Below are 57,671 nucleotides of genomic sequence, written 5' to 3'. Positions count from 1 at the left end.
ACATCGCGAAACGCCGCCTGAATCGTCTGCTCGTACTCAGCGACGGCGATGTTGCGCCTCGCCTCGGCAAGGTCGAGGTTCGCGCGGTTTCGTCCGGCGTTGAAGATGGGCAGCGAGAGTGTCGGCTGGAAGCTCCACGCGCCTTGCCCACCGTCGAACAAGCGGCTCAGCGCGCTGCTGGCGGTGCCGCCCGCCGCAGTCAGGCTGATATTCGGGAAGAAGGCGGCGCGGGCCGCTCCGATGTCGGCGTGCGCGGCAACGAGTTGATGCTCCGAGGCCAGAATATCCGGCCGGTTGATCAGCAGATCGGAGGGCAGCCCGGCAGGGATCGCGCGGTCGGCGTCGGCCTCGGCAAGGGTGAGCGTGCCCGATCCCAACGTCATCGAACGCCCCACCAGCAGGGTGATGGCATTGAGGCTCTGCTCGCGCTGCTGTTGCAGCGCCTGCTCTTCGGTCTCGGCCTGCGTCAGCAGCGCCTCGCTTTGCGTCATGTCGAGCTTCGAGCCGGAGCCGACCTCGTAACGGCGCCGAGCGATGCGGAAAGATTCCTTCCGGCTGGCGATCGTCTGGTGGGCCAGCGCGGTCCGCTCGTCCAACTCGCGGACCGCGAGATAGCTGATCGCTACCTGCGCGACGAGACTGGTCGCAACCGCCCGCTGCGCTTCGCGCGTGGCCAGGAAGCTCTGGCGCGCGGCCTCCTTCATGTTACGCAGCCGCCCCCAGAAGTCGATTTCCCAGGCAGCGCTCAGTGCGACCTGATATTGTCCGGCTTCGCTCGAGCGGCCGGTGACGCTCAGGTCGCCCGGCGTGCGGGCATAGGTGCCTGTCGCGATGCCGTCGAGAGTGGGATAGAGCTGCGATCCCTGGATCCGGTAGGCGGCCCGCGCTGCTTCGATGCGGGCGGTGGCGACGCGCAGATCGCGATTGTCGGCGAGCGCCTGCTCGATGAGCGCGACGAGCTGGGGATCGACCGCGAAGACCTCACGCCAGCCAAGACGGATGATCGGAGGCGAGACGTTTGCGGTGCCGGGATAAGCGGCGGCGATGGGTGCGGGCGGCCGCTGGTATGCTGGTGCAAAGGAGCAGCCCGTCACCAGAGATACGCCGAGCATCCCCAGCATCCGCCGCTTTCCGGGGCGCGACGTCGCGCAGAACTGGCGAAAGTGCGGATACATACTGCTCATCGGACAACCTCCGACGCTGACGGTCTCATGCGCAGGATATGAAGATCGCGTGAGCAACTGCCGCCCTCCTTACCGTACAAGGGCAATACCCACCCGCACGCGTGTCATGCGGCGGTCGTAATCGAGCAGGTTCTCGCCGTAGCCGGTAAAGGCCTGGCCAAAAAGATAAGCGTTCAGGTCGCTGCCGACGATCCGGTCGACGGGGTAGGAGAGATTGCCGTCAAGTGACCCCTTGCCAGTACCAAAGTTCGTCCGGCCCCCAACACTGAGCTTCAGGCCTTCTTCCTCGCCGATCTGCGCGAAAAACCCGCTGTTCCCGCGATAGCGCTTGACGTCGGGATTGTCGCTCAGGCTACCCGCATACACCCAGAAACGCGGGCCGGCGGTCAGCGAATAGCGCCCGAGCGGCACCGTCAGCTGCGGCTGCACGTAGACCGTGTTCAGGCTGCGCGACCCATCGCCCGAGCGGCCGTTCGATTCGTGCCGAAAGCCCGCTTGGCCGCCCAGCACGATATTGCCCTTGAGTGGCACGGTCGGCGCCAGGTAGAACAGCTCGGGCATGAAATCGATGTTACGGAAGGGAGAGGACCCGGCGCCCAGATCCCAGAACATGCGCTGGGTGTAGGCGAAGTAGATGCCCTGAGCCCAGGACGTGCGTCCGGCGGTCCCCGCCGGTGCACCGAACACCTGGTATTTGAAGCTGATCTGGAGCCGCGCATCGCTGTCGGTCCCAGGGCCGTAAACCGCATAGAGGGGCTCATAAGCCGACAGGTTGGCAAGGAATTGGTTGGAGCCGGCTACCGTCGGTGCAGCGGTCGCCATAACACGAGCAGGATCAGTAGCAGCAACCTCGGTCGGCTCAGCCGCTGCAAGCGTGGGTCGATCCTCGATCATGGTGATCCGCCGAGCACCCCACCCCGGCACTTCCAACAGCGCGCCCGCGAGCGGAGCTGGGCCACCGGGCACCTCCAGCCGGTAGCGGGCGGTGCCAAAACCCCCTGCGGCGATCGTCAAGGACGCGGCCGATCCAGGCGCGCGCTCGGCCCGCAACGAAAGGTCTCCACTCGGCCGAGAGAGTCTAGCCGTTACTGCATCCGGCAGATCCATGGGCTCATTCTGATTGCTCGTATTGAACACGAGCAGCTCAATCAGGAGATCGCGGCGATCCCCCACCGACGTGACCGCGCTGATCACCACCTCCGGTGCCGCGGATGCGGCAGGCGCGGGATTGGCGAGGATCAGGAGGGAAACGAAAATCAAGGGCATGGGCGCGGAAGCTCACCAGAAAACACCGGAAAGCTTGCGCGCTCACGTGCAAGCTTATCCTTGGTTATGATACTGTAGGTCTCGGTTAACACAGGCGGATGCTGCATTGCAACAAGGGACGCAAGCGGTCATCCATCGCAGCGCGGTGGTCCGCACGCGAAGTGCGAGCAGGTGTGTGCTCACTCGAAATTCCCGGCTGGTGGGTTACCGACGGACAGCCGCGCCTGCCGGCACTCCCAGCATCAGTCGTTATCGGTCGGTTACACGGTCATAAGGGTGAAGGAGGGGCATCGCGAAGATGCGCCATTTCGACTACGAACACCCAGGCCCGATCGGCCAGCTCGCGTCGTCGTTCCGGAACCCGCGCATAAAGGGCACCACTCAGCATCGACGCCAGCAGGAGTACGTCGGACGGCAGGAGGTCGCTACGGCACGTGCCATTCGCCACCGCCTGCTCAACCGGCTTTTCGAAGACGCGCACGAAACGCCACAACACTGTCAGGAACTCCGGACTGTCGTGATCGATCGCCTGCCAGTATTCGATCAACGGGGCATGGAAGATGATGCGATCTGCTATGAAGCGTAGCAGGCGAGCCAAGGCGACCACATCACCCTCCAGGCGCGCGCCTCGCCTTCGATCTCGTCCAGACCGCGATCGAGCAGCGCCATGATGAGGGACCGCCGGTCAACGAAGTTGCGGAACAGCGTTGCACGGCCCACCCCGGCACGCTCAGCAATTGCGTCCAACGGCGCATTGATACCCAGCTCGAGGAAAACCGCTTCGCCGGCCTCGAGGAGCTTGGCGCGGTTCTGGACGGCATCTAGGCGGCGTTGGGGCATGGCATGCAAAACCGCAGAATGACCCTGGTGTCAAATGGGGGCGCCCGGCGTCAAGCTTCCGAGCCGCTTCCGAACAGCCATTCGAGGTGTCCACGATGTAATGAAGTGGTCCTGCCTGCGTTGGGCGTCCGCTCGAATACGTTGGTGACATTCTCCAGCGCTGTGCTGGTGGCGCTGCGCCCGCCGCCGAGCGACCACAACGCAGTTTTCTATACCTCGCCTGTGCTGCGTAAGGCCAATGCTTAGTGGCCGCGTGCCGCCGGTTTCCGTCGCGGTAGCATGCCCTCGCCCCGTGCGCTAACCGGAGGGCTAGCCGCGCAGGCGGTGCCGTCGCGGGTTGCCCGCGACAGCGGAGCGGGACCGGTTGGCGACCCAGGGATAACGCTGGGCCATCTCCTCGTCATAACCCAGATTGAAGACGGTTACGCTCTTCTTCGGGCGCTTGGCGCGGCTGTAGAGCGTGCCGAACAGGCGGTCCCAGACGAAGTTGGTGATGCCAAAATTGCCGTGCTCGTCGTGAAAGTGATGCTCCATATGGCGTTTCTTCAACGTCGCCAGCCAGCGGTTGCGGGGTTTCTAGCCAAGATGCTGTACGCAGTGCGCAAACTCGTAAAAGCAGGTGCACAGCAGCCCCGTCGCGAACCCCGCCAAGGCTCCACCCGTCCCGCCGATCAGCCATCCCGGCAGCGCCGCCACCACCAGCAGAGTCGGCAGCGTCGTATGGAGGGCCCCGAACAGGATCTCCAACCGGTCCGGATCGATGTGATGGTCGTAATGGATGCGTTTCCACATGCCGGCCAGGACGGGCACTTTGAACATCCAGCGGCTGTGCAGTACCCAGCGATGCAATACGTACCAGACGAGCGGGTACGCGACCATGACAAGGAGGGCGCTCGCAAGCGTCGGTGCAAGTGGGGCTGGCCAGCGGGCCGAAGCGACTAAGCTGAGCCCCGCCAGCGCCAGATAGACGACAACGGCGTAGTGCGAGAAATAGGCCACCACCAGCTCGCGCAGGCCCATGCGGCCGAGATGATGGGTGCGTTCCCAGAACCGTGGAGCATTCGACAGCTGCGTCATTCGCCTTCTTTCGTCCTGTTCAACGGCTGCGTGCCTGCCACAACCTCCGCCAGAACGGTTTGATCACCGTCAAAGAGTGGGTTTCAGCTGAACCGGCCGGATGATGCCGAACGTGCCTGCACAAGCCCATACACGCCTCAGCGCTGCGTCAACATCCGCGACACCCCTTTGCGCAACGGCGACATGTGTCCCGCCGCCCGCAACAAGACCGGTCTTGCGAGACGCGCCGGCAGATCGTCGTCGGTATATGCCCGCACGATAAATCCCGTCGTGGCGAACAGGGGGGCTGCGGCCAGCCGGTGCCCGGCCTCATAGCGAAGCAGGAGCGAGGGTGCGCCGATGTCGCGACCTTGCGCAGCTGCGCGTGCAACCAGGCCGGCGAGCGAGACGCGCTGCGCAACCCCAGGTTGAAGCCGTGTGCGGTCACCGGATGCATGCCCACGGCCGCATCGCCGATCAATGCCGCGCGAGTGGCCGCGAAATGCTCGCTCCATGTTGTGGCAAGCGGATAGACATGAGGTCGGCCCATCATCGCATCGTGCCCAATCGCTCACCGGACCGCCGCGTCAGCTCGTCGGAGAGAGCAGCGGGACTGCGCGCCGCCAGCCGCGCGATCATATCCTCGGCCAACGTCAGGATAACAGACGATCGTCGCCCCGTCAGAGGGAGGAGCGCGATCGTCTGGCCGTGCCCGAACCACTCGGTGGCGACGCCGTTATGGTCCCGATCATGCTCGACCTCAGCCAGCAGCATCGATCGACCGGGCCGGTTCACCCGCGCCGCGATCCCTAGCCGCGCTCGAACGTCGGAAAAGCGGGAGTCGGCAGCCGCCAACAAGCGCCCCCGCAGGATGCGGCCATCCTCGAGCGTCACTGACGCGCCTGCCCGCGCGGTGGAGATGGCGGCCATGCCCGGGCCCGCGAAAACCGTCAGTGCCGCCTGCCCGGCTGTCGCAGCAAACAGCGCGCGCCGAATATGGTGGTTTGCGACGAGCTTACCCAAATGGTCTTCGCGCAATCCTTCGGTGCCGAAGGGAAGCTCGAACGACGACGTGCCGTGGAGTACCGACGCGCTGCGCAGCGTCGATACAGCTTCGGGCGTGATCAAGTCCCATGCGCCCAATGCGCGCAAGGTATTGATAGACCGGTGCGTCAGGGCGATCTCGCGACCGTCGCAGGCCGGATCGGCAAGTGCTGCCCGCGACTGCCGTTCGACCAGCGCAATGCTGAGGCCGGTACCCGCCAGCGCGCGCGCAAAGGCCAGTCCTGCGGGTCCTGCGCCCACTACAATCAGATCATGTTCCATGACGCGTTCATAGGCGCCGTAAACGCGAGCGCTTTGACGGCGGTCAATGCCAGACGGCCGATGTTGCTGCACATCGTCGTCCTTGCGCTGTGGGCACTGAACGTAAGACAAGGAGCAGGCGAGGATGAACCTTCAATGGTCTGGCGGTACAGTCGTGCCGCTCACGAGCCAGTCGAACGAAATACCGGAAGACGATATCCTGCGTCTCGTCGACGATCATCGTCATCTCGGCGAGCTATGCGATCTACTCGAATGCTGTGCTGACGAATTACCGACGCTTCCCCCCGCCCCGGTGGTGGAGAAGATATGCGACGCCCTGGCGGGACTCTACGATCAAGGCGGCGTCACCGCGTCCCCTTATCCCGACGTCACATCGTTATATGATGCGGCGGACCCGCTGGCGGCCGTGCTGATCGAACACGTCCGCGCCCGCCACCTTGCCGATGCCACCCACGCTGAGGATCTGGTGGACGCGTTGCGCGGCAGCCTGAACATGGCGGAGCGACTGTCGCCCAACATGCTGGGCTATATGCTGCGTTGCTTCTTCGATGGCTGCCGACAGGCAATGGACTGCGAGGAACTTGCGATTCTGGCGTTGGCCCGTCACCGGCTGACGCAGGCAGCCCGATCGGTGCTGATCGACAGCCTGCGCGGGCGCGCAAGCCGTAGGTGCTTCGCGTCGACATGACAGAGCGGTTCAGGCCGCCTCAGCACGGGCGGCAAGCGCCGCGCGATCGCTGATCGTCACCGCGCGGGCTCCGGGCAAGGCGATGATGCCGTCCGCCTTCAATTTTGTCAGTTGGCGGCTCACCGTCTCGATCGTCATGCCAAGTACGTCTGCGATCTGCCCGCGCGTCAGCGGAAGATCGAACGTCATCGGCCCTTCAGCATTCGCCCGGCACCCTTTTTCGCCTGCGCGTACCGCCATGTCGATCAGATAGCCCGCTACCTTCTCCGCCGCTGACTTGCGCGCCAATACCAGAATACGTTCCCGCGCTTCGGTCAGAGAATCAAGCGTGCGTTGCAGCAGCAGCCGTTCCATACGCTGATGATCGTCGAGCACTCGCTCGAAGGCAGGACGCGGGAAAACGCATAGTTCAGCGTCGGTCAGCGCGACGATATCGAAGTCCGTTTCGCCGGCATAAGGCTTACCGAAGAAGTCTGCCGCGTACAGCAGGCCAACGATTTGCTCGCGACCATCTGTAGTCGTTGCAACCAGCTTCAACACGCCGTCTAGCAGATTGCCGCAGATCACAGCTTCATCCCCGGCCCAAGCCACGACCTGGCCACGCTTGACGTCGCGCCTCTGGCTAAGGGCGTTGAGCGCCCTGAGTTCAGAATTGTCGAGGCTGCCGCACAATGAGCGGTCACGAACCGCACAGTCAGCGCATAGGTCGGTCAGGGCCATGAGCGCACCATACTCGCGATATCCCGTCCTGTCGCCTGAGGCGATGAGCCGCGCCGAATTCGCTACCTGCCGGCATTTTCAAATGGCATTGCTGAACCGCGCGCCGTCTTCTACGCGATGAGCGTCGAGGGTCGCCGCGATTGCGCGCGCATAGGGCCGCGCCTCGTCTGCCAACTCCAGTCTCGTGTTGCGCCACCCGATCAACCCGACATTCTCAAACCGGCTCAGGCGGGAGCGAATGCCCCCCAGTTCCGGAACATCGGCCAGATCCGCTGCTCCGCGGCACAGGATCGCCTCGATCGCACGCCCGCGGACACGATCTTGAGCCGTTCGTCGTACGCCGCGTGTGGTCGCAAAGCGTGCCCCGCCGATCGCGGCGTGCCAGCGTCCGGTATTCTTTTCGTTCTGGAGCAGCCGGTCGGGAAACTGCCCGATCGCACTGCCTCCCAGGCCGAGGAGCACGTCAGCCTTGTCTTCGGTAAATCCCTGGAAGTTGCGGCGGAGCGTGCCATTTGCAGCAGCACGCGCCAGCGCATCTTGCGGTCGGGCGAAATGATCAAAGCCAACGGGCTCGTAACCGGCCTCGCTCAGTCGGCAGTGCGCCAGCATCGCCTGACCGAACCGCGCTGCCGCGTCCGGGAGCGCCCTTGCATCGATGCGGCGCTGGCGCGGGATCAGGTTCGGGACATGCGCGTAGCCGAAAACGGCCAATCGGTCGGGCGCGAGGGTCAGGGCAGTATCAAGCGTGGCCTGGAGCGTAGCGTCATCCTGGCCCGGCAGTCCGTACATGAGATCGAAGTTGATCGACTCTACGCCTGCCGCGCGAAGGAGATCGGTAGTGCGACGGATATCCGCTTCAGGTTGAACGCGGCCGATGGCAGCCTGCAGTTTCGGATCGAACGTCTGCACGCCCAGGCTCGCGCGGGTCACACCTGTATCGGCCATCGCCGATGCCCAATCCGCCTCGAAGCCGCGCGGATCGAGTTCCACCGACAGCACTGCGTCTGCGCAGCGGAAGGCGGCGACAACATGATCGACCAACGCAACAAATGCCTTGGGAGACACGGCATTGGGGCTACCGCCGCCAAAGGCAATCCGCCCTACCCTACCCCGGCCGGCAAGCCTTCTCGCTACCGACGTGATCTCCTCGTGCAGCCGTACCAGATAAGCGTCGAGCCGCGCCGTCCGGTTTGCCGCCCCCGTGTTGCAGCCGCAGTACCAGCAGATCGCATGGCAATAGGGGATGTGCAGGTAAAGGGAGATCGGCTCATCGTCCGGAACTGCATCAAGTGCTGCAGCCATGTCGTCATGGCCGACTGTATCGTCGAACTCCGCGGCGGTGGGATAGCTGGTATAGCGCGGCACCGGCCGCGCCAGCAGGTCAGGATAGAAGGTCCACATGACCACCGCGATGCGCAAATGCCTCGACGGACTTTGACCGCCGTCAAACACACGTTTGTCCGCGGTCAAGGTCGGGCGATGGCACCGCGCCTATTGAGACGCCAAGTCGAAAACAAAGGAGATCGGCGATGAACACGTTCAGGGGCATTCGAGGATTGCTGGCGCTTGCGGCCGCAGGTACCGCGGCCCCGGCATTGGCGCAGACGGATGTACAGGCAGCCCCGGAGGCGCGGCGGGTGGGAATCCAGGCCGGTGACGTTCTGCTGCGCGCACGTGCAATCCTCGTCGCGCCCAACGAGCATTCCGGCAGCGTGCTGCCCGCCTTTCCCGGCGAAACCGTGAAGGTGAACAACAGCGCGATGCCCGAAGTCGATGTGACGTACATGGCGACGGACAATATCGGGTTCGAACTCATCGCCTCGACGACGAAGCACAAGGCGAGCGGCGAGCGTGGAACCACGGGCGGGATCGGTAAACTGGCCTCGACCTGGGTGTTGCCGCCCACGTTAACGGCGCAATACCACTTCGCGCCAACGTCCCACATTCGTCCCTATGTTGGTGCCGGAATCAACTATACGGTCTTCTGGAATGAGAAGGCGTCGGATGGCCTGGAAGCTGCGGTGGGAAATACCCGCGTCCACATGAAGGACAGCTTCGGCTGGGCTGCCCAGGCAGGTATCGACGTCGACATCACACCCAAGGTTTTCCTGAATCTCGACGTCAAATATATCGACATCGACACCAAGGTCCGCCTCGAAACCACTGCTGCAGGAACGCAGCGGGTGAAGTTGGGACTCGATCCACTGGTGTTCGGCGTCGGCCTCGGCATCCGACTGTAAGCCGCAGCCCATCATATAGGCCAGATACGATCTTCGCCGCGCGGACTCCGCGCGGCGCTTTTCCGTTATGCGTCGTTCCGTGCATCTTGGGCCGGATCGGTCAGCGGCAGTCCTTTCTCAACGCCGCGTACGAAGCACCAATATCAGTCCTGTAAGCGACAGTATCGCCAAGGCAAACCATGTGACGCTGTAGACCAGATGGTTGTTGGGGAAAGGAAACCACGGTCATGCCCCCGCGCGGCCAGCCGCCTGCGGTGGGCGCCGCGTCCGCATCGATGAAGTACGGAGCGGCATGCCCCAACCCGCGCGCCCGAACAATCGCATCGACATCGCGTGAGAACCAGCGATCTTGTGCCGGCTGATTGGAGCGCAGAAAGCCTCCTTTCGGTTCGCTCATCCTCAGCAAGCCAACAACACTCGCCTCGCCTTTCACAAGGCCGCTTCGACGCGTGGTCTGCTCTTTGCGTTCGGAGGGTACGAACCCCCGATTGACCAATACCACGGCACCGCCATCGCTTCGTAGGGGCGTCATCACCCAAAAGCCCGCACCATCCTCGGTCAGTGCCTGCACCAGCGTCTCGCGGTCATTAAGGAAGCGGCCCCGGATGGTGATGTGTCGGTAGGCATCATGCTCAGGGCGGATCGCCGGCCACTGGGCTGGGAGTGGCGCGAGCACGGGCGGCGCGTCCACCCGCTCCGCCACCGCCTCAATCAGCGCCAGCTTCGAGGCGCGGCGCTCGACCTGCCAGACGCCGAGCCCAAGGAACAATGCCGTTGCAAGAAGACTGACGCCCGCAAGCGCCCGGCGCTTGGCTTTGTTTAACGGGGCACCGCCGGTCGCCTGCACCCCGGCACGCGTCCTCAACGCACGGGGCCGTCCATGCCGGGCATCGGCATCATGTTCGTGTTGAGGTGGTACATCACCCAGATCGATCCACCGATCGTGAGGACGACAATTACCGTCGTGAAGAGGAAGGCGAGAAGCGTCCAGCCGCCTTCGGATCGTGTGTCGAGATGCAGGAAACAGACGACATGCACGACGATCTGGATCATCGCCATCGCGAAGATGAGCGCCGCGGTGGTCGCGGCATCGTGCAAGGCGCCCGACATGACGAGCCAGAACGGCACGATGGTCAGCAGGATGGAGAGGATGGTCCCGATCCTGTATCCCTTGCGGCTGCCATGGTCGGGCGTGTCGCCATGGCTGTGGAGCGCGGTGTCTCCCTCGATCGAAGCGCGGCTCACCGGATGACTCCATACAGATAGACGAAGGTGAAAACACCGATCCAGATGATGTCCAGAAAATGCCAGAACATCGACAGACAGATCAGCCGGCGCTTCATGGGAAGGCTGAGGCCGTGCTGGCCGATCTGGACGAGCATGGTGACGATCCAGATCAGCCCGACCGTGACGTGCGCGCCGTGCGTGCCCACAAGCGTGAAGAACGCCGAGAGGAAGGCGCTGCGCTGAGGCCCTGCCCCTTCGGCTATGAGGTGAGCAAACTCGTAGAACTCCACGGTAACGAAGGCCGCGCCAAGCAGCCCAGTGACGGCGAGCCAGAAGCGGGTGGGCCCGACCCGCCCGGCCTCCATGTGCGGCATCGCCTGGCCGAACGTGATCGATGAGGCGAGCAGGAAGGCGGTGTTGAGCGCGACGAGCTTGAGGTCGAAGATCTCGCGCGGAACCGGTCCCCCGGCGTAGCCGGTGCTCACCACACCGTACATCGCAAACAGGGAGGCAAAGATGAGCGCGTCGCTCATCAGGTAAATCCAGAAGCCGAGCAGGGTCGCGCCACTGCCGCTATGGTCGTGGTCTTCCTCTTCAGCGAGGTGCCAGGTCGTGGGCAGGGCATTGCCGTGATCGAGAGCGTGGTCGGTCATGTCAGATCCCCTCGGCAAGTAGCACGCGCTGGCTCTCTGTCCGCGCGACGTCGTCGGCGGGGATGAAATAGTCGCGCTTGAGGTTGAACGTGTGCCCGACGGCAACGACGATCAGACCAGCGAAGCAGAGCGCGGCCAGCCACCAGATGTACCAGACCATGGCAAAGCCAAGGCCCAGCGCCAGACCGGATAGGACCACGCCGGCCCCCGTGTTCCGCGGCATATGCACCGGACGAAAACCGCCCGCCGGGCGCTCGTAGCCGCGGCTCTTCATGTCGTACCAGGCATCCCGATCATGAACGACGGGTGTGAACGCGAAGTTGTAAGCAGGCGGCGGTGACGTCGTCGACCATTCGAGCGTGCGACCGCCCCAGGGATCACCCGTCGTATCGGCAAGTTCGTGGCGCTTCACAAAGCCCATGATGATGCTCATCACGAAGCCGAGGATGCCGACCAGGATGACCAGCGCACCGATCGCGGCGACGACGAAATAGGGTTGTAGCGAGGGATCGTCGAAATGATTTACCCGGCGCGCAGTACCCATGAGTCCGACGACGTAGATCGGCGTCCATGCGATCCAGTAGCCGGCAACCCAGCCCCAGAACGCCACCTTGCCCCAGAACTCGTCGAGCTTGAAGCCGAAAGCCTTGGGGAACCAGTAGACCATGCCGGCGAACAGCCCGAACACCACCCCGCCAATGATCGTGTTGTGGAAATGGGCAACAAGGAACAGGGAGTTGTGGAGCACGAAGTCGGCCGGCGGGATGGCGAGGAGGACACCCGTCATGCCACCGACAACGAAGGTCAGCATGAAAGCGACCACCCACATCATCGGCAGTTCGAAGCGAATGTCGCCCCGGTACATGGTGAACAGCCAGTTGAAGATCTTGGCGCCCGTCGGGATCGCGATCACCATCGTCGCGATGCCGAAGAAGCTGTTGACGCTCGGCCCTGCGCCCATCGTGAAGAAGTGGTGGAGCCAGACGAGGTAGGACAGGATGGTGATGACGACCGTCGCGTAGACCATCGACGAGTAGCCGAAGAGCGGCTTGCCCGAAAAGGTCGCGGTGATCTCCGAATAGATGCCGAACGCGGGCAGTACGAGGACGTAGACCTCCGGGTGGCCCCAGATCCAGACCATGTTCCAGTACATCATCGGCGCACCGCCGAGCTCGTTGGTGAAGAAATTCGTGCCGACGTAGCGGTCGAGCATCAGCAGGAAGAAGGCGGCGGTGAGAGCAGGAAAGATGGCAATCGCTAGGACGTTGCTGCACAGCGCGGTCCAGCAGAACACCGGCATCTTCATCATGGTCATGCCGGGCGCACGCATCTTGATGATGGTTGCCACCATGTTGATGGCGGACAGAGTGGTACCGACCCCTGCAATCTGGAGCGACCATAGATAATAATCGACGCCGGTGTCCGGACTATAGGCGAGTTCCGAAAGCGGCGCGTAGCCTAGCCAACCCGTACGGGCGAACTCGCCCACGAACAGCGAGACCATGGTCAGCACGGCGCCTGCCGCAGTCAGCCAGAAGCTGAGATTGTTGAGGAAGGGAAAGGCGACGTCGCGCGCGCCGATTTGCAGCGGCATGACGAAGTTGACGATGCCAACCACGAGCGGGATTGCCACGAAGAAGATCATGATCGTCCCGTGGGCGGTAAAGATCTGGTCGTAATGGTGCGGCGGCAAGTAGCCGGGGTTCGACCCGAACGCGACCGCCTGCTGCGCGCGCATCATCAGCGCGTCGGAAAACCCGCGAAGCAGCATGATGATCGCCAGGATGATGTACATGACGCCGACCTTCTTGTGGTCGACGCTCGTGAACCATTCCTTCCACAGATAGCCCCAGAGCCGGTAGCGCGTCACCGCACCGACGATGCCAAGGCCGAGCAGCACCACGACGACGAAAGTGCCGAACAGGATGGGCTCGTGGAGAGGGAAGGATTCCCAGGTGAGACGTCCAAAGATCGTCTTGAGAAGGCTGTTATCGGTCATGATAATCCCGAATGGCTAAGATCAGGCCCGCGCGGCGCGCGAGGCGCCGGAGGCGGGAATGGCATCGATGGCGGACATGTCACGGTTACGCTGGCCGCCGGGCTTTTGTGGCCCAGGAGCACCAGTCTTCGCCGCTTGGTGACGTTGGGTCCCGTGCCCTTATCTTCCGGTGCCTTTTGCAATGCGGGAGTAGGCTTGCTGCGGTTACCGGGCGCAGTATTGCGGCCTGCGGGCATGCCGCTGCCGATCCGCCCATCGGCGGGGTCGCCGCCACCGCGGGCCATGTCGTGGCGCATCACATCGACCATGCACGTCTTGCCGGGTTGAACACAGCCGTTCAGCGCCCGGCCGAACAGCCCCGGCGTGACCGACGGGAAGTGCATCACCGGTACCTTCTGGCTAGGCTTCTCCAGAGCGACGTAGCTGGCAGGCACGAGCGGGCTCTGCTTGCTACTCTTAACCTCGGCGACCCAGCGGTTGAAGTCGGCAGGCGCTAGCCCACGCAGCTTGAAGCGCATGTCGGAATAGCCGCTGCCCGTGTAATTTCCGGAATAGCCCCAGCTCTCGCCAGGCTTGTTCAGCACGGCGTTCAGCTGCGACTGCATGCCCGGCATGGCATAGATCATGCCCGCCATTGTCGGTGCGTAGAAGGTGTTGAACTGGCTCGTCGACGTGATCGAGAAGCGGACGGGCACGTCTACCGGCAGCGCCAGCTCGTTGACGGTGGCGATCCCCAGCTCGGGGTAGATGAACAGCCATTTCCAGTCGAGCGCGACAACCTGCACTTCAAGTGTCTTGGTATTGGGCGGCACAGGCCGGCCCGCCGAAAGCCTGTCCAACGGTCGAAAGGGGTCGAGCAAGTGCGTGCTGGTCCAGGTAACCGCGCTAAGCGCGACAATGATCAGCAGCGGGATCGACCAGATCGCCAACTCCAGCGTGGTCGAGTGATCGAAGGTCGGGTCGTAGGTCTTGTTGGCATTGCCGCGACGGTACCGCCACGCAAACCATATCGTCATCGCCATGACGGGAATGACCACCAGGAGCATGACACCGGTAGAGAAGAGAATGAGGTCACGTTGCTGGACGGCGATATCGCCGGTGGGGTTCATGACGACCATGTCGCACCCGCCGAGCAACATCGGCAGAAGGGCGAATGGTAGGCGTACAGCCCGTCGGGCGATGGATGATCCTGCTCTGCGCATGCGTAGGTGATAGGCCGGGCTAGCGCGCCCGCATTTGACCACGGTCAAAGTCTTGTCGATTGCGCGGCGTTAAGGTGAACCATCATCAGCCCGGATCCGGCGCGGCCTGCCCAACGGTGGGTTGGCGTTCGGGAAGCGGCGAAATAGAGGATAGACGGGATGGCAGCCACGACCCTGGATCCGGGCAACTCGACCGCGTTGGAGCGAGACGCCCGGCTCATCAATGCGCGCGACCACCGGATCAAACCCGGTGAAATCGCCGTTGGCGTGATCATCGGGCGGTCGTCGGAATTTTTCGACTTCTTCGTGTATGCGATCGCCTCGGTGCTGGTGTTTCCCTCGCTCGTGTTCCCTTACGTCGATGCGCTCACCGGGACTTTGTACTCGTTTGCGATCTTCGGGCTCGCCTTCGTTGCACGCCCTTTCGGTGCGTTGCTGTTCATGCGGGTGGACCGTAAGCACGGTCGCGGGGTGAAGCTGACCATCGCGATGTTCCTGCTCGGCGGATCAACGGCGGCAATGGCCTTTCTGCCCAGCTATGCGCAGATTGGAAGCGGTGCCGCGGTGCTTCTTGCACTCTTCCGCGTCGGCCAGGGATTTGCGCTCGGTGGCACGTGGGACGGCCTTCCCTCCTTGCTGTCGCTCAACGCACCGCCCAAACGGAGAGGCTGGTTCGCTATGATACCTCAACTGGGCGCACCGATCGGCTTGTTCGTAGCGACCGCTGTCTTCGCATTCCTCCTGACCGCTCTGAAGACGTCCGACTTCCTCGAATGGGGCTGGCGTTATCCCTTCTTCGTGGCCTTCGTGATCAACGTGGTCGCGCTGTTCGCCCGACTGCGCCTGATCTCGACACCAGCTTTCGAAAGGCTGTTCGAAAGCCGGGAGCTGCAGCCCTCACCCCTCTCCGAACTGTTCCGTGATCATGGCAAAGTCGTCCTGCTGGGCGCCTTTGCGCCGCTCGCAAGCTTCGCCCTGTTTCACCTTGTCACCGTCTTTCCGCTTTCCTGGTTCGTACTCACCTCTGGTGAGCCGCCCGTGCGCTTCCTCACGATCGAGTTGGTCGGGGCGGCCGTCGGGCTTGTAGCCGTCGCGCTCTCCGGCCTCCTTGCCGACCGACTTGGGCGTCGTACGCTGCTTGGCATCTCGGCCGTGCTGATCGGTGCGTTCAGCCTTTTCGCGCCGCGGCTACTCGGCCAAGGCGCGGGTGGCGAATGGGTTTATATGATCCTGGGCTTTGTCCTTCTCGGTCTGTCGTTCGGGCAGTCTTCAGGAGTTCTGAACGACCGCTTCTCGCCTCGGCATCGCTATACCGGTGCTGGCACCACCGCGACCGCAGCCTGGTTCATTGGTGCAGGCTTTGCGCCACTGGCCGCGCTGCTGCTCGCCAGCAACTTCGGCCTTATGGCGGTCGGAGGATATCTTCTGTCCGGCGCACTGTGCACGCTCGGCGCGCTAGGCCACGTGGACAAAGGTTGACGCGCGTCTGATCGGTTGATTCAAGGCTGTCTTTTGGAGGCGGCATTGGGCGAGCGGATTGGGGTTTCGGATGATGAGTGGGCTCTGATAGGGCCCCTGCTGCCGTCGGAGCGAGGACGTGGCTGCCGACCCGCGGGAGACAACCGGCCCTATTTCGAAGGCATGGTGTGGATGGCGCGGACAGGCGCGCAATGGCGGCATTTGCCGGATGAATATGGCAAGTGGAACAGCGTGTTCCGGCGGTATCGTCGCTGGGTCGTGACGGGCGTGTTCGAGGCCATGCTGGAGACCCTGGCCGCTGTCGTCGAGCGGGATGTCAGCGCCGACATGATCGACAGCACCGTAGTCCGGGCGCACCACTGCGCCGTCGGGCTAAAAAAAGGGATCAAGAATTCGAAGGGCTCGGCCGCTCGCGAGGCGGTTTCACAACCAAGCTGCACGCCCGCTGTGATGGTCAGGGGCGACCGCTATGTTTCGTCCTGACGCCGGGCCAGGCCCACGACGTGAAGGGCTTCGGGCCCTTGTTCGGGATGCTGGCTGACCGGATTGAGGCCCTGCTTGCCGATAAGGGCTATGACGCCGATGCCATCCGCCAGGAACTCGCCAAGGCGGATGTCGAGGCGGTCATTCCAACCAAAAGTAACCGCCGCATGCCGATCCCGCATGATCGCGAGAAATACCGTTGGCGCAATCTCGTCGAGCGCTTGTTCAGCAAGCTCAAGAACTGGCGCCGTGTCGCAACGCGTTATGACAAGACAGCAGAGTCATATCTCGGCTTCGTCGCGCTCGCATCAGTTACGCTGTGGCTGCCCTTTGTCCACGTGGCCTAGATGACGTCTTCCCTTACGTTCTGACACTTCGCATGCGACCGACCAAGGTGCGGTTGCGGTTGCTCGCGACGGCGCAGACGCCGCGCCGCTACGTACTCATCGAACGCTAAAGGCTGGTAGGATGACTGAGGTTTCGGGTGAGGAGGAACTCCTCGAATTTCTATATGCCTGTCCGATCGGACTGATCGAATGCAACGCGACCGGCGAGATTGGCTTGATGAACCCGAACGCCATGCAGCACTTGCTGCCGCTGGCGGGGCCACGTGACGTAAGCAACTTCTTCTCCACGCTCGAACAGCATGCGCCGGAACTGCGAAGCATGGCAGGAGCCTTTGCGCTGCCTACGGGACGTATCTGTGATGGCCACCGCATCTTCGTCGACCTGGGACCGGGCAGGAGCGGTGCCACGCCAAAGGTCCTCGCCTGTACTCTGGTCAAGCTCGGCGCTGACCGGTTCATGGCAACGCTCACCGATATTAGCCATCAGGTTGTCCAGGAAAACCGCCTGCGACAGGCCGACACCTGGTTCGCCACCCTACTTGACGGCGTCAACGGCTATGCTGCGCTCACGATTACACCAGATGGTCAGATCGCAGCAGCTGATACCCACTTTGCCCGGCAGACGGGGTATGAGCCAACCGACGTGACAGGGCACAACCTTGCCGACGTTCTCAGCACCGATTTGCCTGGCGGCGATCTGCGGCTGGATGAGCAGCTTGCGATCGCCGTTCGCGAGGGATGGCATCTCCAAGAAGGGTGGCAGCAACGCGCTGATGGCGAGCGCTATTGGTGCCAGCGTCTCGTCGTTGCGCGCTCGGCCCGCGACAATGCCGTCCTACCTCGGTTTTCTGTCATTTTGCGCGATGTACCGCGTCGCGAAGCCGCCACGGAGGATGTGCGGCGCCTCTTGACATGTGACCATCTGACCGGCGCTGCAAACCGACGCCATTTCAGTCAAGCCATGACGCGTGAGCAGGAAAGCTGGCGCGAACTCCGCCAGTCGCTATCCCTTATCGTGCTCGATCTCGATCACTTCAAGGCGGTGAACGATACGTACGGCCATCCGGTCGGCGATACGCTTCTATGCCGGGTGACCGAGGCGTGTAGCGCACTCCTGCCACCACGCGGCATCTTCGCGCGTTTGGGGGGCGAGGAATTTGGGGTTCTGCTTCCGCGCTATGATCGTGATCAAGCAATGGAGCTTGCCGAGCGACTTCGCGAAGCGATTGCCGATGTCGTCATCGAAGTTCCATCGGGCACGCTGCGGGTAACGGCAAGCTTGGGCTGTGCGACCCTCGACGAGACCGAAGGATCGATCGACGCGCTCATCGCGTTGGCTGACAAACGTCTTTATTCCGCAAAGCGTGCCGGACGGAACCGGGTCTTTTCAGTTGAGACCAAGGCCGCGTGACGAGATCAGGGATTGGGCGGTTCGCCGTGCACCGGATCGCGTGCGCCGTCACGACCGTAGAAGTACAGCGGTTGCGGGATGGATCCTTGTCCTCGATGCTACCGGGTGAATGGCCTGAAGACATGCTCATCGGCGACGAAGGCTTGGGGCTGGACTCGCTCGAACAGCTTGGGGCGCTTGGCGCTCTGGCCGAAACCTTCGGGCTTGATGACACCTCGTTGGCCGAACAAGCGCCGCAAAAGGTGAGCGACTGGATTGACTGGGTCATGGCGGGATATGAGACGAGGGGCTGTACGATAACCGTCAAGACCTCCGGTTCGACCGGAGCCGCGCGACCATGCGTTCATGCTCTCGGCACGCTGCTCAACGAAGCCGCATATCTGGCAAACCGCTTTGCGACCGGAAGCGGGTAATCGCGATGGTACCCGCCAACCACCTCTATGGAATGATCTGGACTGCGTTCCTGCCGAGTGCGCTCGGCGTCCCTGTCATCGTGCGACCGCTTGGCACCGCCCTTGAACTCGTGGCGGGCGATCTCGTCGTGGCGGTACCGGACCAGTGGCAAGCCATATCACGGATGACGCGACGCTTCCCGAACGACGTCGTCGGCGTAAGCTCGGCAGGCGTGCTCGATGATCTCGTTGCAAAGGAACTCCTCTCGGCGGGGCTCAGCCGCCTGATCGACGTATACGGCTCCTCCGAAACCGGCGCTATCGCGCTCCGACAGGTGCCCGATGCGATGTATGAACTACTGCCTCGCTGGAACCTGGTACCGCGAAGTGATCACGACTGGGATCTCTCGGACGGCGGTGGCACGCTTACGGAAATGCCGGACCTGATAGAACGAGCCGAAGAGCGATGGCTGCGCCCCGTCGGGCGGCGCGACGGTGCAGTGAAGGTTGCCGGACTGAATGTATGGCCGAACCATGTAGCCGAGGTTCTGCGGCGCGCCGACGGCGTAGCCGACGTTACGGTCCGACTGCACGCGAACGGCCGTTTGAAGGCGTTTGTCGTTCCCGAAGCAGGGCTAGAAGCAAGCGATCTGGCTTTTCACCTCGATCGTTTCGTAGTGCAGAATCTAAAAGATCATGAACGCCCCAAAAGCTTTCGCTTCGGAACCGTTCTACCCCGTAACGCGATGGGCAAACTAGAAGACTGGGCATGATGCATTCACCAATCACGTCGGCTGACAAAGCTTCAGCGGTGCCTTTCAAAACGACAGCCGCCTGCCAAGGCTGCAAGACAAGTACGCCGCTGAAGATGGCGATCACGATGGCGTTCCAGCCGATCGTGGATATCACGACCGGCTCGGTGTTTGCCTATGAAGCCCTGGTCCGCGGCACGGATGGTCAGTCGGCCGGCGACGTCCTGTCGAGCGTGGATCCCGACATGATCTACAAGTTCGATCAAGCGTGTCGGGTAAAGGCGATCGAGCTCGCTGGTCGCCTGTTCGTTTCCGACGGAGACGCGAAACTGTCGATTAACTTCATGCCGAACGCAGTGTACGAACTGAGCAGCCCCCACCGGGTGGTCCGGGTAGATAGTTAGTGCATTGTCGCCTCCGCCGCCATTGCCGGGCGTAGGTGGAGCGAAGCGGAACCGAAGGCTGGCAATGGCGGGGTCGCTGCTGCTGGCGCTGGAGGTCGATAGCCCAGGCTGCTGTGTGGTCGGACAGTGTTATAGTGACGCCGCCACGCCTCGATCAGCACCCTTGCCTCGGCGAGGCTGTAGAAGATCTCGCCGTTGAGCAGCTCGTCGCGAAGCGAACCGTTGAAGCTCTCGTTATAGCCGTTTTCCCATGGCGAGCCCGGCGCGATGTACAGCGTCTTCACGCCGATCTGGCCGAGCCATTTCTGGACCGCGGTAGCGATGAACTCGCTGCCATTGTCCGACCTGATATGCGCGGGCGGCCCCCGGGCGATGAACAGCTCGGCAAGCGCCGCCAGCACGTCTTCGTGTTTCAACTGACGTGCGACGATCAGCGCCAGGCATTCCCTGCTGGCCTCGTCGATGATCGTGAGGATCCGGAACTTGCGCCCGTCGTGCGTTCGCGCTTCGACAAAGTCGTATGCCCAGACATGCCCCGGATACTCCGGCCGCAGCCGGATGCACGAGCCGTCGTTCAACCACAGCCGGCCACGCTTGGGTTGCTTCTGTGGCACCTTCAGCCCCTCACGCCGCCAGATGCGTTCGACACGCTTATGATTCACCGACCACCCCGCGGCATGCAGCAGTGCGGTCACCCGGCGGTAACCGTAGCGTCCATACTGCCCGGCCAGCGCAACGATGTCCTCAGTCAGTGCCTGTTCGTCATCTGCCCCACACGGCACTTTGCGCTGCGTCGACCGATGCTGCCCGAGCACGCGACACACCCGTCGCTCGGATACGTCCAGCACCTCTTTCACTTGGTCAATGCAGCGTCGGCGCCGCGCGGGGCTTAGAAGTTTCCCCGTGCCGCCTCCTGCAGGATCAGCTTGTCCAGTGTCAGGTCGGAGATCGCACGCCGCAGCCGCAGGTTCTCCTTCTCCAAATCCTTCATCCGACGAGCCTGATCCGTCTTCAGGCCACCATATTCCTTGCGCCAGCGGTAATAGGTTTGCTCGCTGACCGCGATCCGCCGACACGCCTCGGCGGTCGTCCCGCCCTGGCCCAGGACGATTTCAACTTCACGCAGCTTCCCGATGATCTCTTCCGGCTTATGCTTTTTCGCAGGCATTCGTCGTCCCTTCCTTGATCCAGACTCTCATAGTCGTTGGACCGCTCAGAAGGGGGCAGCTCAGTTAGGCTACACGAACATCACCGGATGTGGCGCTAAACTCCCGAAATCTACCCAACTCGGCAAGGTTGCTGTTTTCCATTTAATTAGTGTGTACCGGTACTCCGCCATCACTCCCGAACCAGGGGTGAGTGGCGGAACGTTGGTTCTCGGGCGCAAAAAACCTCGGACCGTCGGTGTTGAAAGGAACAATCCGAAACCCGGTTCAGCGCTACGGCTTGGATCCTTAGAAGGTGTAGCCGATGCCCACAGCCCCAAGCCACTGGGACTTAGATCCGGCAATGCTCGTTACAGGACTGTCGGCGAAATCGTTGAGCAGACGGACATACGTGCCGCCCGCAACCAGCTTGAACCCTTGCAGCAGATCGCCCGTCAATGAATAGGTGACAGCCCCGCCGAGTGTGTAGCTCTTCCAGCCCTTGCTGGCGTTATAGACCGGCAGCGTGCTTACAGCGCTCTGCGTAGGCGTGATGCTGAAATAGGTGTTCGCGTACCCGCGGCCGGCATGTTCCGCCGATCCGAACAGTGCCAGCGCGGCCTTCGTGCTGACCGGCATTAGATAGCTGACCGTCGGCTGCCAGATTGCGCTGTCATGCGAATTGTTCACGTCGTGGCGATAGCTGAGCGTTACCGACAGCTTGTCGTAGGGGCTGGTGATAACACCGGTCTTGCCGACACCCACATAGCCGCCGACCTCGATCGCGGTCTTGATTTTCCCGAGCGCACGGACGCGGTCATCGTCGATGCCCTTCGTGCTCTGGCGATTGAAGTTGAGCACGCCGATTGGGCCAGCCTGGAAGTCTAGCCCGTTGGACGCCTTGTCAGGAATGAGGTCGATGCTTGCTCGGTTGCCGAGCACACTGAAACCAAAGCCGCCGACCGTTCCGATTGCCACCGGTGCGGCGGACCATTTGTTGTTGTTCGAGCCTTCGTAATCCGGAACAAACGCTGCCCCGACGCCGATTGTTATAGTGTCGGCGTCCGCCCGAGCGGCCATGTCGTCGGGCGCGCCGCGCGCCGCGTCCTGCGCAAACGCAGGGGCGGCGACGCCCACGAGAACAGTGGTGGCAAGCACAGCGACATGGCTGGAAATACGTAAAGTGCGCAACAAGTGAATTCCCTCTGTGATAATGCCGCAACGTCGCGGTCGGAGAATCTGTACGGCCTCGGGCGCCAGGAGGTTTGTTAAATTGAAGCCGTTGTAAATTAGCATCAGTCTCCTCCGGCGTCATACGTCGTCGTCTCACATTCGAGCGCGTTCCCACTGGACGTACACGCCGCTAACGACGTCGGTGTGCTCGGCGTAACGGCTGCTGTAGCCTTCGGGCTTCCCACCTACGCTTCAGGGTGGGAGCACGGAGCGCCCGTACGCAAATAGCCTCACGGAACCGATATCGGACCATCAAGAAGACGTGGGAATTGTGATAGCAGAGCCGTAGCAAGCTTGTTGCCTATCGCTGCAGAGCTCCCCGCTTCGGTGCCATCTACCTGCGCGGTTAGCGCTCTGCCTGCCCAAATGCCTGGTTGACCGTTCCGGAGTGATATTTGCACTCGTAGTTCAGTCACGATGAGATCGTGCACCTCTCGTTTTGTTGAAGGCAAGGTTACCCGAGCACCAACTCCCCAGCTTCCGACATCGGCGGAGGGGCTCCTGACCATTGTACCGGATGTCGCTATTCCGCGATGCTGACGCGTAATCGATATTCTCGCGATGTAACGGCTCGGGCTACCCGCTGGTAGCACTATGAAGTTCGCGTTCAGGAGGGCCTTCTGGACGGCATCGGCATATAAGGTCGGCGATCTCTCAAGCCGTCTTGACGATCGTCGGCGATTTCGATGCTGACAGTCCCAGGCCGTATCCGAGCGGCAGCAGTCATCGCTGTGGGTGATTGTACCGCCATCAGCGGCGGCATGCCGGTCTCTGTCCCAAAGTGCATCGCGCATCTGCCTGTCGTTTGTTGGTATGGTGGCTCAACTGACTGGGGGCGGCTATGTGCCCGCAGGCAATCGCAGTGGCGTGAGCGCGGCGGGCGTTGAAAGCTTTTCGCCAGCAGGCGGCACGTTGACGAGGGATGTCAGGGGCCGGCAGTTAGGATTTTCATAGCCGCGGGGAGACGGCTACTCGAGCTCGCATTGCGCTCCTAAGCCCCAACTCGGGGTTTCCCAAAGGCGCAGCGCTGCGGTGCTGCGCTCTGCACCATGCCAACGCAAAGATGCTTGCCCGAAGGCAGGAGTCGATCGAGCAGCGCGATTGTCCAACACCGGCTGGTTGAACGATAAACGCCAACGCGGTCCTTCGCTACCTGATTTCAAGTTTATCTCGCATGCCCAACAATCAGAAAACCTAGAGAGGTGAAGCGTCCCGGATTTCCCGGAGGCAGTTTGGTTTGAGTCATGCCGCGATAGCGGTTTCCAATTGCGCGGCATAGTATTCAGCTTCGGCCTCGCTGGGCGTGACGTAGCCGATCGGGCCGAAGAGGCGTTGGTTGTTGAACCAGTCCACCCACCGCAACGTCGCCATTTCGACAGCGGCGAGGCTTGGCCAGGAGCGCTGGCGCCAGATGACCTCAGCCTTGAACAGGCCGTTGATCGTCTCGGCGAGGGCATTGTCGTACGAATCTCCGACGCTGCCGACCGACGGCACCAGCTTTGCCTCCGCCAGGCGCTGGGTGTAGCTCATGGCGAGGTATTGCGAGCCTCTGTCCGAGTGGTGGATGAGACGATCGTCGGCGGTAGGACGACGGGCATGGATGGCCTGCTCGAGCGCATCCAGCACGAAGCCGGCGGTAGCACTGCTGCTGACTTTCCAGCCGACGATCCGGCGGGCGAAAGCATCGATGACGAACGCCACGTAGACGAACCCCGCCCAGGTGTGGACGTAGGTAAAGTCCACGACCCACAAGGCATTCGGACGCTGGACCTTGAATTCCCGATTGACCTTGTCGAGCGGGCATACGACCTTGCGATCCGAAACCGTGGTGACGCAGGATTTGCCACGCCGGACACCGGCCAGCCCCATCACCTTCATCAGCCGCTCGACCGTGCATTTTGCGATGGTGACGCCATCGCGCAGCAGCTGCCGCCATACCTTGCGCGAACCGTACAGGCCAAAGCTGTCCTCGTGGACACGCCGGATATGCTCTTTCAGCTCGTCGTCATGCCGGGCGCGAGCGGAACGTTTGCCCGGATCTGCCCGCCGGGCCGCATGTTGATGATACGAGGAGGGGGCGACCGCCAGTTCCTGGCAGATCGGCTCGATTCCCAACTCCTCCCGATGCGCGTCGATGAACGCCATCTTCATCGCCCGGGGCGGTCGAGCTCCGCCATCGCAAAATATGCCGACGCCTTCCTGAGGATCTCGTTGGCCCGGCGGAGCTCCTTCACTTCTCGCTCGAGCAGCTTCAATCTGGCACGGTCATCATCTGCCAGCGCTGCTGGCCCCGCACGCCGGCCAGCATCGTCGCGGCACCAACGCCGCAGCGTCTCCGCCGTGCAGCCGATCTTGCCCGCGATCGACACCAGCGCATCCCATTCCGAACGGTGATCCGCCCGGTGCTCGCTCACCATCCGAACAGCCCGCTCGCGGACCTCAGGCGAAAACTTGTTTGTCGTCTTGCTCATTCTCGATGCTCCTACTCACAAGTGGGAGCCTCCAGGAAATCCGGGACGCTTCACTTCGTCTCGGTGGAAACAGCGGAGGTTTTCCGGTAATCTCACGTCAGAAGCGCAGAGTTCTGCCGTGTCGGGTTAATTGACAGTTAACCAACCCCGACCCTGCGCAAACGGCGCAATTCCGCGCTTGGCACGACCGTTGCTAGGTTGCGGCAATGTGGAAACGTTTCTGCCGCCTGTTCGTGATCAAGACCAAGTTCGAGGCGTATCTCGTTATCTACGGGCTCGGTCTCGGGGCGGTCGAACGTGGCAGCCATTATCTGGAGCAGTATCCGGGCTATGGCGGCTGGCTGCTCGCGGCGGCCTGTTCGACCGCGGTATTCATGGCGGGCGGGCGGCTGATCGACTCGGTCGACCAGTCGCGCGACTGATCGCGCTTTCGCGGCCAACAGTATAAGTTCGTCGCACACCGCGTCCGCGGGCCTATCTGGGAACGCAATGACCGGGCTCACACATCTGCAACGCCTCGAAGCCGAGAGCATCCACATCCTGCGCGAAGTCGTCGCCGAGGCCGAGCGCCCGGTGATGCTCTATTCGGTCGGCAAGGATTCCGCCGTGATGCTGCATCTGGCGAAGAAGGCGTTCTTCCCCGCGCGTCCGCCCTTCCCGCTGCTGCATGTCGACACGACGTGGAAATTCCGCGCGATGTACGATTTGCGCGATCGTGCGGCAGCGGAAGCCGGGATGGAGCTGATCGTCCACACCAATCCCGAGGCGAAAGCGCTCGGGATCAACCCGTTCGACCATGGCAGCCGCCACACCGACATGTGGAAGACCGACGGGCTGAAGCAGGCGCTGACTGCGGGCGGCTATGACGCGGCGTTCGGCGGCGCGCGGCGTGACGAGGAGAAGAGCCGCGCCAAGGAGCGAATCTTCAGCTTCCGCTCGGCGAGTCACGGCTGGGATCCGAAAGCGCAGCGCCCCGAGCTCTGGCGCCTGTACAATACGCGGATCGCCAAGGGCGAAAGCATCCGCGTCTTCCCGCTGTCCAACTGGACCGAGCTCGACATCTGGCAATATATCCTGGCCGAGGGGATCGAGATCGTCCCGCTCTACTTCGCCGCGCCGCGCCCGACCGTCGAGCGCGACGGGATGCTGCTGATGGTCGATGACGAGCGGTTCCGCTTTCGTGAAGGCGAAGTCGCGGTCGATCGGTCGATCCGCTTCCGGACGCTCGGCTGCTACCCGCTGACCGGCGCGGTCGAAAGCGAGGCGGCGACGCTGCCCGACGTCATCCAGGAGATGCTGCTGACGACGACCAGCGAGCGTCAGGGCCGCGCGATCGACCATGATCAGGCGGCGAGCATGGAGAAGAAGAAGCGCGAGGGGTATTTCTGATGTCCGCCTATACGCCCGAGGCGCTGATCGCGTCGGATATCGACGCCTATCTCGATACGCATGCGAACAAGTCGATGCTCCGCTTCATCACCTGCGGCTCGGTCGATGACGGCAAGTCGACGCTGATCGGCCGGCTGCTGTATGATTCTAAGACGATCTTTGAGGATCAGCTCGCAGCACTCGAGGCGGACAGCCGCCGGGTCGGCACGCAGGGCCAGAATATCGACTTTGCGCTGCTGGTCGACGGTCTTGCCGCGGAGCGCGAACAAGGCATCACGATCGACGTCGCCTATCGCTTTTTCTCGACCGAAAAGCGGAAGTTCATCGTCGCGGACACGCCGGGGCACGAGCAATATACGCGCAACATGGTCACCGGCGCGTCGACCGCAGACCTGGCCGTCATCCTGATCGACGCGCGCAAGGGCGTGCTGACCCAGACCCGCCGTCACAGCTATCTGGCGCACCTTGTCGGCATCCGCGAGATCGTGCTCGCGGTGAACAAGATGGATCTGGTCGGCCATGACGAGGCGCGGTTCGACGCGATCGTCGAGGAATACCGGACCTTTGCCGCGTCGATCGGTATCGACCGCTTCACCGCGATCCCGTTGTCGGGACTGACCGGCGAAAACGTCGCGACCCAGGCGGCGACGATGCCCTGGTACACCGGACTGCCGCTGCTCGCGCACCTCGAGACCGTGCCGATCAACGCCGACGCGCGCCAGGCGCAGTCCTTCCGGCTGCCCGTGCAATGGGTGAATCGCCCCGATCTCGATTTCCGCGGCTTTGCCGGCATGATCGCCAGCGGCACCGTGCGCCCCGGCGACAGCGTCCGCGTCGTCCCGTCGGGAAAGACGACGACCGTCGCGCGGATCGTCGCGCTCGGCGGTGACCTGACCGAGGCGGTCGCCGGCCAGTCGGTGACGATCGTGCTCGCCGACGAGGTCGATTGCTCGCGCGGCGACGTGATCGCCGCCGCCGATGCGCCGCCCGAGGCCGCCGACCAGTTCCTCGCGACCATCGTCTGGATGTCCGACACGCCGCTCGTACCGGGCCGCGGCTATCAGCTGAAGCTCGGCACCCAGGTTGTCGGGGCAACGGTCCAGCCGCCGCGTCACGTCGTCGACGTCAACACGCAGGCCGAATTGTCCGCCTCCACGCTCGCGCTCAACGATATCGGGGTCGCGGAGGTCTATGCCGATCGCGCGATCGTGTTCGAGCCTTATGCCGACGGCGCTGATCTCGGCGGGTTCATCCTAATCGACCGCGCCACGAACGCGACCGTCGCGGCGGGCATGATCGGATCGGCGCTGCGCCGTGCGCAGAACGTCCACTGGCAATCGATCGACGTCACGCGCGAGGCGCATGCCGCGCAAAAGGGTCAGTCGCCCAGGATTCTCTGGTTCACCGGCCTGTCGGGCTCGGGCAAGTCGACGATCGCGAACCTGGTCGAGAAGAAGCTGTTCGCGCTCGGCCGGCACAGCTTTCTGCTCGACGGCGACAATATCCGTCACGGGCTCAACCGCGACCTCGACTTTACCGAAGCCGGCCGGATCGAGAATATCCGCCGGATCGGCGAGGTCGCACGGTTGATGGCGGATGCCGGGCTGATCGTGCTGACCGCGTTTATCTCGCCGTTCCGCGCCGAGCGGGACATGGTGCGTTCGATGGTCGCCCCGGGCGAGTTCGTCGAGATCTTTGTCGACACGCCGCTTGCGTCTGCCGAGGCGCGCGACGTCAAGGGGCTCTACGCCAAGGCACGCGCCGGCGAGATCGCCGACTTCACCGGCATATCGAGCCCGTATGAGGCGCCCCAGCGTCCCGACATCCGGATCGATACGACCCGCGAGAGCCCGGAGGCCGCGGCCGAGCGCATCGTCGAACATGTCATCGGCGTCTGGAGCTACGACCTGTGACGACCGACCTGACCGATGCCGGACTCGCGCGCTCGGTGGCGCTAGAGGCAGGCGCGCTCCTGCAGGAGATCCGGGCGCGAGGGACGATCGTGGGGGCGGCAATGGGGGCTGTGGGCGACCGCGAGGCGAATATGCTGATCATCGACCGGCTGCGCGCCGAACGCCCGAACGATTTCATCCTGTCCGAAGAATCGCTCGACGATCGCAGCCGCTGTGCAGCGCAGCGCGTCTGGATCGTCGACCCGCTCGACGGCACGCGCGAATATGCCGAGGGCCTCGATGACTGGGCGGTGCATATCGGCCTCGCGATCGATGGCGTCCCGCGCGTCGGTGCGGTTGCGGTGCCTGCGCGCGGTGCAGTCTTCGCGACCGACGATCCGGCAAGGACCTGGGCACCCGCAGGCGAACCGCTCCGGATCGTCGTCAGCCGCTCGCGAGCGCCGGACATCGCACGTCGCGTCGGTGCCGCGATGGGGGCGACCCTGGTGCCGATGGGATCGGCGGGTGCCAAGGCGATGGCCGTCGTCGATGGCCGGGCCGACGCCTATCTTCATGACGGAGGCCAGTATGAGTGGGACAATTGCGCCCCGGCTGCGGTTGCGATCGCCGCGGGATTGCATGCGTCGCGGATCGACGGCAGCCAGCTGGTCTACAACTGCGTCGATCCGCTGCTCCCCGATCTCCTGATCTGCCGTCCCGAACTCGCCGCGTCGATCCTCGCGGCTTTGGCCGCAGCGCGCGACTAGTCGGCCTTGGACCTCACGTGGAGATAGCGGCTCGAAAAGTCCGCGACCTCGCGCAACGCGGTCCAGCTGGGAATGCTGATCCATCGTCTGGTGCGGACGATCAGCCCTTCGCTTTCGAGCAGCTTCATCGTCCGGTTGACATGGACCGCGGTCAGCCCGAGCGCGTCACCGATCTGTTCCTGTGACATCGGCAGCTCATAGCCCCTGACCCCGTCGAGACCCTGCGCGTCGAGCCGCGCTGCGACTTCACACAGGAAATGCGCCAGCCGGGTCCGGGCGTCGCGCCGCCCGACGTTCAGCGCCCATTCGCGGAAGATTGATCCCTCGACCAGCGTGTTGACGAACAGCGCATGCCCGATTGCCGGATGCGACAGGGCCAGGCTCTGCAGCGCCGCGCGCGGGATGATCGCCACCTCGGCGCGCGTCAGCGTCTGGACGTTGTGGTCCGCGAGATCGAGAAACAGATGCTGGAGATCAAGCGGCTCGCCGGGAATGTGCAGCGACACGATCTGCCGCAACCCGTCGCCGGTGACCTTCTGGCGAAACGCATAGCCCGAGACTAGCACCGAGCAATGCTGGAGACTGTCGCCCTCGCGGACGAGATAGGCGGATGCATCGAACGTGCGGACATGGTGCGGCAGGGCCCGGATCGCCTCGCGATCACGTCGGTCGAGCGTCGCATGGGTTTCGAGCTTCCGGATCATCAGCGCGAGAGGCGATGATGCAGTCTTTGCGGGGGTCGGGGACGATGGAGCGATGGCCAACGCAGTTCTCCAGTCGGTGTGACGGGAGCGCGCGCATCTCTCTGTCGTCGGCGGTCAGGAACGGACCAACGATGGTACCGCTATAGCAGGCTGGCGCGCCACGACCAGCACTGTCAATCAGGGGTTGGTGAAAGGGCCTAGCGCTCAGCGCGGATGCAGGCGGGCCAGCGCAATCCCGGCGAGGTTGTGGGACCGGCCGACATGGCGGATCTTCACGGTCTCGAACGTCGCCGCGAGCGTCTGAAAGGCGTCGCGGTGCGCGCGAAGCTCAGCCGATCGACAGCGTGCAGTACCACGCGCCTGCCCCACCACCAGCGCGGAGTCCCCGCGCAGATCGACCGAGACCGCGCCAAGTTCGCGGGCGATCCGCAGCGCATGGATCGCCGCCAGCCATTCCGCATCGCTATTGGTGCCGTGGCCGCAGTCGTCCAAGATATGGGTCACGCCGCGAACGACGACTCCGATTTCGATGCGCCCCGGATTCGGACGACAGCCGCCGTCGAAGAACAGCTTAAGCGGAACGCTGGGCATCGTCGTCACCCTCCGGGGACGTCCGGCCCGCCCAGGCGAGCGCGCCGCCGACGACCAGCAGGATCATGCCTGCCTTGCCGGAACCTCGACGCAGCGCACCCAGCCCGCCGACCGCGAGGAGAACCGACGGCATTGGCGCGCGCGCGGCCCGCGATGCGGCCGCGGTCTGCGCGGTTCGCACGCCACGGCGCGGTTCTGCCACATCGGGCGTGTGTGAAGGCGGGGGCGTCGTCACGGTCGCATCGGCAACGGCGGCGCCACGCGCACCGGCCGGGCGTTCGGGCCCTGTGGTTGTATCGCGGGTGGTGCGATGCTCGAGCTCCGCGTTGAGCTCGGCGCCGAGCAGAAAGACATAGGCGGACAGCCACAGCCAGGTCAGCAGCACGATCACCGCGCTCAGCGAGCCGTAGGTCGCGCCGTAATTCCCGAAATTGGCGACGTAGAAACCGAAGCCGATAGTCGCGGCGAGCCAGATCAGCGTCGCTGCAAGCGACCCCGGGGTCAACCACGCCCATTTGGCATGCGCGCGGTTCGGCCCGTACCGATACAGGCACGCCGCTGCTGTGACGGCGAGCATTGCCAGCACCGCATAGCTGGTAAGCCGCAGCAGCGTCAGGACGAAATCGGGAGCCCCCGGTATCATGCTGTCGAGCAATGCGAAGGCCGCGGTAGACAGCGCGGCGGTCAGCGCCAGAACCACCGCGCCCGCGGTGATCGCGAATGCGAGGATGTATAGCGAGAAGAACCCGCGGGTCTCGCGTTCCTCATAGGCGATGTTAAGCGCGGTGACGATCGATGATGCCCCCTTGGACGCACCGTAGAGCGCAAGCGCGAGCGCGAGGATCAGTCCGAACCCCTTCTTGCCCTCGGACGTGCCGACCACGGTGGCAAGCTGGTCGCCGATAACCTTGGCTGCGTCCGCCGGCAGCACCTGGAACAGACCGCGGATATTGGCGACGACGGTCGCCGTGTCCGCGACCAGCCCGTAGATCAGCACGATCGAGGCGAGCAGCGGCACGATCGCAGCGAATGCGTAAAAGGCGGTGCCGGCGGCGATAAGCCCGATATTGTCGTCGCTGGCTTCCGCCCAGCTGCGTTTCAGCACCGACCACCAGGTGGCCATCGACATCGACCACGGGCTCGTCGCGTCGACGGGCGCGTCGCCGTTTGCCACTGCATTGCTCACTCAAAAATCCCCTTGGCCGCCCATCGCGCCGTCCCGATCCTTTGCAAACGCCGCGGCCGCGATTTCGTGCCGCGACCGGAACAGGTCAGAGGTCGCGCAACGCCGGGGCTGGCCTGGCGCTGAGGATCGGCCAGGCCCCGATCAGCCCGATCGCCATCGTCAGCCCCGCACCTACGATCAGCGTCGCAAACACCGCCGGATAGCTCGGCAGCCATGTGAACGCGAAGACCTGCGTGACGACATACCACGCCCCCCCCCAGCCCCAGCAGCAGCGCCACCGCGGACAGGATCACCGTCAGAAACGCATATTCGAGCGCTTGGACGCCGAGCACTTGGAGACGGGTCGCGCCGAGCGTGCGCAGGATCACCCCGTCATAGGTCCGCGCTTCGCGTGCCGCGGCGATCGCACCGATCAGCACGGCGATACCGGCAAGGATCGCGACCGACGCCGCTGCGGTGATCGCGGTCGCCATCTGCCCCACGATCGTCCGCAACTGCCCCAGCACGTCGCGCACCTCGATCACCGACACCGAGGGGAACCGCGGCAGCAGCGCACGCATCACCGCCCCCTCCTCGCCACGGTCGAGATCGATCGTCGCCGCCAGATTATGCGGCGCGTCGGCGATCGCGTTGGGGGAAAAGATCATGACGAAGTTGAAGCCGAGCGTATCCCAGCTGATCCGCCGAAACGAGGCGATCCGCGCGCTCCGCTCGACACCCAGCAGGCTGTACTGGATCGGATCGCCGATCTTCAGACTAAGCGCCTTGGCCAGCCGTTCGTCGATCGACACCAGCGGCGGCCCGGCATAGCCGCGTGGCCACCAGCGTCCCGCGGTGATCTGGCTGCCGTCCGGCAGCGTCGCGGCATAGGTCAGGCCGCGTTCGCCACGCAGCGCCCAGGCGCCTTCGGGCAAGGTCTTGAGATCGGCGACACGCGTCGTCGCATAGCCCGTGATCGTGCCGCGCATCGCGGGCACGGTGGTCACCACCGGCTTGCGCGCGGCCTCAGCGACCGTCCGGCGGAATTCGGCTTCGCGCTGCGGCGGGACGTCGAGCGCAAACAGCGCAGGCGCGCGCTGCGGAACGGTCTGCGCGATATTCGCATCGATGCTCGTCCGGATTGCCGCCAGCAGGACGAACAGCGTCAGCCCCAGGCCGAGGGCGACCACCAGCGTGCCGGTCCGAGCGCCGGGACGGTGCAGTGCTGCAATCGCAAGCCTGAGCAAAGGCTGGCGCGCCCGCGGCAACCGCGCAGCCGCGATCCGGATGACCCAGCCGAACCCGGCGAGGAGGAGCAGCACGGCCGCGACCGCCGCAAGGAACCCCGCGCTGAGCCCGGGCTGTTCCGCCGTCAGCAGCGCGAGCGCAACGAGCGCAAGCCCGCCACCGGCGACCCAGGGCAGCGTCCGGCGCAACGGTACGCGCCGCTGACCGGCATTGCCACGCAACAGCACGACCGCCGGCACGCTTCCGGCTTCGACCAGTGCTGGCGCGGTAAACGCCAGCGCGATCACCATGCCATAGGCGGCGGCGAGCAGCAGCGGCACGGGCTGCACTGCAAAGCTCGGCGCGACCGGCAGCACGTCGCCCGCGAGCGCGACGATCAACGGCACCGCCGCGGCGCCGGCGATCAAACCGGCTAGAATGCCGATCCCGGCGACGACGACGATCTGGATCAGATAGACCCGGGCGATCATCCCGGACGTCGCGCCAAGCACCTTGAGCGCGGCGATGCTCTGGCGCCGTGCGGCGAGATAGGACGAGACGCCATTCCCGACGCCGATACCGGCGATGACGAGCGCGGAGAGGCCGACGAGCAACAGGAACTGGCCCATTCGCTGGACGAAGCGTTCTGCACCGGGCGCGGCACGGTCCCGGGTCTTGCTTTCCCAGCCCGCGGACGGGAATGCCGCCTTGATCCGGTCGACCGCGCGCGTGGGCGCGAGTCCCGACCGGAGGCGGACGCGATATTTGGTCTCGTACAGGCTGCCGGGCTGGATCAAGCCGGTCCGCGCAATCCCGGGCAACGAAACGATCGCGACGGGCCCCAGGGTGAAGCCTTCGCCCAGCCGGTCAGGCTCCTCGGCGAGGACATGGTCGACCACGAACTCGGCCGTACCCAGCCGGACCCGGGCGCCGCGGCCGACGCCCAGCCGGTCGGCGAGCGCGGGCGCGATCCAGATCCCCAAGTCACGCGGCGGCTCCGCTGCGCCCCCATCGGCAAACCGGACGGTGCCGTACAACGGATAGGCGCGGTCGACGCCCTTCAGTTCGATCGGCACGCTGGCCGTACCGCGCACCGCCGTCGCCTGCATGCGCACCGTCTCCGATACGGTGCCGAGCGCGGCCATCGCGCGACGCTCCTCGGATGTCGCAGCGCGCTGCGACGTGGCGAATTCGACGTCGCCACCCAGGATCGTGCTGCCGCGACTTGCCAGTTCGCCGTCGATCGCGCGGGTCAGGCTGCCGATCGCCGCCAGCGCGCCGACCCCCAGGAACAGACAGGCCAGCAGCAGTCGCAGGCCGCGGAACCGCAGATTGAGCTCGCGCCTGGCCAGACGCCAGGCGAGCCGCCAGTCGGTCATGCCTTCGCGCCCGTCACGGACCGCAACTGATCGCGGACGATACGCCCGTCACCGAGTTCGACGACCCGGTCGCACCGCGCCGCGAGGACCGGATCATGCGTGATGATGATCAGCGTCGCGCCCGTCGCCGCGCGTCGATCGAACAGCAGGTCCATCACCGCCGCACCCGTCGCGGCATCGAGGTTGCCCGTCGGCTCGTCCGCGAAGACGAGGTCCGGCCGCGGTCCCAGCGCGCGGGCGATCGCGACACGCTGCTGCTCCCCGCCCGACAGCTGGGTCGGATAATGCCCGGTACGGTGGCCGAGCCCGACCGCCTCCAGCTCATCGGCGGCGCGTGCGAACGCATCGGCCATGCCGGCAAGCTCCATCGGGACGGCGACGTTTTCCAGCGCGGTCATCGTCGGCAACAGATGAAATGCCTGAAGCACGATGCCGATACGACCACGCCGCGCGCGTGCCAGCGCATCCTCGTCGAGCGCGCCGAAATCGAGTCCCGCCACCTCGACCTCTCCGCCGCTCGCCTGTTCGAGCCCGGACAGCACCGCCATCAGCGACGATTTGCCCGACCCTGAGGGCCCGAGCAGCGCCACGCTGCTGCCCCGCGCAATGTCGAGATCGATGCCCTTGAGGATCGCGGTCGCTGCACTCGCACTGCCGAGCGTCAGCGTGACATTGCGGGCCGATATCACCATATCGTCGGAGGTTGATCGGGACATGGAGCACTTTACGTTGGAGCGATACAGGCCTTCATATGTAGCAGTCGCCGCGGTTCTCCAAGCGCTGGTCCTCGCGGGGTGCGATCGGGCGGCGGATAGCCCGGCCCCTGTGGCGGCCACCCGCGGCGCGGGCAGCGACACGGCCGTCGATGGTACAGCGGTCGCGATGCCTCCCGCGCCGGCCGGTCGCGAGCGCCTGATCCTGGCCTTTGGCGACAGTCTGTACGCGGGGTACGGCGTCGCGCGCGGTCACAGCCTGCCGACGTTTGCAGGCGACGCTCCGCCGCAAGGACGTCAACGCGACGATCGTCAATGCCGGCGTCTCGGGCGACACCAGCGCGGCCGGGCGCCAGCGATTCGCCTTCGCGCTCGACAGCCTGCCCCGCAAACCCGATCTCATCCTGCTCGGACTGGGTGGCAACGACGTGCTGCGTCAGATCGCGCCCGCCGAGACCCGCGCCAACCTGACCGCGATGATGGACGAGGCGCGCCGCCGCAAGATCCCGGTCGTGCTGACGGGCATGCGGGCGCCCCCCAATCTCGGCCCCGAATATCAGGCAGCGTTCGACACGATCTGGCCCGATCTTGCCAAGACCTATGGTGCGGGACTCTATCCGTTCATTCTCGATGGCGTGATCGGCGACGCCGCGCTGATGCAGCGCGACCATGTCCATCCGAACACACGCGGCATCGATCGGATCGCCGATCGATTTACGCCGATCATTCTGGGACAGCTTGATAAAGGCTGATACGGACCAATCGACCTGTTGACGACCGGACGAACCGCATGGTTGAGCATGGGGTTACGGGCGGCCGCAACGGGCAGCCGAGATGGGCAGCCGACAGGGGCCGCCGACAAGGGCGAATGCAGGGGCGGAACGATGCATCGAAGTGGGTTGATCGCGCGGCTCGAACGCCATCTTGCGCTGACGGAAGAGGAACGCGCAGCGATCTCGCGCGCCGAGCAACGCGAGATCCGGCTCAAGCCCGGCGAGATCCTGATGGCCGAGGGCGGGACCAGCCATGCACTGTTCGTCGTCCATTATGGCTGGCTGCATTCGGCGGCGAGGCTCGCGGCCGGCGGCCGCCAGATCCTGCGCTTCCATTATGCCGGCGACCTGATCGGCACGTCGAGCATCGCCTGGTCGCAGGCCTCGGCGACGCTGACCGCGGTGTCGGACTGTACCGTCACCGAACTGCCCAAGGCCGATCTGGGCCAAATCTTTCGCCAGCAGCCACGGCTCGCCGGGCTGCTCTATGCCATCGCCGCGGCCGAGAATGTCGCGATGAGCGACCGGCTCACCTCGATCGGCCGCAAAGGTGCGGCGGAGCGGCTGACCACGCTCCTGCTCGATATCCTGGCGCGTCTTCGGGTCACTGCCGGTGGCGTGATCGACTCCTTCGACCTGCCCCTGACGCAGAGCGATATCGGCGATGCGCTCGGCTTGACCAAGGTGCACGTCAACCGGACGATCCGTGCGCTCGAGCGTGACGGCGTGATCGAGCGCAACGGTCGACGAGTCCGGATCCTCGACCCGGAGCTTCAAATGCGGCGGACGGGCTTTTTCGACCGCTACGGCGAGATCGAGACGGCATGGCTGCCGCCGGCGCCGTAACCACGGCGCCAGTCCGTTTGGCGGTCAGTTCGGCTCGACGACGAAAAGCGTCACGCCTCATATTTGATGTCGTGCGGGTTGAAGACGGCGTCGGGCCGGAACCCCTCGTCGATCACGACGATATCCTTCAGCCCGGCGAGCTTGAACGTGCCGAGCTTGATCTCCTTGGGCGGCTGTCCGTCGCGCTGCAGCGTGACCGCGTCGACGAACACGTCATCATGGCGCGTGAACAGGATATGCGGCGCGAGTTTGACATGCATCCGGTTGTAGACCGCGGTCACGCACTGGCGCAGCGCGATCGCTTGCAGCAGCAGCGCGTTGGCGTTGCTCGGGACGGAACCGGGTGTCGAAGAAGCAGGCATATGGTGCATCGCAGCATTGTTTAATGGTGTCGCGGCGTTCGCACGAACGCGGCGGGGTGACAAGCGTAAACCGACGCTGCGGCGGGCTCAAGCCGCCGCGTCGACGCTGTCGGTGTGGCGTCGAAGCCCACGAGCCGCGCTGGCCCGAACGTCGTCGTGAGCGCGGCATCGGTCGCATCGCGGCCGCGCGCCATCAGGATCCGGCCGATCCGCGGCTGGTTGTGTCGCGCGTCAAACGTATGCCAGCGGCCGCCGAGATAGACGTCGAACCACGCCGAAAAATCCATCGGCGCATCGACCGGGGGAATGCCGATATCGCCGAGATAGCCGGTGCAATAGCGCGCCGGAATGTTCATGCAGCGGCACAGCGTGATCGCGAGATGCGCGAAATCGCGGCACACGCCCTGCTGTTCCTGATGCGCATCCCAGGCGGTCTTGGTCGCCCGCGCATGATGATAGCCGAATTCGATATGGTCGTGCGTGAATTGCACGATCGCCTGCACGCGCGCCCAGCCTGAGGGCACATGCCCGAAGAGCGACCAAGCGGTCTCGGACAGCCGGTCGGTCTCGCAATAGCGGCTGCCGAGCAGGAAGACGAGGATCTCGTCCGGCAGATCCTCGACGGCATGCTGAACGGCATCGGGATCGACTGGGTCGGGCTGCCCGTCATCCTCGATCGTGAAGTCGCACGACAGCGTCAGGCCGCCGGCGGGGACGGTCATGCGCGTGCAGACATTCCCGAACGCGTCGAGATAATCGTAGATCGGGACGTCGGGGCTTGCGACGATCCGGTGCGGGGTGACCAGATCGCGGTTGCGCGACGGGTGAAGGCTCAGCATCGCCATCAGCGGCGTCGGAACATCGGCTTCGAAGCGAATATCATAGCCGGCGCGGATCAGCATGCGGTCGTCTTTCTCATGCCCGGACCGGCTGCGGCGCGAGCGGGGTTGTGGCTGTAGGGGCGACGTCCGGACCGTCGACGGCGATGTCGACTGAGACGGTCATGTCGAGGAAGCTGCCGGGGAAGCCCGCCCAGCTTCCCGAGATCGGCACGGCCTGGTAGATGTCGCGGGCGATCGCGACGCGGATCAGCCCGCGACTGCCGATGATGCCGTTGGTCGGATCGAACTCGACCCAACCCGATCCGGGCAGATAGATGCGGACCCAGGCATGCGTGTTGCCGCCCCCGGTCCGCTGCTCGCGGCCTGAGGGGTTGTAGACATAGCCCGACACGAACCGCGCCGCGAAGCCGAGCGCGCGCGCCGCCTCGATCATCAGCATCGCATAATCGCGGCAGGTACCCTTGCGGCGGGCAAGCGTCTCGATCGGCGACTGTGTCCCCTTTTCGGGGCGCGGCACATAGGTGAAGTCGCGCCGGATCGCCGCGGTCATGTCGGACAGCATCGCCAGCGTATCCGTCCGCCCCGAGGGATCGAGGAACCGCCGCGCCCAGCGATCGATCTCGCGATGCGGATCGTGATGCTGGCGCTCGATCGACCGCAACAGGTCGGGCATGTCCTCGGACGAATAGGTGAACGGATAGGAGCGTGCGTATTGCTCGATATCGACCGTCGCGAGTTCGGCGGGGCTGTGATCAAGCCGCACCCGGCTGTCGAACACGAGTTCGCGCGAACGGCGATCGAAGGTCGCGATCGCCACCGAGTTGCCGAACACGTCGTGCAGCCAGCGCACCTCCGACGGTTCGGGGGTTATGGTCAGCTCGGCCGAAATCAGCTGCTGGTCATGGCTTTCGCGCGGACGGACCATGATACGGTGCTCGCCAAATGCTACCGGTTGCCGGTAAGTGTATCTCGTCACGTGAGAAAGTGTGAGAAATGGCATTCAGGATCCGTATCGCATGACCAACCGGACCGAGGGACCGCTGATCGCGGCAGGAGACAGGCCTCCGACCGTCATCGTCAACCCGAAAGGCGCATCATCGTTCCTCCTGATCGGCGATCATGCTGGAAATTCAGTGCCCGTGTCGCTCGGGTCGCTCGGTCTCGACGATGCCGAACTGGGCCGGCACATCGGCTGGGACATCGGCGTCGGCGAGGTCGGACGGTTGCTGGCGAACCGGCTCGACGCGGTCTTCATCCACCAGACCTATTCTCGGCTGGTCGTCGACTGCAACCGGAGCGAGACGCAACCCGATGCGATCGCCGAGACCAGCGACGGCACGCCGATCCCCGGCAATCGCGACCTGAGCGAGGCGGATCGAGCCGCGCGATATGCGGTGATCCATGCGCCCTATCATGCGGCGATCGCGGCCGAGATCGCACGCCGGGATGCCGCCGGACAACCGACCATTCTGGTTGCGCTGCACAGCTTCACCCCGGCGATGCGCGGCGCGGACGGAGCGGCAATTCGGCCCTGGCATATCGGCATCCTGCACGATGGCGGCGACACGCGCTTCGCCCTCGCGATGCTCGAGGTACTGGCAGATGAGCCCGACCTCGTGGTGGGCGACAACGAGCCCTATCGGATGGACCTGATCGACTATACGATCCCGCGGCATGCCTATCCTGCCCGGCGTTTCTATGCCGAAATCGAAATCCGCCAGGACCTGATCGGCGCACCCGACGCTGCGCCGCCTGGGCCGAACGCGTCGCGTCCGCCCTGACATCCGCCAGCGCGCGCGTCCGTTCCGCATGACACCAAACTTCCCGGGGATCGACCACCGCCTGTCTCGCGTTTGACGACCCGGGTCCAGTGACGCCGGCTGCATGGCTGGTCGTATGCCGGACCCGAGTTGGTGTTCCTGCGAGTAGAAAATTCGATGCCCTCGAGTCCGAACAATGTCCCCGGGAACGACCGTCAGCGCGTATCGGCACGTCCCGGCGAAGGCGACTATCGCGAAGTGTTCACCGCGATCGATATCGGCTTCGGGCTGGTCGATCTGATCTTTGACGGCGATCGCGTGATCGATTGTCGGTTCCTCGAGGCGAACGCGCAATTTCTCCGGCAGACGGGCTTGCGCGACCCGGTCGGACAGACCTGGCACGCGCTGCAGCCCGCACTGGATGGCGATTGGATCGGGACGTTCGGCGAGATCGCCCGGACCGGGCACGCAACCCGGTTCGAGACGCGCGTGGCGCAGGGCGATCGGCGCTATGATGCACAGGTCGCGCGGATTGGCGAGCCGGGCTCGGTCAGGATCGCCGTGCTGCTCAGCGACGTGACCGAGCGGCACAGGACAGAGACGCTCGCCCGCGAGGCCGAGGAACGGTTGCAGCTGGCGCTTTCGGCCGGGGGCGGGATCGGTACCTGGGACTGGGACATCGCCCGGGATCGCGTCACCGCCGATGCCCGGTTCGCTCTGCTGTACGGGGTGGATCCGGCGGCGGCATTGGCCGGCGCACCGATAACGACGTTCTTTCAAGGCATTCATCCGGACGACCGCGCGCGCACCGAGCAGGCAATCGAGATGGCCGTCCAATCGGGCGGCCCCTTCGAAGCCGAATATCGCCTGCTGGAGCGCGACGGGACGATCCGCTGGGTGATCGCGCAGGGCCGTTGCGAGCGCGCGGCCGACGGGACTGCGCTACGTTTTCCTGGGATCAGCTTTGAAATCACCGCCCGCAAGCTCGCCGACGTGCGGCAAACCGCGTTGCTGGCGCTCGGCGATGCGATTCGCGATCCGACCGACCCTGCGGCAATCGCCTATGCAGCGGCCGAAATCCTCGGCCACGCCCTGCAGGTCAGCCGGGTCGGCTACGGTGTGATCGACACCCTTGCCGAGACGATCACCGTCGAGCGGGACTGGAATGCGCCGGGAACACGTACCCTGGCGGGCATGCTGCAGTTCCGCGACTATGGGTCCTATATCGAGGATCTGAAGGCAGGGCGCACGGTCGTGATCGCCGATGTCGAGCGCGACCCGCGCACCGCTGCGGGTGCTGCCGGCCTGAAGGCGATCAGCGCATGGTCGTTCGTCAACATGCCGTTGCTCGAACAGGATGCCTTCGTCGCGCTGCTCTATGCCAATCACGATCAGCCGCGAGTCTGGGCGGACGAGGAACTCCAGCTTATGCGCGAGGTCGCGGACCGGGTTCGTGCGGCGACCGAGCGGCTGCGTGCGGAAGCAGCACTCCGCGAGAGTGAAGAACAGTTCCGCGTCTTCGCGCAAGCGGTGCCCAGCCTGATCTGGGCGGCGCGTCCCGATGGCGAGATCTACTGGGTCAACCAGCAGGTCTATGATTATGCCGGTATTTCGCCCGGCGCTCTAACTGGATCCGGCACCTGGCTGTCACTGGTTCACGCCGACGATCGCGAGGCCACGGCGACGACGTGGCAGGCCGCACGCGATACGGGCACTACCTATGCCGCCGAGTTCCGGTTGCGTAGTGCTGATGGCGGCTACCGATGGTTTCTTGCTCGCGCGGAGCCGGTACGGACCATCGGCGGCCAGATCACGCGCTGGGTCGGCACCAATACGGACATCGACGATGGCCGCCGGCATGCCGCCGAACTGCTCGCCTGGACCGAAACGCTCGAGGATCAGGTCGCCGCGCGCACCCGCGAGTTGATGGATGTCGAGGCCGCACTGCGCCAGAGCCAGAAGATGGAAGCCGTGGGCCAGCTGACAGGCGGGCTGGCACACGACTTCAACAATCTGCTGACGGGGATCATGGGCAGCCTCGAATTGCTCGGCATCCGCATCGCACAGGGACGGCTGGGCGATGTCGAGCGTTACTCGCTTGCCGCACAGGGTGCCGCCAAGCGTGCCGCGGCGCTGACGCACCGCCTGCTGGCCTTTTCGCGGCGGCAGACGCTCGACCCCCGGCCGACCGACGTCAACCGGTTGATCGGCGGCCTGGAGGAGCTCGTGCGCCGGACGGTCGGGCCCGATATCGCCGTCGAGGTGGTCGCCTCCGCCGGGCTGTGGTCGACGCTCGTCGATCCCAACCAGCTTGAAACGCGATCCTCAACCTGTGCATCACGCGCGCGATGCGATGCCAACCGGCGGGCGGCTGACGATCGAGACGGCCAATCGCTGGATCGACGCGCGGATGGGCCGCGACCGCGATCTCGAACCCGGACAATATGTCTCGCTCTGCGTGTCCGACAACGGCACCGGCATGCGCCCGAGGTCGTCGCCAAGGCCTTTGATCCGTTCTTCACGACCAAGCCCTTGGGTCTGGGCACCGGGCTCGGCCTGTCGATGATCTACGGCTTTGCGCGCCAGTCGGGCGGACAGGTTCGGATCTATTCGGAGGTCCGGGAAGGCAGCAATATCTGCATCTATCTGCCGCGGCATTTCGGTCCGTCGGACGAGGACGAACCGCAGCCCGACTTTGCCGAGGCCCCGCGCGCTATCCGTGGCGAGACGGTGCTGATCGTCGACGACGAGCCCACCGTTCGCATGCTGGTCGTCGAGGTGCTCGAGGAACTGGGCTATGCCGCTATCGAGGCCGCGGACGGGCCTGCCGGCTTGAAGATCCTCCAGTCCGACACGCGCATCGACCTGCTGGTCACGGATGTCGGCTTGCCGGGGGGGATGAACGGGCGGCAGATGGCGGATGCCGCGCGCGTAGGCCGTCCGGACCTCAAGATCCTCTTCATCACCGGCTATGCCGAAAATGCGGTGGTCGGCAACGGCCATCTCGATCCGGGCATGCACGTGATGACGAAACCCTTTGCGATCGACGCGCTGGCCGGCCGTATCCGCGATCTCATCCGCCTGGCCTAGTCCACATGCCAGGCCACCCCTGCCCGGGTTGTGCCAGTTCATGACGGAAAGTTCATTTAAGGGGTTTAACGCCGTTTCGGCCACAGCTAGAGGATCTGCTCAAAGGGGAAGCTAAGGCGATGATGCGGAAGGCAAGTTTACTTTCCGTCTGGGCGTGCCTGCCGGCGCTTGGCGCTTGCAACCGGCACCAGTCGACGCTGGCCCCGTTCGGCGAACAGGCTGATCAGGTGCTGTCGATCACCATCGTGCTGGTCGTCGGCGCGGTCGTCTTGGCGCTTGGCCTTGCGCTGCTGATGCGGCATGCGATCCGCGCGCCCGAGGGGCGGATGACGCACAAGGGCGGGATGAAGATGGTCCTGTGGCTCGGCGGGATCGGCCCGTCGATCCTGTTGCTCGCGCTGCTGCTCTACGCGTTGCCCGCGATGCGCCCACGACCGGTCGCCGATGCCGACCTGCGGATCGGCGTCGATGGCGAGCAGTTCTGGTGGCGCGTACGTTACGCCCCGCCCGGCGGCGCGGTCGTCGAGGCAGCGAACGAACTCCGCCTCCCCGTCGGCCGCACCGTCGAGCTGTCGCTGCGCAGCCCCGACGTGATCCACAGCTTCTGGGTGCCGGGGCTCGCGGGCAAGATGGACATGATCCCCGGCCGTACCAATCGCCTCGTCGTCCGCGCGACCAAGGCCGGAACATATCGCGGCGTCTGCGCCGAATTCTGCGGGCTGGGGCATGCGCTGATGGCATTCGACGTCGTCGCGATGGAGCCTGCCGCGTTCGAGCGCTGGCTCACCGCGCAGGCGCGTCCCGCGACGGTCACCGCATCGCCCGGCGCGAGGTTGTTCGCCAGCTATGGCTGCAGCGGCTGCCACAGCGTGCGCGGGGTGGGCCCGGCGGCAAAGATCGGCCCCGACCTGACGCATTTCGGATCACGTCCGACGCTTGCCGCAGGGATCCTGCCGATGACCCACGCCAATATCGCGCGGTTCGTGCGTCAGCCCGGCAAGACCAAGCCCGGCGTGCGCATGCCCGCCTTCCCGCAGATGTCGGCCGCCGAAGCCGACCAGATCGCCAGCTATCTTCAGGGGCTGAAATGACGACCGACAGTCCGGCCTATGTCGCCCCCGACCAGAACGATCCCGCCGTCCGAAAGGGCCAGGAGGATCGCCTGCGCGAGGTCTGGAAACCGCCGAGCGGCTGGTTCTTCCGCTGGACCGACGTCAACAATAACCGGATCGGCGTCTGGTACACGCTGACCGCGTTCGGCTTCATGCTGTTCGCAGGCGTGCTCGCGCTGATCATGCGCACGCAGCTGGCGGTGCCGAACAACGATCTCGTCACCGCGAACACGTTTAACCAGCTGTTCACGCTGCACGGCTCGATGATGATGTTCCTGTTCGCTGTGCCGATGTTCGAGGCGGTCTCGATCATCCTGCTGCCACAGCTGCTCGGCGCACGCGACCTGCCCTTCCCGCGGCTCTCGGGCTTTGGCTATTGGAGCTTCCTGATCGGCGGCGTGTTCGTCTCTGGATCGATCTTCTTCGATGCCGCGCCGGATGGCGGCTGGTTCATGTATCCGCCGCTGACGACGCGGACCGATCTGAGTGGGCTCGGCGCGGACATCTGGATGCTCGGCCTCAGCTTCATCGAGGTGTCGTCGGTCGCAGCCGCAGTCGAACTGATCGTCGGCGTGCTCAAATGCCGCCCGCCCGGCATGCGGCTCAACCTCATGCCGCTCTACGCCTGGTACATCCTCGTCGTCGCGGTGATGATCCTGTTCGCCTTCCCGCCGCTAATCGCAGGCGACGTGCTGTTCGAGATGGAGCGGCTGCTCAACTGGCCGTTCTTCAACGCGGAAAAGGGCGGCGACCCGCTGCTGTGGCAGCACCTGTTCTGGATCTTCGGCCACCCCGAAGTCTATATCGTCTTCCTGCCGTCGATCGCGCTGTTCGCGATGCTGATCCCGACCTTCGCGCAGCGGCATCTGCTCGGCTATCCGTGGATCGTGCTGGCGGCAGTCGGCACTGCGTTCCTCAGCTTCGGGCTGTGGGTCCACCACATGTTCACGACCGGGCTGCCCAAGATCAGCCTCGCCTTCTTCGCGGCAGCGTCCGAGGCGGTTGCGATCCCGACCGGTGTCCAGATCTTCGTGTTCATCGCGACGCTCTGGGCGGGCAACGTCAAGAAATCGACGCCGTTGCTCTACGCGAGCGGCAGCCTCGCGGTGTTCGTGATCGGCGGGCTTACCGGTGTGATGGTCGCGGTCGCACCGTTCGACTGGCAGGCGCACGACACCTATTTCATCGTCGCGCATCTCCATTACGTGCTGATCGGCGGGACGCTGCTGCCGCTGTTCGCCGGGCTCTATTATTACTGGCCGCTGGTGACCGGCAAGAAGCTGTCGGATCGGCTCGGGCGGACCGCGTTCTGGATCATGTTCGTCGGCATGAACCTGACCTTCTTCCCGATGCATTTGTCGGGCCTGCTCGGCATGCCGCGCCGCGTGTTCACCTACCCCGAGGAACTCGGCATCGGCGGGCTCAATCTCGCCTCGACCGCCGGCTCCTACATGTTCGCGCTCGGCGTGCTGATCGTCTGTATCGACCTCGCGCTGTCGCCGCGCCGCCCCAAGGCGCCGCGCAATCCGTGGAACGCAGGGACGCTCGAATGGCTGGCGCTGCCCGATGACGAGGACTGGGGCATCCGCTCGGTCCCGCTGATCGAGAGCCGCTATCCGATCTGGGACCAGAAGAATTTCGTCCAGAAGGTCGACGAGGGTCGTTTCTTCCTGCCCGACGCGGAGGAGATGCGGCGCGAGTCGATCATCACCACCGTGCTCGACTCACGACCGTTGCAGGTCATCCGCCTCGGCACGCCCAGCGTGAAGCCGATGATGACCGCGGTCGCACTGGCGGGCGTATTCATCCTGACGACCTATCACCTTTATCTGCTGTCAGCGCTCAGCGGCGTCGCGACGCTCGCCTGCGTGCTGTGGTGGCTGTGGACCGGCACCGCCGAGATCCCCGAAAAGCCGACCAAGCATATCGGGCACGGGATCGAGGTGCCGCTCTATACCTCGGGGCCATCGGCGCCGGGCTGGTGGGCGATGTTCATTACGATGATGGCGGATGCGACCGCGTTTTCGGGCCTCGTCTTCGGCTATTTCTTCTTCTGGACGATCCATAGCAATTTCCCACCCACGGGCGCGGGGCTGGACGGACCGGGCGTATTCTGGCCGATGGTCGCGCTGGCGCTGACGTTGACCGGCTGGGCGGCGACCGTCGGCGCGCGCGAGGTGCATCGTCGCGGCAACGTCGCCGTGGGCCGCCTATTGCTGGTCCTCGGCATCGTCGCAACGCTGTCGAGCCTGTTCGCCGGGCTCGCCGGGCCGTGGTATTCGGGGATGGACCCTGAACTGCATGTCTATCCGGCGATCGTCTGGACGCTCGCGATCTGGACGGCGGTGCATGCCGCGATCGGCGTGATCATGCAGGCCTATACGCTCGCGCGTAGCCTCGCGGGCAAGATGACGCCGGTCTATGACGCCGATCTGCGCAACATCACCGTCTACCATCATTTCCTCGCACTGACGGGCATCGTGACGTTCTGCACGATCGGCCTGTTCCCGGGGGTCGCATGACAACACCGAAGGACAATCGGAAACACTGGCGCGCGACCTGAAGGTCACGTTGTGGACGCTGATCGTCCCGCCGACGATCTGGGCCGTGCATTTCCTGTTCTGCTATCTGTGGGTCGCGGTGACGTGCGCCAAGTCCCCCACGCCGGCGACAGCGCTGACGGGCTTTCCCGTGGCGACCCTGATCGCGACGATCGTCGCGTTGCTCGGCATCCTCGCCGCGGGCTATATCGCGCGTGTCCAGTCGCAGACGCCGGGCGACGCCCCGCCGCATGACGAGGGGACCGCGATCGACCGGCTGCGCTTCCTTGCGCTGTCGACCCGGCTGCTCGCAGGCCTGAGCTTCGTCGCGGTGATCTTCACCGCGCTGCCCGTGATCGTCTTCGGCGACTGCCGATGAGGCGCGCGAGCCTCGCGCTCGGCGTCGCGCTGGCGCCGATCGGCTGGGCGTTCGCCGCCGCGCCGCTCGGCATGGTCGGCCACATGACCGGCCACATGATCGCCGTCGCAGTCGCGGCACCGTTCCTCGCCTATGGCATCGCGGGCAGCCGGTTCGATCCCGCCGAGCGCTGGCCGACGATCGTCACTCCGCTGGCCATGTCGCTGGTCGAGCTGGTCGTCGTGTGGCTCTGGCACCTCCCCGCGCTCCGGCTGCGCGTCGACATGCAGCCGGTTGCGCTGCTGCTTGAACAGGCGAGCTTCCTCGCGGCCGGCCTGCTGCTCTGGAGCGCGGTGCTTGGCACGCGCACCGGTGGCGCGACCGACCGGCGCGTATCGGGCGTCGCGGCGATGCTGCTGACGTCGATGCACATGACCCTTCTCGGCGCACTCGTCGGCCTCGCCCCGCGGCCGCTTTACGCGATGATGGCGATGCACCCGGCCGCGCACGGCCTCGACGCGCTCGAGGATCAGCAGCTTGGCGGCGTCGTCATGCTGATGGTCGGCGCGGCAAGCTATTTCCTCGGCGGGCTCGCGATGCTCGGCGGAGTATTGAAGACACGGAGCGCGACGGCATGACGATCCGCATTACCTGGGCGCGCGCGATCGCCGCGATCGTCGCGCTGGCGCTTGCCGGGCTGTTGTTCGCCTGGTCGGGCGTGTTCAACATCGCCGCCTCGTCAGGTCATTGGAAGATCACCGACTGGTTCCTTCACTGGACGATGCGCAACTCGGTGCGCACGCACGCCGCCTTCACCGCGCCCAACGATCCCAAGGCGAATGAAGGCCTCGTCAGCGCCGCGGGCCTGTTCCGGGCAAGCTGCGCCTCGTGCCACGGTGCGCCCGGCGTGCGTCCGCTGCCGGTGATGCAGGCGGCGACGCCCCCCCGCTCCCGACCTCGCCGTCAACGCGCGCGAATGGACCGACAAGCAGATCTTCTGGATCCTCAAGCACGGCGTCAAATACACCGGCATGCCCGGCTGGGCGGCCAAGGATCGCGACGATGAGGTCCGCCGCATGGTCGCGTTCGTCCGCCTGTTGCCGGAGATGTCACCTGCGACCTATCGCGCCCTGACCGAAGTTCCGGGCAGCGGTACCGCCGGTCCTGACGCAGCACGAATCGCCGTCTGCGCCGGATGTCATGGCACAGACGGCCGCGGCCGTGGCCAGCCCGATATGCCCGTGCTCGGCGGCCAGAACCCCGCCTATCTGCGTGCCGCGCTTCAGGCCTATGCGACCGGCAAGCGCCAGAGCGCGGTCATGGCCAACGCCGCCGCGACGCTGCGCCCGGAGAGATGACGCGGCTCGCGCGGCATTTCGCGGCCATGCCGGGTCTCGGCACGACCACAGCGTCGGGCAGCGTGAATGCCGCGCGGATCGTCCGCGAGGGCCTGCCTGCCAAGCAGCTTCCCGCCTGCGCGAGCTGCCACGCGCCGGGCAAGCCCTACCCGGTGCTCGCCGGGCAGAGCGCCAGTTACATCGCACAGCGTCTGCGCAACTGGCGGGGCGACGAGACGGTGGTCGACGCGTGCAAGTCGCAGGCGACGATGCCGGTGATCGCGCGCCGCATCCCCGAGGATATGATCGACCCGATCGCGGCGTATCTGGCCGGCAATAGCCTGCGTCCCGCCGTACGCGGGACGCAGCCCGGGTCAATCGCTCGCCGCGACGAAGACCGGTCCGTCCACGAAAAGGTCGGCTGCGCGCTCGCCGGTCGCGAGCCGCGTTTCACCCCACCATGCCGCAGGAACCGCCGCCCCCGATTGATCGAGCAGTTCCGCCGCGCAGCGTAGCGCGACCGCGACCCGCAACGTCTGCCCATTCGCGCGGCGCTCGAAGGCGAGGACATGCGCGGCACGCGGTCCGGTCACGTCGAGAGGGGCGTAGTCGCCTTGGGCGAATATTTCGGGTGAGGCCGCCCGGGTCGCGAGCAGGCGGGCGATCAGCGCGAGCTTTGCAGGCGCATCGTGCTCGAGCAGGCGCGCGCGGCAGGCATAATCCACCGGCCGGCGGTTATCCGGATCGACCAGGCTGAGATCCGCCAGCTCGGTGCCCTGATACAGATCGGGAACCCCCGGCACGGTGTAACGCAGCGCCGTCTGAACAAGCGCATTCGCCTGCGCCGCCGCCGCGGTCGCTTCGACAAGATCTTGCAGCTCGCGCAGAAACCGCGCGGAACGATCCGGGTCGAGCAAGGCGCGGGCGAGTACGTGACAGCGGTCCTCATAGGCCTCGTCGGGCGCCTCCCAGGACGACCGCAGCTTGGCCTCGCGCAGCGACTTTTCCTGCCACCCGACGATGCGCTCGGCAAAAGCGGCAAGCCCTGCGCGATCGTCGATCTGGAGCCCCTCGGGCCACGCCCCGAACAGCGTCTGCAGCAGCATATACGTATCGCCTGCATCCACCGCGTCGTCGATAGCGGCCGCCGCTGCGACCCAGCCCGTCACAGTCTCACGCCAGCGCACCGGGATCTCGCTCAGCACGGCGAGCCGGGCACGCACGTCCTCGCCACGCTTGTGATCATGCGTCGCCGACGCCAGCATCGCACGCGGCCAACAGGCGGCACGCTCCGCCATCGCGGCATGAAACGCCTCGATGGGCAACGTGAAGGCCGCGGGGTCGAACCCGACGTCGTTGCGCGACAGCAACCGGCCATAGCGGTAGAAGGCGGTGTCCTCGACGGCCTTCGCCACGATCGGTGCCGAGAGTTGCTGGAACCGCCTCACCGCGGCCGCGGCGAGATCCGGATCGCCCGGCCCTTCACCGGCGAGCCAGTCTAGGATCAGGTCGACGACCGGTCCTTCGCCGGGTGCCAGATGCGTCGCGACCCGCTCGCGCACGATCGCCCGGATCGCGGCATCGGCGGCGGGTGCCGCGATGCCGGTGCCATAGGTGCGATAGACCGGGAAGACCCAGAGCATGCGCTCCACCGCCCGCCGGATCATCCCCGTCGTCAGCCCGTCCCCTTGCGGCGTCGACCGTGCCAGCGCGACGAACGCCGCGACGCATCGGGCAAGCTGCCCCTCGAACTGCCAGGACAACATGTCCTGACGCGCGCGCAGATCCTCGGGCTCGAACGCGGCCGACCGGCCGCTGATATCCGCCCACAGTTCGGCGAGCGGTGCGGCGCCGTCCTCGTCATGCAACAGCGCGGTGACCTGCGCCATGAAGTCGTACCCGCTGGTACCATCGATCCCCCAGTCGGTGGCGAGCGGTTCGCCCTCTGCCAGGATCTTCTCGACGACGATATAGGCCGGATCCGCGCCAGCTGGCGTGATCGCATCGAAGTGCGCGCGCAGCGTTCGGCAATAGCCGGCGGGGTCGGTCAGTCCGTCGACATGATCGACCCGGACACCGTCGATCAGCCCCTCGGCATAGAGGTCGAGATACAGGCGGTGGCTCGCCTCGAACACTGCGGGGTCTTCCGCGCGCAGTCCGGCGAGATCGTTGATCGTGAAAAACCGTCGCCAGTTGAGATCGTCGTTCGCGGTGCGCCACGATGCCAGCCGGTAATGCTGCCGATCGAGCAACGCGGCCAGGTCGTCGCTCGTGGCGGTCGCGTGATCCTCGGGACGCAGCGGCAGACGGTGCTCGCCATAGGCGACGAGCATCGGCACATCGTCGACCATTTCGACGCCGAGCGCACCCTGCGCGATCGCCACCGACACCGGATCGCCCAGAATCGGGAGCAGGACGGGTTCGCGCCAGTCGATATCGAAGAATTGCGCATAATGGCTCGACGCACCGTTCGCAAGGACGTCGTTCCACCAGCCATTCTCGCCGCCTGCCACGCCCATGTGATTGGGAACGATGTCGATGATCATGCCCATCCCGTGCGCCTTCAACCGGTCGACGAGCCGGCGAAACCCCGCCTCGCCACCCAGTTCGGGATTGATCCGGGTCGGATCGACGACGTCATAGCCGTGCGTCGATCCGGACCGTGCCGTCGCGATCGGCGAGGCGTAGAGATGGCTGATCCCGAGCGCGGCGAGATAAGGCACCTGCGCCTCGGCGTCCGCGAAGGTGAAGTCCTTGTGGAACTGCATCCGGTAGGTCGCACGTGGCGTCATGACGCGCGCGCCGTTTCGATCAGGGCGATGCGTGCGGCAGTGTCGGGGCGCGCGAGCAGCGCGTCGGTGTTGTCTGGCATGCGTCTCCGCCAATTGGGGTGTTCATCGGTCGTGCCGGGAAGATTAGGCTGCTCGACGAGACCGACGAGGTCCTCGAGCGGGAAGATCGCCAGCCCGCATGGCGTCCGTGCGACATGCGCCAGCGCCGCGTCGACGACCGGCGCGGTGTCGCTCGGATCGGGCTGTGGCTCCGGCGCACCGAGCGCGGTCCACAGACGGGACCGATCTTCGGCGCGGGCGGCATGGTCGGCCGCCTCGTCCGCCGCCTCGCTGGTCCGGCCAAGGGCCCAGTTCCAGGCGATATCCCGCCCCTGCCACCAGCCCGCGATCGTCGCCAGATCATGCGTCCCGCTCATCGCGACCGCATCGACTGACCAGGATTCGGGGGAAATGAAATTACCGTCACCGTCGCGCTCGAACCAGAGCACGCGCATCCCCAGCATCGCCCGTGCGTCCATCGCCTCGCGAAACCCGTCGGGCACGGTCCCCAGATCCTCGCCGATGATGATCGCACGCGCGCGGTGCGATTCGATCGCGATGATCCGCATCATGTCGGCAAAGGGCATGTCGAGATACGCCCCGTCCGCCGCCGAGGCGCCGTCCGGCACTACCCATAGCCGCCGCAGGCCAAAGGCGTGATCGATGCGAAGCCCGCCGGCATGCGCCAGACCCGCACGGATCGTCGCGATGAACGGCGCGAAGCCGTTTGCCGCCAGCGCGCGCGGATCGAATCCCGTGATGCCCCAGGCCTGCCCGTCGGGGCCCAGCGGGTCGGGTGGCGCACCGATCGACAGACCGTTCAGCAGATCACCCCGCCGCCGCCACGCATGGCTGCCGCCCGGATCCATGCCGACCGCGAGATCCGCGACCAGACCGACCGCCATGCCGCCATCAAGTGCCGTGCGCTGCGCCCGTTCAAGCCCGGTATCCGCCAGCCACTGAAGGAAGACATAGAAGTCGCACGTATCGCGCTGCTCGGTCATGAACGCGGCCACCGCGGCGCCATCGGGATCCTGATAGGCGGCAGGCCAGTCCCGCCATCCCCGGCGCCCGACTGCGCAAGAAAATGCGCGTGAAGCGCGTCGAACGCGGCGTGGAAACGCAGGTCACTGCCGCCCCTAGCGCCGAACGCCTCGACCTCGGCCCGTACGGTGTCCGACAACGTGTCGAACCGTCGACGCAATGCGACGAGGCGATCCGGGATCGCGCCCGCCCAGTCGATCAATGCGCGCGGCGACCCTGCGTCTGCCTGCGCATCGCCCGCTATCACGGACGGAACGGCGAGCATGACGTTGAGGAACTGGCGGCTCGACGGGGCATAGGGGCTGAACCGGGTCGCATCCGCCGGGAACAGCGCATGTGTCGGGCTGATCGCCACCGCATCGGCACCGCGCGTCGCGAACGCGCGCACCGTGTCCGCAAGCGTGCCGAAGTCGCCGAATTCAGTGCCCCGGCCGTCGCGCAGGGCCGGGATCTGCACCGCCGGGCCCCAGAGACGCCCACCTGCGTCGACATCCGCAATCGTGACGCAGCGCGGTGGCGCGATCGCGAGCCGGATGTCCCGGCCGCCGATCGTGAGCATGTGGTATCCCGGCTCCGTGATGCCCGGCAGTTGCTCGTCGACGATCGTCACGGCACGCGACGACCCGTCCTCCACGTCAGGATGGCAGGTCCGTCGCCTGCTCCAACCGACACCCGCGCACCGATATCTGCCGAGACGAACGACGGAGGTTCGGCACGCGCCGCGCGTGCGGTAGCCAGGCTGGCGCGTATCGCTGCGTCGCAGTCGGCTGGAAGCCCGAGCGCGCTCAGGATCGCTCGCAACGCCTCGTCGGCTACGGTCTGCGCACGCCCGCCGGCATCCTGCCACCGGGGCTGCAAACCAGCGGCGGCGGCCAGGTCGTGGAGCAGACTCATGCCGCCAGCCACACGGCGACACTCGCGGGCTGCCCCGCATCGCCCTGCGCGAACAGCATCTCGCCGGAGGCTCCGGAAATGCGACCGGATCCTCGCCGAGATTGAGCGCGATCGTGAGCACCGCGCCGTCCCCCAGCGTCCAGCGCGCGACGACCGCTGCCGGCCCGATCGCCTCCGCGCCCATCGCGCGCGTGCCGGACAGGCGCGGTATGATCGCTCGCTGCCGGACCGCGGTCAGCGTGCGATAAAGATCGCGCCACGCATCGGCGTCGGGACCAGGCGCAGCAACCGACGCTCGAAGGTCGCGCGCGCATTCGGATCGGGGATCGCCGCGCGGGCGGATTCGTCGGCGAACGCGGCAAACTTCGCGAATTCCCGGCGCCGGCCATCGCGCACCGCATCTGCCAGCTCGTCATGGAAGTCGGTGAAGAACAGGAACGGCGTCTCGCTCCCCGTCTCGTCCCCCATGAACAGCAGCGGGATCTGCGGGCAGAGCAGCAGCAACGCGGTCGCGGCACGCAGCCGCGCGTGATCGGTGAGCAACGTCAGCCGCTCACCAAGCGCCCGGTTGCCGATCTGGTCGTGGTTCTGCAGAAACGACACGAATGCGGTCGGCGAGAGGTGCGCGCTCGACGTGCCGCGTGGCTTGCCGTCATGATTGGCCGACCCCTCCCCCTGATAGATGAACCCTTCGCCCAGGCACCGCGCGAGACGCTCGGCCGGCCGGTCGGCGAAGTCGGCGTAATAGGCGCTGGTCTCGCCCGTCAGCAGCACGTGAAGGACATTGTGGAAGTCGTCGTTCCACTGCGCGTCATAGCCGCCGGACCGCAGCCGATCGGCGTCGTTGCGCTCGTTCTCGAGGACGAGGTGGACCGGCCGGTCGGTCACCGTCGCGCGGATCTCAGCCGCCATCGCATCCAGAAACCGGTCATTGTCGATCGCGTGAACGGCGTCGAAGCGCAGCCCGTCGATCCGATAGTCGGTGAGCCACATCAGGGCGTTGTCGATGAAGTAGCGCGCAACGGGCTCGACATCGACCGCCACCGCCCCGCCCCAAGGCGTATCGACGTCCTTGTGAAAGAACGATCCGGCATAGGCGCCGAGATAATTTCCGTCGGGTCCGAAGTGATTATAGACGACATCGAGCAGCACCGCGACGCCCAGCGCGTGCGCCGCGTCGACCATCGCCCTCAAATCGTCGGGCGTGCCGTAGCTCTCGGCGACCGCATAGGGCAGGACTCCGTCATAGCCCCAATTGCGCGTGCCGCCGAACGCCGCGACCGGCATCAGCTCGATCGCGGTCACGCCGAGCGCGGCGATCTCGGGCAGGCGTGCCGTGATCCCGGCGAAACCACCCATGGTGCCGGCATGGACCTCCATGATCACCAGCTCCTCCCAGCGCCGCCCGCGCCAGTCGGTCGATTGCCAGCGATACGCAGCGGGATCGACGGTGACGCTCCAGCCATGCACACCACCCGATTGCTGGCGCGAGGCCGGATCGGGCACGACCAAGTCTTCGCCGATTCGGAAGCGATAGCGCACACCTGCCCCGACATCGGCGGTCGCGGTGAACCATCCGTCGGCCTGCCCGTCCATCAATATCGCCGCGGCCCCGTCGATCTCGAGCGTCGCCCGGTCGGCATCGGGCGCCCAAAGCCGGAACGCTGTGCCGCCGCTCGTCGGCGTCGCGCCCCACGCGCTCATGCCGGATCCATCGTCCAGGACAGCAGCGCCGCACCCTGTGGTGCGAGGTCATAGCTGTCGGTGATCGGCATCGGTAGCTGATCGGGCTTGGCGCTGTCGATCAGTACCATACGCTCGACCTCGGAGGGCGGTGGCATGGTGAAGGTCAGCGGACCCTCCGACGCGTTCAGCAGCAACGACACGACCTGGATCCTGCCATCCTCGCACAGCGCCGCACGACGCATCGTCAGCGCACGGCCATTGGTGTTTTCCCAGTCCTCAGGCGACAGCTGGACACCGCGCTCGTCCCACCATTCGATGTCCTTCAGACCCTCCGCCGGGGTATCCTCGCCGTAGAGGAAATTGCCCGCGCGCAGCATCGGATAGTCGCGCCGCAACGCGGCCAGCCGCGCGGTGAAGTCGATCAATGCTTCGCCCTCGGGGGTCTTCGCCTGCGTCCATTCGAGCCAGCTGATCTCGTTATCCTGGCAATAGGCGTTGTTGTTGCCGCCCTGCGTCCGCCCGAACTCGTCGCCCGCGACGAGCATCGGCGTGCCGAGCGAGGCGAACAGCGTCGTCAGCATCGAGCGCGCGACCCGCTTGCGCGTTTCCGCGATCGCGGGATCGTCGGTCGGCCCCTCGACACCCCAGTTGCGCGAGCAATTGTTCGAATGGCCGTCGCGATTGTCCTCGCCATTCGCCTCGTTGTGCCGTTCCTCATAGGCCGTCGTGTCGGCGAGCGTGTAGCCGTCATGCGCGCCGAGCAAATTGACGCTGGCCCAGGGGCGCCGGGCACGGCGATCGAACAGATCCGCCGACCCGGTCAGCCGCGCCGCCAGATCCGCCCGCTGCGCATGGTCACCGCGCCAGAACTTGCGGACGGTGTCGCGGTACTTGTCGTTCCATTCGGCAAAGCCCGGGGGGAAATTACCCAGCTGATAGCCACCCGGACCGATGTCCCACGGTTCGGTGATCAGCTTCAGCCGGCCCAGCACCGGATCCTGGCGCAGCACGTCGAAGAAGCCGGCGCCCGGATCGAAGCCGGTATCTGTCCGCCCCAGCGTCAGCCCGAGGTCGAAACGGAACCCGTCGATCCCGAAGCTCGTCGCCCAGTAGCGCAGCGAATCCGCCACCATCTGGATCACCCGCGCTTGGTCAGGTTCAGCGTGTTCCCGGTCCCCGTGTCGTTGATCGAGAAGCGCGGCTGATCCTTGACCAGCCGGTAATAGCTCGCATTGTCGAGCCCGCGCCACGACAGCGTCGGCCCCTGCTCGGACCCCTCGCACGTGTGATTGTAGACGACATCGAGGATCACCTCGATCCCCGCCGCATGGAGACGGCGGATCGACCGGCGCAGCTCGTTGTGACTGTCGGTCGCGAAGAAGGAGCGTTCGGGCGTGAAGAAATTGAGGGTGTTGTACCCCCAGTAATTCCGCAGCCCCTTCTCCTGCAGGAACCGGTCCTGCGTATAGCTCTGGATCGGCAACAACTCGAGCGCGGTCACGCCCAGCCGCTTCAGATGATCGATGACCTTGGGATTGCCGAGCGCGGCGAACGTCCCGCGTTCCGAGGGCTGTACCTCGTCGAACAACTTGGTCAGGCCCTTGACGTGCGCCTCGTAGATCACCGTCTCGGACCAGGGCGTGTTCGGGCGAACGTCGCGCGACCAGTCGAAATGGCTGTCGGTCACGACACCCTTGGGCATGGTCAACGCATTGTCGCGCCGATCGAAGCTCAGATCTTCGCGCGCTGACTTGACCTGATAGCCGTACATCGCGTCGGTCCAGCGCAGTTCGCCGGTCATCGCCTTGGCATAGGGATCGAGCAGCAGCTTGTTCGGATTGAACCGGTGGCCCTCTTCGGGTGCGTACCGGCCATAGGCGCGATAGCCATAGGACAGCCCCGGCTGCGCATCGGGGAGATAGCCGTGCCACACCTCGTCGGTCCATTCGGGCAGGACGTAGCGCTTGAGTTCACGGCGGCCGCTGTCGTCATAGACGCACAGCTCGATCTTCTCGGCATTGGCCGAATAGACCGCGAAATTGACCCCGAGCCCGTCGAACGTGGCGCCGAGCGGATAGGCCGAACCGGCCTCGAGCGTATCAGGCAGAAGATGCAAAGCGAGCCCCCAGATTGACGCCAACCTCCACCATTCTAGCAGCGCGGCGGCGTGTCAGGGCGAAAACCCGCCTGCTCTCGGCAATGTTCCCGGTTCGGTTTCTTTTCCCTGTCGACGCAAAATCATCGGTCGGATCGAGCAAGGCGGGTGACGCCGATCGGCGTCACCCGGTGCATCGCCGCCGCTATCCGAGCTGCTCGAGTTTCGCTTCCGGGGCTGCGGCCGAGGCGCGGAACCGCGCGACGCTCGTCTCCTCGAACGGCTTGGCAACAACCGTCGATACCGTCTTGAAGTCCGCGGTGGCATGGTCCGGCGTCAGCGTCAGGACGATGAACCCCTTGCGATCCTGGTCGCAGAAGCGGACCTCGTCATTGGCGTCGGCGATCAGGGTCCCGATCCCCGGTATCAGCGAACCATAGGACGGGCTGGTGATCGCGGTCGCACCAAATTCGACCGCGACGAGCTTCCCCGATGCATCGTGCAGATCGTTCGCCCAGCCGGCATGGCTATCCCCCGACAGTACGACCGGTCGCGACCCCGACCGCTTGAACGCGGCATAAAGCCGTTCGCGCGCTGCGGGATAGCCGTCCCAGCTGTCGAAGTTGAACGGCAGACCCGCGCGATAGGATGCCATGCTCGCCATCAGCGCCGTGCGCCATTTCTCGGGGAGCCGCGCCATCATCGCGGCGAAGCGATCGGGGCCGAGCTGCTTCTCGATATCGGGGCCGGCGACGCGCGCCATCACCACCTGGTTGCCGAGTACCTGCCACGGCTTGCCCGCCGTGACTGAAGCCGCCATCGTCCGCTCGATCCAGGCGAGCTGCGGTGCGCCCAGCATTTCGCGACCCGGCTGCGCGCGCTCCGCCATCATCGGGGCATATTCGGCAGGCGCAATCGCCTCGCCCTTCGCCGCGACCTGCCTGCTCCGCGCGAGCAGCCGCGTCTCGACCATCACCAGCGTCGCGAGATCGCCGAACTCGAAGCTGCGGTTGATTGCCTCCCACGGCTCGCCGGGCTTCGGATCGCGGATCGGCATCCATTCGAAATAGGCCTGCATCGACGCGGCCTTGCGCGCCTTCCAGTCGCCCTCGGTCGCCGGGTCATGGTTCTCGGCGCCACCGATCCAGTCGTCATTGGCGACCTCGTGATCGTCCCACACGCAGATGAACGCCGCGCGGGCATGCGCCGCCTGCATGTCGGCGTCGCGCTTTACCTGCGCGTGACGCATCCGATAGTCGGCGAGCGTCACGATCTCATGCGTGGGCTCGACCAGACGGCCGATCTTTTTGCCGATGTCGCCGCCATAGCCGTCGATGGCATATTCATAGATGTAGTCGCCGAGATGCAGCACCGCGTCGAGCCGGTCGAGTTTCGCGATCGAAGCATAGGCGTTGAAGAACCCGCCGGGGTAGAGCTGGCACGACACCACGCCCATGACGACATCCGCCACCGCGCCGCGGGGCAGCGTGCGGACCCGGCCGACGGGTGAGCGCGTGCCCGCCGCGGTTTCGAACCAGTAGCGATACTCGGTCCCGGGTTTCAGCCCCGTCACCGCAACCTTGGCGGTGAAGTCGCGCGCCGCCCGCGCCGCGATCCGGCCCGAACGGAGGGGCGTGTCGCCCTCGCGCAGCGCGACATGCCAGGTCAGCGCGATATCGCCGGCCTGTTCCAGATCCTGCGGGGTCGCGCGCGTCCACAGGATCGCGCCGTCCGCCGAGGGATCGCCGCTCGCCAC

At 65.1% G+C, this 57,671-nt stretch carries 50 protein-coding genes, 6 pseudogenes and 1 other annotated feature (1 of these 57 running past the window's edge); of the genes and pseudogenes, 23 read left to right on the top strand and 33 right to left on the bottom strand.

Going from position 1 to position 57,671, the window contains the following annotated elements; all coding sequences use genetic code 11:
• From NI18_RS02180 to NI18_RS02160, 6 genes and pseudogenes are all read right to left on the bottom strand, one after another.
• Positions 1-1,121: the 5' portion of an efflux transporter outer membrane subunit gene (locus NI18_RS02180; RefSeq protein WP_306286184.1), read on the bottom strand. 289 nt of this gene lie to the left of the window's left edge; only the first 1,121 of its 1,410 coding nucleotides appear in the window; it begins with the start codon at positions 1,119-1,121; its stop codon lies off the left edge, out of view.
• A 132-nt stretch (positions 1,122-1,253) separates the two neighbouring features.
• Positions 1,254-2,450, bottom strand: coding sequence for a phospholipase A (locus NI18_RS02175; protein ID WP_037527745.1), 1,197 nt, complete (start codon positions 2,448-2,450; stop codon positions 1,254-1,256).
• A gap of 268 nt (positions 2,451-2,718) precedes the next feature.
• Complete coding sequence (locus NI18_RS24040) at positions 2,719-3,057, bottom strand: hypothetical protein (RefSeq protein WP_128082029.1); 339 nt, start codon at positions 3,055-3,057, stop codon at positions 2,719-2,721.
• Positions 3,024-3,290 (bottom strand): helix-turn-helix domain-containing protein, encoded by a 267-nt coding sequence (locus tag NI18_RS21965; RefSeq protein WP_052148926.1) that lies wholly within the window; start codon positions 3,288-3,290, stop codon positions 3,024-3,026. Before NI18_RS21965 ends, NI18_RS24040 begins: the two co-directional genes overlap by 34 nt.
• A gap of 309 nt (positions 3,291-3,599) precedes the next feature.
• A pseudogene (locus NI18_RS02165) lies at positions 3,600-4,367 on the bottom strand (sterol desaturase family protein).
• A 528-nt stretch (positions 4,368-4,895) separates the two neighbouring features.
• Positions 4,896-5,672, bottom strand: coding sequence for an FAD-dependent monooxygenase (locus NI18_RS02160; RefSeq protein ID WP_306286183.1), 777 nt, complete (start codon positions 5,670-5,672; stop codon positions 4,896-4,898).
• 124 nt (positions 5,673-5,796) lie between these two features.
• Here NI18_RS02160 and NI18_RS02155 point away from each other — a divergent pair, with 124 nt between their 5' ends.
• Positions 5,797-6,360 (top strand): hypothetical protein, encoded by a 564-nt coding sequence (locus tag NI18_RS02155; RefSeq protein WP_128082028.1) that lies wholly within the window; start codon positions 5,797-5,799, stop codon positions 6,358-6,360.
• 9 nt (positions 6,361-6,369) lie between these two features.
• Here NI18_RS02155 and NI18_RS02150 read toward each other — a convergent pair whose 3' ends face one another.
• Together NI18_RS02150 and hemN are read right to left on the bottom strand one after the other, a co-directional pair.
• The gene (locus NI18_RS02150; protein WP_037527740.1) at positions 6,370-7,080 is read right to left on the bottom strand and encodes a Crp/Fnr family transcriptional regulator; all 711 of its coding nucleotides are present in this window, start codon (positions 7,078-7,080) and stop codon (positions 6,370-6,372) included.
• Positions 7,081-7,158: 78 nt separating this feature from the next.
• Positions 7,159-8,481 (bottom strand): oxygen-independent coproporphyrinogen III oxidase, encoded by a 1,323-nt coding sequence (gene hemN / locus NI18_RS02145; RefSeq protein ID WP_037527842.1) that lies wholly within the window; start codon positions 8,479-8,481, stop codon positions 7,159-7,161.
• A 128-nt stretch (positions 8,482-8,609) separates the two neighbouring features.
• Here hemN and NI18_RS02140 point away from each other — a divergent pair, with 128 nt between their 5' ends.
• Positions 8,610-9,320 carry an OmpW family outer membrane protein gene (locus NI18_RS02140; protein ID WP_084214960.1) on the top strand — a complete coding sequence of 237 codons (711 nt, stop codon included), beginning with the start codon at positions 8,610-8,612 and terminating at the stop codon, positions 9,318-9,320.
• Positions 9,321-9,420: 100 nt separating this feature from the next.
• On the opposite strand, the gene NI18_RS02135 is transcribed toward NI18_RS02140, so the two are convergent.
• Genes NI18_RS02135 through cyoA form a run of 5 tightly spaced genes read right to left on the bottom strand, consistent with a single transcriptional unit; the run spans position 9,421 to position 14,317 of the window.
• A complete protein-coding gene (locus tag NI18_RS02135) occupies positions 9,421-10,167 on the bottom strand; it encodes an SURF1 family protein (RefSeq protein WP_347574787.1) in 747 nt (248 codons plus the stop codon).
• Between the two features lie 14 nt (positions 10,168-10,181).
• Positions 10,182-10,565, bottom strand: coding sequence for a cytochrome o ubiquinol oxidase subunit IV (gene cyoD, locus NI18_RS02130; protein WP_052148925.1), 384 nt, complete (start codon positions 10,563-10,565; stop codon positions 10,182-10,184).
• Complete coding sequence (cyoC, locus tag NI18_RS02125; RefSeq protein WP_037527739.1) at positions 10,562-11,200, bottom strand: cytochrome o ubiquinol oxidase subunit III; 639 nt, start codon at positions 11,198-11,200, stop codon at positions 10,562-10,564. Before cyoC ends, cyoD begins: the two co-directional genes overlap by 4 nt.
• Position 11,201: 1 nt before the next feature.
• Positions 11,202-13,199, bottom strand: a complete 1,998-nt coding sequence (gene cyoB / locus NI18_RS02120; RefSeq protein ID WP_037527738.1) for a cytochrome o ubiquinol oxidase subunit I — start codon at positions 13,197-13,199, stop codon at positions 11,202-11,204.
• The gene (cyoA, locus tag NI18_RS02115; RefSeq protein ID WP_306286182.1) at positions 13,196-14,317 is read right to left on the bottom strand and encodes a ubiquinol oxidase subunit II; all 1,122 of its coding nucleotides are present in this window, start codon (positions 14,315-14,317) and stop codon (positions 13,196-13,198) included. Before cyoA ends, cyoB begins: the two co-directional genes overlap by 4 nt.
• A 243-nt stretch (positions 14,318-14,560) precedes the next feature.
• Between cyoA and NI18_RS02110 the strand changes: the two genes are divergently transcribed.
• The 6 genes from NI18_RS02110 to NI18_RS02085 all read left to right on the top strand — a co-directional run bounded on the left by NI18_RS02110 (position 14,561) and on the right by NI18_RS02085 (position 19,669).
• On the top strand, positions 14,561-15,880 hold the full coding sequence (locus NI18_RS02110; RefSeq protein WP_037527736.1) for an MFS transporter: 1,320 nt from the start codon (positions 14,561-14,563) through the stop codon (positions 15,878-15,880).
• 57 nt (positions 15,881-15,937) lie between these two features.
• A protein-coding gene (locus NI18_RS22865) for an IS5 family transposase (RefSeq protein ID WP_306286198.1) occupies positions 15,938-16,710 on the top strand; the annotation gives its coding sequence in 2 pieces (ribosomal slippage) (positions 15,938-16,273 and positions 16,276-16,710; 771 coding nt in all).
• A 121-nt stretch (positions 16,711-16,831) separates the two neighbouring features.
• Positions 16,832-18,121, top strand: coding sequence for a diguanylate cyclase (locus NI18_RS02095; protein WP_037527730.1), 1,290 nt, complete (start codon positions 16,832-16,834; stop codon positions 18,119-18,121).
• 122 nt (positions 18,122-18,243) lie between these two features.
• Positions 18,244-18,534: a hypothetical protein gene (locus NI18_RS21960; protein ID WP_052148924.1), complete on the top strand. Its 291-nt coding sequence runs from the start codon at positions 18,244-18,246 to the stop codon at positions 18,532-18,534.
• 5 nt (positions 18,535-18,539) lie between these two features.
• Positions 18,540-19,286 (top strand): hypothetical protein, encoded by a 747-nt coding sequence (locus tag NI18_RS02090; RefSeq protein WP_128082027.1) that lies wholly within the window; start codon positions 18,540-18,542, stop codon positions 19,284-19,286.
• 95 nt (positions 19,287-19,381) lie between these two features.
• Entirely contained in the window at positions 19,382-19,669 is a 288-nt protein-coding gene (locus NI18_RS02085) for an EAL domain-containing protein (protein WP_347574786.1), read from the top strand.
• On the opposite strand, the gene NI18_RS02080 is transcribed toward NI18_RS02085, so the two are convergent.
• From NI18_RS02080 to NI18_RS02065, 3 genes are all read right to left on the bottom strand, one after another.
• Positions 19,666-20,837 (bottom strand): IS3 family transposase gene (locus NI18_RS02080; protein ID WP_128082026.1). Its coding sequence is split into 2 segments (ribosomal slippage): positions 19,666-20,573 and positions 20,573-20,837, totalling 1,173 coding nucleotides; the frame shifts between segments, so codons are not numbered across the junction. The two genes, NI18_RS02085 and NI18_RS02080, sit on opposite strands and share 4 nt — an antisense overlap.
• Positions 20,838-21,123: 286 nt before the next feature.
• A complete protein-coding gene (locus NI18_RS02070) occupies positions 21,124-22,110 on the bottom strand; it encodes a MipA/OmpV family protein (protein ID WP_084214958.1) in 987 nt (328 codons plus the stop codon).
• Between the two features lie 1,179 nt (positions 22,111-23,289).
• Positions 23,290-24,518, bottom strand: a protein-coding gene (locus NI18_RS02065) for an IS3 family transposase (protein ID WP_128082025.1) whose coding sequence is annotated in 2 segments (ribosomal slippage) — positions 23,290-24,230 and positions 24,230-24,518 — 1,230 coding nt in all. Because the reading frame shifts where the segments join, the coding sequence is not laid out codon by codon here.
• Positions 24,121-24,237 (bottom strand) — a sequence feature (AL1L pseudoknot). (Overlaps the previous gene by 117 nt.)
• 206 nt (positions 24,519-24,724) lie before the next feature.
• Here NI18_RS02065 and NI18_RS02055 point away from each other — a divergent pair.
• The 4 genes from NI18_RS02055 to NI18_RS02040 all read left to right on the top strand — a co-directional run bounded on the left by NI18_RS02055 (position 24,725) and on the right by NI18_RS02040 (position 28,566).
• Positions 24,725-24,940, top strand: a complete 216-nt coding sequence (locus NI18_RS02055; protein ID WP_031441137.1) for a hypothetical protein — start codon at positions 24,725-24,727, stop codon at positions 24,938-24,940.
• 67 nt (positions 24,941-25,007) lie between these two features.
• Positions 25,008-25,907 carry a sulfate adenylyltransferase subunit CysD gene (gene cysD, locus NI18_RS02050; protein ID WP_031396556.1) on the top strand — a complete coding sequence of 300 codons (900 nt, stop codon included), beginning with the start codon at positions 25,008-25,010 and terminating at the stop codon, positions 25,905-25,907.
• The gene (gene cysN / locus NI18_RS02045; protein ID WP_037527719.1) at positions 25,907-27,820 is read left to right on the top strand and encodes a sulfate adenylyltransferase subunit CysN; all 1,914 of its coding nucleotides are present in this window, start codon (positions 25,907-25,909) and stop codon (positions 27,818-27,820) included. Before cysD ends, cysN begins: the two co-directional genes overlap by 1 nt.
• Complete coding sequence (locus NI18_RS02040; protein ID WP_037527717.1) at positions 27,817-28,566, top strand: 3'(2'),5'-bisphosphate nucleotidase CysQ; 750 nt, start codon at positions 27,817-27,819, stop codon at positions 28,564-28,566. Before cysN ends, NI18_RS02040 begins: the two co-directional genes overlap by 4 nt.
• Here NI18_RS02040 and NI18_RS02035 read toward each other — a convergent pair.
• From NI18_RS02035 to NI18_RS02015, 5 genes are all read right to left on the bottom strand, one after another.
• Positions 28,563-29,330: a Crp/Fnr family transcriptional regulator gene (locus NI18_RS02035; RefSeq protein WP_306286181.1), complete on the bottom strand. Its 768-nt coding sequence runs from the start codon at positions 29,328-29,330 to the stop codon at positions 28,563-28,565. The two genes, NI18_RS02040 and NI18_RS02035, sit on opposite strands and share 4 nt — an antisense overlap.
• A gap of 144 nt (positions 29,331-29,474) precedes the next feature.
• Positions 29,475-29,861: a ribonuclease HI family protein gene (locus tag NI18_RS02030; protein WP_037527831.1), complete on the bottom strand. Its 387-nt coding sequence runs from the start codon at positions 29,859-29,861 to the stop codon at positions 29,475-29,477.
• Entirely contained in the window at positions 29,842-31,047 is a 1,206-nt protein-coding gene (locus NI18_RS02025; protein ID WP_306286180.1) for a YihY/virulence factor BrkB family protein, read from the bottom strand. Before NI18_RS02025 ends, NI18_RS02030 begins: the two co-directional genes overlap by 20 nt.
• Positions 31,044-33,632: an FtsX-like permease family protein gene (locus NI18_RS02020; RefSeq protein WP_347574785.1), complete on the bottom strand. Its 2,589-nt coding sequence runs from the start codon at positions 33,630-33,632 to the stop codon at positions 31,044-31,046. Before NI18_RS02020 ends, NI18_RS02025 begins: the two co-directional genes overlap by 4 nt.
• Positions 33,629-34,324 carry an ATP-binding cassette domain-containing protein gene (locus tag NI18_RS02015; protein WP_306286179.1) on the bottom strand — a complete coding sequence of 232 codons (696 nt, stop codon included), beginning with the start codon at positions 34,322-34,324 and terminating at the stop codon, positions 33,629-33,631. The genes NI18_RS02020 and NI18_RS02015 overlap by 4 nt, the downstream gene beginning before the upstream one ends.
• A gap of 290 nt (positions 34,325-34,614) precedes the next feature.
• Here NI18_RS02015 and NI18_RS22855 point away from each other — a divergent pair, with 290 nt between their 5' ends.
• Entirely contained in the window at positions 34,615-35,097 is a 483-nt protein-coding gene (locus tag NI18_RS22855; protein ID WP_052148922.1) for an arylesterase, read from the top strand.
• Positions 35,098-35,229: 132 nt separating this feature from the next.
• A complete protein-coding gene (locus NI18_RS02005) occupies positions 35,230-35,964 on the top strand; it encodes a Crp/Fnr family transcriptional regulator (protein WP_037527712.1) in 735 nt (244 codons plus the stop codon).
• A gap of 50 nt (positions 35,965-36,014) precedes the next feature.
• Here NI18_RS02005 and NI18_RS02000 read toward each other — a convergent pair whose 3' ends face one another.
• The 3 genes from NI18_RS02000 to NI18_RS01990 are packed head-to-tail and all read right to left on the bottom strand — an operon-like array spanning position 36,015 to position 38,168.
• Complete coding sequence (locus NI18_RS02000; protein ID WP_347574784.1) at positions 36,015-36,335, bottom strand: hypothetical protein; 321 nt, start codon at positions 36,333-36,335, stop codon at positions 36,015-36,017.
• An 11-nt stretch (positions 36,336-36,346) separates the two neighbouring features.
• Complete coding sequence (locus NI18_RS01995) at positions 36,347-37,228, bottom strand: transglutaminase family protein (RefSeq protein ID WP_084214954.1); 882 nt, start codon at positions 37,226-37,228, stop codon at positions 36,347-36,349.
• Positions 37,229-37,241: 13 nt separating this feature from the next.
• Entirely contained in the window at positions 37,242-38,168 is a 927-nt protein-coding gene (locus NI18_RS01990) for a transglutaminase family protein (RefSeq protein ID WP_052148920.1), read from the bottom strand.
• Positions 38,169-38,184: 16 nt separating this feature from the next.
• On the opposite strand from NI18_RS01990, the gene NI18_RS01985 reads away from it, so the two are divergent.
• From NI18_RS01985 to NI18_RS27725, 9 genes and pseudogenes are all read left to right on the top strand, one after another.
• Positions 38,185-38,949 carry an N-formylglutamate amidohydrolase gene (locus tag NI18_RS01985; RefSeq protein WP_128082023.1) on the top strand — a complete coding sequence of 255 codons (765 nt, stop codon included), beginning with the start codon at positions 38,185-38,187 and terminating at the stop codon, positions 38,947-38,949.
• A 156-nt stretch (positions 38,950-39,105) separates the two neighbouring features.
• Positions 39,106-39,876 (top strand): annotated as a pseudogene (locus NI18_RS27735) (PAS domain-containing protein); the annotation flags it as partial.
• 45 nt (positions 39,877-39,921) lie between these two features.
• Positions 39,922-42,018: pseudogene (locus NI18_RS01980) on the top strand (PAS domain-containing protein).
• Positions 42,019-42,140: 122 nt separating this feature from the next.
• Positions 42,141-43,109, top strand: coding sequence for a cytochrome c oxidase subunit II (coxB, locus tag NI18_RS01975; RefSeq protein WP_037527821.1), 969 nt, complete (start codon positions 42,141-42,143; stop codon positions 43,107-43,109).
• Positions 43,106-45,652: a cytochrome c oxidase subunit I gene (ctaD, locus tag NI18_RS01970; protein WP_037527710.1), complete on the top strand. Its 2,547-nt coding sequence runs from the start codon at positions 43,106-43,108 to the stop codon at positions 45,650-45,652. The genes coxB and ctaD overlap by 4 nt, the downstream gene beginning before the upstream one ends.
• Before the next feature lie 49 nt (positions 45,653-45,701).
• Entirely contained in the window at positions 45,702-46,049 is a 348-nt protein-coding gene (locus tag NI18_RS01965) for a hypothetical protein (RefSeq protein WP_306286178.1), read from the top strand.
• Positions 46,046-46,666, top strand: coding sequence for a cytochrome c oxidase assembly protein (locus NI18_RS01960; protein WP_031441122.1), 621 nt, complete (start codon positions 46,046-46,048; stop codon positions 46,664-46,666). Before NI18_RS01965 ends, NI18_RS01960 begins: the two co-directional genes overlap by 4 nt.
• Complete coding sequence (locus tag NI18_RS27730; protein ID WP_198526930.1) at positions 46,663-47,094, top strand: hypothetical protein; 432 nt, start codon at positions 46,663-46,665, stop codon at positions 47,092-47,094. Before NI18_RS01960 ends, NI18_RS27730 begins: the two co-directional genes overlap by 4 nt.
• Positions 47,021-47,386 carry a c-type cytochrome gene (locus tag NI18_RS27725; protein ID WP_347574790.1) on the top strand — a complete coding sequence of 122 codons (366 nt, stop codon included), beginning with the start codon at positions 47,021-47,023 and terminating at the stop codon, positions 47,384-47,386. Before NI18_RS27730 ends, NI18_RS27725 begins: the two co-directional genes overlap by 74 nt.
• A 353-nt stretch (positions 47,387-47,739) precedes the next feature.
• On the opposite strand, the gene treY is transcribed toward NI18_RS27725, so the two are convergent.
• From treY to NI18_RS01925, 9 genes and pseudogenes are all read right to left on the bottom strand, one after another.
• Positions 47,740-50,157, bottom strand: a complete 2,418-nt coding sequence (treY, locus tag NI18_RS01950; protein WP_037527705.1) for a malto-oligosyltrehalose synthase — start codon at positions 50,155-50,157, stop codon at positions 47,740-47,742.
• Positions 50,154-51,215: pseudogene (gene malQ / locus NI18_RS26255) on the bottom strand (4-alpha-glucanotransferase); the annotation flags it as partial. The pseudogene malQ and the gene treY, both read right to left, overlap by 4 nt.
• Positions 51,197-51,637, bottom strand: a pseudogene (locus NI18_RS26250) (4-alpha-glucanotransferase); the annotation flags it as partial. The pseudogenes NI18_RS26250 and malQ, both read right to left, overlap by 19 nt.
• A gap of 209 nt (positions 51,638-51,846) precedes the next feature.
• Complete coding sequence (locus NI18_RS26245) at positions 51,847-52,134, bottom strand: hypothetical protein (protein ID WP_037527702.1); 288 nt, start codon at positions 52,132-52,134, stop codon at positions 51,847-51,849.
• A 115-nt stretch (positions 52,135-52,249) separates the two neighbouring features.
• A pseudogene (locus NI18_RS26240) lies at positions 52,250-52,336 on the bottom strand (hypothetical protein); the annotation flags it as partial.
• A gap of 32 nt (positions 52,337-52,368) precedes the next feature.
• On the bottom strand, positions 52,369-53,838 hold the full coding sequence (treZ, locus tag NI18_RS01935; RefSeq protein ID WP_306286175.1) for a malto-oligosyltrehalose trehalohydrolase: 1,470 nt from the start codon (positions 53,836-53,838) through the stop codon (positions 52,369-52,371).
• Complete coding sequence (locus NI18_RS26235; protein ID WP_306286174.1) at positions 53,835-54,962, bottom strand: hypothetical protein; 1,128 nt, start codon at positions 54,960-54,962, stop codon at positions 53,835-53,837. Before NI18_RS26235 ends, treZ begins: the two co-directional genes overlap by 4 nt.
• Positions 54,959-55,936 (bottom strand): alpha-amylase family glycosyl hydrolase, encoded by a 978-nt coding sequence (locus NI18_RS26230; protein WP_306286173.1) that lies wholly within the window; start codon positions 55,934-55,936, stop codon positions 54,959-54,961. The genes NI18_RS26235 and NI18_RS26230 overlap by 4 nt, the downstream gene beginning before the upstream one ends.
• 184 nt (positions 55,937-56,120) lie before the next feature.
• A partial coding sequence (locus NI18_RS01925; RefSeq protein WP_037527700.1) for an alkaline phosphatase D family protein occupies positions 56,121-57,671 on the bottom strand: 1,551 nt, incomplete at its 5' end.

This window comes from Sphingomonas sp. Ant20, from assembly GCF_000783375.1.
Taxonomy (GTDB): domain Bacteria; phylum Pseudomonadota; class Alphaproteobacteria; order Sphingomonadales; family Sphingomonadaceae; genus Sphingomonas; species Sphingomonas aerolata.
The sequence above is the reverse complement of the archived record's forward strand: the minus strand, read 5'-3'. Positions and strand labels throughout refer to the sequence as shown.

Excerpts from the sequence above, each read along its gene's own strand:
- NI18_RS02175 (WP_037527745.1), bottom strand. The coding sequence starts at position 2,450 with ATGCCCTTGATTTTCGTTTCCCTCCTGATCCTCGCCAATCCCGCGCCT.
- NI18_RS21965 (WP_052148926.1), bottom strand. The coding sequence starts at position 3,290 with ATGCCCCAACGCCGCCTAGATGCCGTCCAGAACCGCGCCAAGCTCCTC.
- NI18_RS02160 (WP_306286183.1), bottom strand. The coding sequence starts at position 5,672 with ATGGAACATGATCTGATTGTAGTGGGCGCAGGACCCGCAGGACTGGCC.
- NI18_RS02155 (WP_128082028.1), top strand. The coding sequence starts at position 5,797 with ATGAACCTTCAATGGTCTGGCGGTACAGTCGTGCCGCTCACGAGCCAG.
- NI18_RS02150 (WP_037527740.1), bottom strand. The coding sequence starts at position 7,080 with ATGGCCCTGACCGACCTATGCGCTGACTGTGCGGTTCGTGACCGCTCA.
- hemN (WP_037527842.1), bottom strand. The coding sequence starts at position 8,481 with ATGTGGACCTTCTATCCTGACCTGCTGGCGCGGCCGGTGCCGCGCTAT.
- NI18_RS02140 (WP_084214960.1), top strand. The coding sequence starts at position 8,610 with ATGAACACGTTCAGGGGCATTCGAGGATTGCTGGCGCTTGCGGCCGCA.
- cyoC (WP_037527739.1), bottom strand. The coding sequence starts at position 11,200 with ATGACCGACCACGCTCTCGATCACGGCAATGCCCTGCCCACGACCTGG.
- cyoB (WP_037527738.1), bottom strand. The coding sequence starts at position 13,199 with ATGACCGATAACAGCCTTCTCAAGACGATCTTTGGACGTCTCACCTGG.
- cyoA (WP_306286182.1), bottom strand. The coding sequence starts at position 14,317 with ATGGTCGTCATGAACCCCACCGGCGATATCGCCGTCCAGCAACGTGAC.
- NI18_RS02110 (WP_037527736.1), top strand. The coding sequence starts at position 14,561 with ATGGCAGCCACGACCCTGGATCCGGGCAACTCGACCGCGTTGGAGCGA.
- NI18_RS02095 (WP_037527730.1), top strand. The coding sequence starts at position 16,832 with ATGACTGAGGTTTCGGGTGAGGAGGAACTCCTCGAATTTCTATATGCC.
- NI18_RS21960 (WP_052148924.1), top strand. The coding sequence starts at position 18,244 with ATGCTCATCGGCGACGAAGGCTTGGGGCTGGACTCGCTCGAACAGCTT.
- NI18_RS02090 (WP_128082027.1), top strand. The coding sequence starts at position 18,540 with ATGGTACCCGCCAACCACCTCTATGGAATGATCTGGACTGCGTTCCTG.
- NI18_RS02085 (WP_347574786.1), top strand. The coding sequence starts at position 19,382 with ATGGCGATCACGATGGCGTTCCAGCCGATCGTGGATATCACGACCGGC.
- NI18_RS02070 (WP_084214958.1), bottom strand. The coding sequence starts at position 22,110 with ATGCTAATTTACAACGGCTTCAATTTAACAAACCTCCTGGCGCCCGAG.
- NI18_RS02055 (WP_031441137.1), top strand. The coding sequence starts at position 24,725 with ATGTGGAAACGTTTCTGCCGCCTGTTCGTGATCAAGACCAAGTTCGAG.
- cysD (WP_031396556.1), top strand. The coding sequence starts at position 25,008 with ATGACCGGGCTCACACATCTGCAACGCCTCGAAGCCGAGAGCATCCAC.
- cysN (WP_037527719.1), top strand. The coding sequence starts at position 25,907 with ATGTCCGCCTATACGCCCGAGGCGCTGATCGCGTCGGATATCGACGCC.
- NI18_RS02030 (WP_037527831.1), bottom strand. The coding sequence starts at position 29,861 with ATGCCCAGCGTTCCGCTTAAGCTGTTCTTCGACGGCGGCTGTCGTCCG.
- NI18_RS02020 (WP_347574785.1), bottom strand. The coding sequence starts at position 33,632 with ATGACCGACTGGCGGCTCGCCTGGCGTCTGGCCAGGCGCGAGCTCAAT.
- NI18_RS02015 (WP_306286179.1), bottom strand. The coding sequence starts at position 34,324 with ATGGTGATATCGGCCCGCAATGTCACGCTGACGCTCGGCAGTGCGAGT.
- NI18_RS02005 (WP_037527712.1), top strand. The coding sequence starts at position 35,230 with ATGCATCGAAGTGGGTTGATCGCGCGGCTCGAACGCCATCTTGCGCTG.
- NI18_RS02000 (WP_347574784.1), bottom strand. The coding sequence starts at position 36,335 with ATGCACCATATGCCTGCTTCTTCGACACCCGGTTCCGTCCCGAGCAAC.
- NI18_RS01995 (WP_084214954.1), bottom strand. The coding sequence starts at position 37,228 with ATGCTGATCCGCGCCGGCTATGATATTCGCTTCGAAGCCGATGTTCCG.
- NI18_RS01990 (WP_052148920.1), bottom strand. The coding sequence starts at position 38,168 with ATGCCATTTCTCACACTTTCTCACGTGACGAGATACACTTACCGGCAA.
- NI18_RS01985 (WP_128082023.1), top strand. The coding sequence starts at position 38,185 with ATGACCAACCGGACCGAGGGACCGCTGATCGCGGCAGGAGACAGGCCT.
- coxB (WP_037527821.1), top strand. The coding sequence starts at position 42,141 with ATGCGGAAGGCAAGTTTACTTTCCGTCTGGGCGTGCCTGCCGGCGCTT.
- ctaD (WP_037527710.1), top strand. The coding sequence starts at position 43,106 with ATGACGACCGACAGTCCGGCCTATGTCGCCCCCGACCAGAACGATCCC.
- NI18_RS01960 (WP_031441122.1), top strand. The coding sequence starts at position 46,046 with ATGAGGCGCGCGAGCCTCGCGCTCGGCGTCGCGCTGGCGCCGATCGGC.
- NI18_RS27730 (WP_198526930.1), top strand. The coding sequence starts at position 46,663 with ATGACGATCCGCATTACCTGGGCGCGCGCGATCGCCGCGATCGTCGCG.
- treY (WP_037527705.1), bottom strand. The coding sequence starts at position 50,157 with ATGACGCCACGTGCGACCTACCGGATGCAGTTCCACAAGGACTTCACC.
- NI18_RS26245 (WP_037527702.1), bottom strand. The coding sequence starts at position 52,134 with ATGAGTCTGCTCCACGACCTGGCCGCCGCCGCTGGTTTGCAGCCCCGG.
- treZ (WP_306286175.1), bottom strand. The coding sequence starts at position 53,838 with ATGAGCGCGTGGGGCGCGACGCCGACGAGCGGCGGCACAGCGTTCCGG.